Raw genomic sequence first — 55,391 nt, 5'->3', positions numbered from 1 at the left:
TGCCCATTCGGGCAAGGAGTTTCACGCGCAACTCCCCGGGGGCAATCCGAACAACACGCCGTATCCATGGCCCGTTTCGGCGTATCCGCTCGGCGGGGCTGGACAACACTGCTGCCATGAAAGCGCTCTTCACGACCTTCCCCGCGTACGGCCATCTGCTGCCGATGCTTCCGCTGGCCCGGGCGGCCGTCGCAGCCGGGGACGAGGTGGTGGTCGTCGCGGCGGAGGAACTGCACGCGACAGCCGACGACTTGACCATGCGCGCCCTCGGGCCGTCGTTCTCTGAGCTCCCCGCTGCGCACGTCGATGCGCTCGACCGAACTGTCGCCCTGTTCACGACGGCCCGCGCCGACCTGGCCTTCGACGAGCTGTGCGAGACGGTCAGGTACGAGCGCCCGGACGTCATCGTCGCCGAGATGAGGGACTACGTCGCCCCGCTGGTCGCGCAACGGCTCGGCATCCCGTGGGTGACCTTCGTCCACAGCCCGGCCGCCGGCGTCGACGCGGTTCTGGAAGCCGGACTCGCGAGCGCGGCGGAGCAGCACCAACTGCCCGTGCCCGTCCGGACGGCGACCGTCGAGCTGTGGCCGGCGTGGCTGGAGAGCGAGCAGATCCCGGCCCACCAGGAGACCGCGCTCCCGATGGCGGCCGACGCATACAACACCTCGACGGTGGTCGACATCCCGGCCTTCGCCGGCACGCGACCGGTCGTGCTGGTGACCCTCGGCACGGTGGTGGAGGACATCGCGCTGCTGAACGCCGCGGTACGCGGCGTGCTCGACGCCGGCGCCGACGCCCTGGTCACGACCGGACTCACCCTGGGCCCCGAGGGCATCGAGGGCGACTCCGACCGAATACGTGCCGTCCGGTTCGCCCCGATCGGTCAACTGCTGGACCGCGTCCAGGCGGTGGTCACGACAGGCGGTCCGGGCACCGCACTGGCAGCACTCTCACGCGGCCTGCCCCTGGCTTTCCTGCCGAGCGACGCGAACCATCAGGGCAACGCCAACCATCCGCGTATCGCGAGCTACACAGGCATCGCGAACCATCAACTCGTCGCGTCCGCCGTCGCCGGCTTCGACGCCGGTGTCGTCTGTGACGACCCGACCAAGCTGACAGCGGCGCTGGAGAGGGTGCTGCACGACGCGGAGCTACGAGCCCGGGCGCGGGCCGCCGCCGAATGGCTGGCCCGGCGCCCCGCCCCGGACGTGGTGTGGTCGTTGCTACGGGACCGGCTCGCCGAGTCCGGACGCTGAACTACCGTGTCCTCCCGGGCAGTTCACCGCGGCCGGTACGAGGCTCAGGCGCCGTCCCCTTCCCTGCCCTCGCCGTCCCCGTTCCGCTCACGGGGCGTCTTCAGACCGGCCTCGATGGCCACCGACAGCCGGTTCTCCGCCGGAGGCAGCGGGCAGGTGGCCAGGTCGGTATAGGCGCACGGCAGGTTGGCGGCGCGATTGAAGTCCAGGACGACGGTGCCGTCGGCGGCCGGCGGGTCGAGGGAGAGGGAGCGGTTGGCGGCGTAGGTGGTCACGCCGGAGGTGGCGTCGGTGAAGAGCACCAGCAACCGGTCCGGGCCGTGTCCGGGAAACGCGGTGAGGGCCAGCGGACGTCCGTCCAGTTCGAACTCGACCTGGCCCGGTGCGTCGTACACATGCTCAAGTCCCTCGACCGCGGCGCCCACCGTCGTCGGACGCGGTTCGTCGAAGGCGGTGTAGCGACCGGTCACCACCCAGCGGGGGTCCGGTGCGTAGGCGGGGGTGCCGGCGAAGGCGGTGCGCAGCGGCGCGTCGGGGTGCCGGGGTCGGACGATGTCGTGTCCGCCGCGCTTGGCCACCTCGATCACGGCGTCGCCCCAGACGGCGTTGACGCCACCGCGCTCGGGCAGCACGCCGAAGCGGTGTTCGCCCCGCACCGGCGCTCCGTCCACGACGAGTTCCTCACCCTCGTCGAGCGCTACGGCGACCCCGGCGTCGTCGGTCCACCAGGCGCCCGGCGCGTCCGGGAAGCGCTGGGGCCGGTCGTCGAGCCAGTGCAGGTTGGTGATGGCCAGGAAGCCGTGCGGAGCGGCGAGCCGTTCCTCCTGCCCGCGGTACCAGTCCAGCCAGTCCTGGGTGAAGACCTGGAGGTCGGTCGTGGCGGGGTGGACGGTCTTTTCGCTGAGTTCGGTCATACCAGTGCCAACCCCACCCACCTGAAGCGGGATTCCGATCCGTGTGTGACAGCTTCTTGTCAGGATCGTGGAGATCTTCGACGTCCGGGGCTCTCACCAGGCTCTTTTGCCTGGCAGGAGTCAGTTCCTGCGCTTCGGGGGGTTCCCGCCTCTACCTGCGAGTTCCCTGGACTTCCCACGGACGTGTGCACGGGTTGTGCACTGGATCCGAGTGCCGGGCGCCACGCGGAATGGCACTCCAGCCGCCGACCACAGCCACTCTTCCCGAGCCGGCGGGACCCGTCCTGCGGCCTCGGGCCGGCCATCCCGATGGGGTCAGCAGGTCGGATTGGTCTGGGTGAGGAGGCCGAGCCGCCACGGGAGGAGGTTGTAGTCGCCGCCCGCGTTGGGGTTCATGCCCTGGTACAGGTACTGGAGCCGGCAGGTGGGGACGGTGAGCGTCTGGTCGTAGCCCGCTCGGATCATCTCGCCGTGGCTGATGTCCCTGGTCCAGGATCCGGCGGGGAAGGTGACGTTGCCGGCCCGCGCGAACGGGTTGCTCTCCGTCGCGGCGAGCGGCGACCAGGAGCCTGCCAGGCTGCCGGAGACCCAGGAACGGAAGTAGCGCCGACCGTCCGATCCGACGGCCTCGACGAGGAGCAGGTACTGGTTGGAGTCCTGCACTTTGTACACGTTGCTAGCTTCGAACAGGGCGTACTTGGAGTCTTGCGCCGCGATCACGGTGTTGGTGAAGCCGGCGGGGAACTGGCCCACGGTCGTCTGCGAGCGGTAGAGGTGCCCGTTGTCGTCCGACGAGAACAGGTAGCAGTTGGCGCTGTCGCAGATCACCCACATGTCGACCCAATAGCCGTTGCCGATGTTCTGCCTGATGATGTCGGGCATCGACGCGTAGAAGTTGCGGGGCGTGCTCCATCCGTTCGGGTTGCTGATGTCGGTGTTCGTCGAATAGGACGCGTTGCCGGTCTGGTACACGAGGTACCACAGGCGCTGCGGCGCGTAGTAGAACACCTGCGGCGCGGCCCGGTATCCGGCGCCGATGGCGGTGCGGTCGAGGTAGTGGTGGGTGGCCGAACCGGCCTGGGACCAGTCACTGAAGTTCAGGTACACCAGGTTGTAGCCGGAGGAACTGGCCACGCTCGCGAACACGTGGTACTTGCCGTTGTAGTAGACGACCGTCGGATCCTTGATCCCGGCGATGTTGTGGGTGGCGTCCGGTTTCGGGGCGATCAGCGGGCCGCTGGAACTCCAGGAGAAGCGGGAGGGCAGGGCGGCGGCGGACCGGGTGGACAGGGCGGTAGCCGTCTGTGCCGCGGGGGTGCCGCCCAGCGCGGACAACGTCGCGTTGTACGCCGACTTCTTGTTGCCATTGCGGTCGAAGAGCAACGGGTTCTCCCCGCTGCGCCAGGAGTCGCTGTCGCGGATGCCCCAGACGGTGATGCCGGTGCAGCGGGCCACGTTCATGCAGGCGCGGACCGTGTTCGTGTAGGCGGTCGGTGACGCCTGGGCGATGTCGAGTTCGGTGAGCTGGACGTCCACGCCGAGCGCGGCGAAGTTCGACAGCGTGGTCTGCAGGCTGGCCGGCGGGCCGCCGGCCCCGAAGTGCGCCTGGAAACCGACGCAGTCGATGGGCACGCCGCGCGCCTTGAAGTCGCGCACCATGCGGTAGACGCCCTGTGTCTTCGCGTCGCTCCAGTTCTCGATGTTGTAGTCGTTGTAGCAGAGCTTGGCCGACGCGTCGGCGGCCCGTGCGGTACGGAAGGCCTGCTCGATGAAGGTGTCGCCCAGCAGGTTCTGGAAGACCGACGAGCGGTGCTGGCCGCTGCCGCCGTCCGCGAAGGCCTCGTTGACCACGTCCCAGGCGTAGATCCTGCCCTTGTAGTGGTTCATGACGCCGGTGATGTGGTTGTTCATCACCGTGCGCAAGGTGTTCGCGTCCCCGATGGAGCTGACCCAGCCGGGCAGTTGGGAGTGCCACACGAGGGTGTGGCCGCGCATGCGCTGCCCGTGAGCCGCGGCGTGGTTCACGATCTGGTCCGCGGGAGCGAAGTTGAACGAGCCTCGCGACGGCTCGGTCGCGTCCCACTTCATCTCGTTCTCGGGTGTGATCGCGTTGAACTCACGGTCCAGGATGGCGCTGTACGTGCCGTCCCCGAGCCGTCCGGCGGCCACGGCGGTTCCGAAGTACCGGCCGGACTGGGCCGCTTGGGCGCCCAGTGTGGAGGCGTTGATGGCTTTGGGTGTCCCGTTCGCGGCTCCGGGCGTCACCAGGACGACCGCGGCCAGCAGGGGTAACACCGAGGCCCGGCGAATGCCGAGTCGTTTCAGCGGGTTCATGGTTCTCCTCGAACGGAGGGGTGGGGGGTGGAGTGCGCGAAACCTCCGATCGTCGAGGGCGTGGACGGCTCGAACGGCAGTGCCCGCGCCGTATTGAGTTTGATCAGTGCATGACATGTTCGAGAGTGCTGGTGGTTCGTGATATCGAACGTGGATCGACTTGCCGGGCAACTTGGATGATAGGAGGAGGGTGTGGCCCGTCAATACGTCTCGCAGAAATCGCTATTCCGAGCGAAACATTCGAAGCCAGTACGGCCAGTTGATTCCCGGTTGGTCACCCCAGGTGTCGCAGGTCGGGGGAGGGTTGGCGGTTATACCATGATCCACGGTGCCTCGACTTTCCGAATGATGTTCGAAATTTCGGGACTGCCTTTGTGGTGAGGGTGACCATCGCGTACATCCTCGAATCGGCGGCAGTGAACTTACGCTGCGGCCGCCGTTCTCCCCGCGACTGGCTTGTCGACCACGGCAAATGAGATGAATTCACAGCCATGGAGATCTGGGGCCGGTGGCAGCCGCCGGGCCTGAGCCGGACCGGATTTCGTCCAGGAAAGCTGCTTCCAGCGGCTCTTTGCGCCGAGGCGCCTGCCGCCGTCCAACGATCAGGCCGGGATGCGCCCGCCAACGCAGTCGCTGCAGCCGCTGTCGTTTCTGGCCGGCAGTCTCATGAGCGGCTCTCCTGGCGTGGCAGGAGGGGGCCGAGTGGGCCGAGGTCGAGGTTGAGGTCTTCGGGGCTGAGGCCGTAGCGCTCGCGTAGTTCGGTCATGCGGTCGTCGAGGATCATGAGTGTCATACCGATGCGTTCTTCCTGTTCCTCGGTCAGGTCGTTTCTTTCGACTCGGCGGATGGCCTGGCGTTCCATGAGCTGACGTAGTAACTCCACCACGGTGAGCACCAGTCGGACGAGGTCGCGTTCGACGGTGTCCTTGTCCAGGTCGAGGCGCCGAGGCGCGGGGTCCGGAACCGTTGCTGGTGTCGACCGGGCGCCGGGGTCGGGTTCGCTGTGTGGTGTCACGTCAGGATTCCTTCGGTGGCTGCCTCGACCGAGGTGAGCAGGGCGCGCAGGGAGATGCGGACCAGTTCCACGTCGGCGATGCAGAGGCTGAGGTCTCCGGTGATGACGACACCGCCGGCCAGGAGCCGGTCGAGGAGGTCCACGAGAGCGACCTCTGCTTGGGGCGAAGGGCCGGTTGTCACGGTGTCCTCCGCACGGTCGCGGGGTCGGTCCGTCCGGTCTGCTCCAGCGAGGGCGGGGCGAAGGAGTACGGGGCCCAGGGGCCGGTGATCTCGACTCGGATGCCCGCCGTGTCGGCGGCCAGCGCTGTAACGCGGTCCTGGAAGGCGTGTGTGTGCTGTCGCGGGATCAGGTAGGCCGCGTTGACGATGTTCTCACCCGGTGCCGCGGACAGGGCCGCGGGCTGGGGACGGTGGTGGCGTACGTCGGTGGCCCAGTTCTCTTCCGTGAGCGTGCGGTCCACTCGTGCGCCGAGGTCGGCGGCGGCCTGGTGGGCCAGGTCGTGGTCGTCCCGGCTCGTGCGGCGGGCGCGCAGGTACTCGCGGCCGGAGCGTGGTCTGTCCGCTGGGGGAGGGGCGGCGGCCGGGGGGTCGGCGTAGATCTTGACGCCCCATTCGTCGTGACCCTCCAGGTGGTCGAGGGCGGTGCGGAAGTGGCTGTCGTCGTTCTGCAGGCGTCGCAGCAGGCTGTTGTCGTCGAGGTACACCGTGGCCAGCCGCAAAGGCAGCAGTGCTGTGTGGGAGGCGAGCGCGGCGATCACCTGGTGGTGGGCACGGGCCAGGCGTTCCAGGTCGGTGAGGTCGTCGAGCCGCTGGACGAGGACCTCTTCGGTGAAGGTGTGGGCGGGTACGTCACTGACGGCCGCGGCCGTGTGGGTGCCGTGCAGGATCCGTACCGGCAGGCCGTCGACGCCACGCAGTTCCCGCGCGGCCCGTTCCGCTGCCTCGTTGTGGAGCAGTACGGCATACGCGTAGACCGTCTCGGTGAGCGCTGCCGGAAGTGGGGGGTGGGGCTCAGAGGTCATCGGATTCCTTCGACCGGGCGTTGAGCGAGTGGAGTTCGGCGCGAAGGCGTGCGTTCTCGGCGGCGAGCTCCTCTGTACGGGCGAGGTCGGGCGGCGGGGCGGGGCGTGCGGCGCGTGAGGACAACGTCGGGTCGTGTTCCCACCAGTCGATGCCCATCTCGCGTGCGGTGTCGACGGAGACGATGAGCAACCGGAGCTTGATGGTGAGGAGTTCGATGTCGAGGAGGTTGATCTTGATGTCTCCTGCGATCACGACGCCCTTGTCGAGGACGCGTTCCAGGATGTCGGCCAGATTGCCTGCATTGCCCGGTTGGGGCGAGAGGGCAGTTGGCCGTCGTGTGAGGGCGTCGGTCACGGGGGGCCTTCCTGGAGCGCAGGACCGTCGGGTGGTGCCGGGCTGGCGGGGCCGCCCAGGTCACCGAAGGGGGCGGGGTGGAACGTGTCGCTGTGCGGGGGAGTGGCGGCCGGATCGCGGGAACTGTCGGCGGCAGCGTGGGCTCGAGGTGAGGCGGGGGTTTCATCAGCGCCGGGATCGGCCCAGTCCTCGGTGCCGGCGGGCGTGATCTGTTCCAGTCGGTCCAGGAGCTCGTCCTCTCGGAGGCCGAACTCCTCCTCGGTGATGCGGCCGGCCAGCAGGTCGGCTTCCAGTTCGGCCAGTTCACGGTGGATGGGGGCCGGGTCGGCGTACTGCCGCTCCGCCTCCTGCACCACTTGTTCCAGCACCCAACCGACCCCGCGCAGCGGAGCCAGCGGCAGACCGAGCAGGCTGCTCAGCAGGCCCATACGGCGCTCTCCTTCACGGTCGGGGAGGCAGTGGCGGGGGGAGGCGGAGGACGGCGTCCGGTCCACGCGGTCGCGCGGTCAGACGAAGCTGTAGGGCGGGAGCGGGCCGGTCACCCGCAGTTCCAGCCCGTGCCCGAGGCTCTGGGCGATCTGGTCCACGGACGCGGCGAACGCGTCGGCCCGCCCGCGTTCGATCAGCAGGCTCAGGTTCAGGAAGACCTCGCCCGTCGGGTCGCCCGCGGCGGTGCGGTGTGCCAGGGGCTCCAGCCGGCGGGCGATGTCCCGGGCGTGCTCCGCCTGGAGCGCCTGGACCCCGGCCGCGACGACCGTACCGAGGGCCACCTGGTCGTCGTGCGTGCCTGAGCCATCCCGGGTGAGGGCGCTCAGGCGCCGGGCTTCGGGACTGTCCCGCAGGACCTCCCGCACGGCGGTGTCCTCGTCCTGAAGGACCTTGACGTTGAACTCGACGCGGTCCTCGACCTTGCGGAGCCGGTCGGTGAACAACGACTCCTGGTCCGCCAGGGCGCGGCGTACCGCGCCGTCGTCGGGGGCGAGTGTGCCGAAGCGCAGGGGTATCACGGCACCTGCGGCGCCGAGCATCAGCAGCACTTCCTGATGGGCGATCAGATCTCGTCGTTTGGCGCGCAGTTGCTCTGGTGCCTCGCTGACGACGGCGGCAACCCGGGCTGCCCGCACCGCCCGCAGGGGCGCGGGCGATGCCCCGATACCGGTAGCACCCTCGACCGGCAGCGGATGGTCCGCGTCCGTGACCGCATAGAGGTAGAGCGGCATCCCTCAGTCCTCCCCGCCCGGCTGTCCCTTGCCGCCTCGTGGCTTGCCGGGTGCGGCGGCAGGAGCCTGCTCGGCAGCAGGAGTCTGTACGGCGGGGGGATCCTGCTGATGACCGGCCGCGGGCGGAACCGAGGCGCCGGCCGACTCCTGCTCCACCACACCGACCTCGCCGGCACTGTGCGCCGCGAGATCGGTCACCGGGGCCGCGGTGACCGTCGTCGGGACGACAGCGCTCACACCGGACGCCGCCGGGACCACGGATCCCACCACGGTCGTTGCCGCCGGGGCCACAGCCCCGACCACGGTGCCGGCCGTCCGGCCCACCGTGCCGACCACGGTGTCCACGGTGGGCGCCACGCCCTGGACCAGTCCCCCCACGGTCGGAGTGACGGCGCCGACGACGCCACCGACCGTCTGACCGACTGTCCCGAGTGCCTGCCCCACCGTCTGTCCCAGGTTCCCGACGACCGGGACCGAGGTACCGGTACCGGACGGCCAGACGGTGGCGGGCTGCCCCTGCGCGACGACAGTGCCGGGAGCGAGCGCTGCCGCAGCGCCCGGCGCAACAGCTGCCTGGTTTGCCGGTGCCACAGCCGTGGGCAGGGCCGGCGCGAACAACGCGGGCGCCGGAGTCACCACGGGAGTACCGCGGTTCTCCAGGTCCAGGCGATTGGTCGCCGCCGCGAAACGCAGATACGTGTCGACGCTGGCGATGACGATGCGGATGTCGACGCGCAGGATCTCGATGCCGATCACCGACACCCGGATGAAGACATCGATCACGAGTCCGCGGTCGAGGATCAGGTCGAGGATGTCGTAAAGGCCTCCGTCGGTCTTCTGGGCACGGGGGGCGGCGGTCTGGGCGAGCACGGTCATCGGTGAGGTCCCCTCTCAGAGGTGGGGCGAGGGCGTGCGGAGTGGTCGGCCGCGAGGCGGCCGTCGGCGGAAGGGCCGGCGTGCGGCCGGCACAGGGCAGCCGGAGCAAGGTCCCGGGCCGGTACAACCGGATCCAGGGGGCGAGGGCGTCGCGGACATGGATGCCTCGACAGCGGGCGGGGCATCGTGCACAGGGGGTTGGAGGCCGGCCTCTGCGTCGGACAGAGGGCGAGGACGGACCGCAGTCGCGGCCATCGCGCGGGCCGCCTCGCACGGTCTCACTGCCGGTCGACCTGGCCTCGGGTGTAGCGGCGGCTGCGGGCGTAGCCGAGGAGAAGACCGTCGGCGTCCAGTCTCACCCGGTAGACGGCAAGGACGCTGGTGGAATCGGGGATGCGCTCCAGTTCCACGACCTCGACGTCGACCTGCCAGCCCGTCCCGTCGCGGCTGATGGCCGAGACCGATTCCGGTGTACGGCCCAGAAGTTCAGCGAGTTGGGCGCGCGCGTTGCGCATCGCGCCCACAGCATCCCCGACCACCGGGGTCCCGGCGGCGGGTGGCGCCGGCGCCGAGTGCGGCGCGGGGTCGGGTAAGTCGCTCGTGCTCACAGTTCGTCCGGTCCGTCCCACTGGAAAGTACGTCCGACAGGTCGCGATGTGCCGGCAGGTCTTTGAGGCGTTCTCCGAGTGCGGCGTCCGGCATACTCCGCTCCACCAAGAGTCATGCACATGATCTCAGCACATCTTGACCACGAGGTACCCACAACTTCGCCACATCAAGCACACGAATTTGCGTAACCCCGACCGCCACACACGACAACCGCATCCACCAGAGGCACAGCGAAGGACAATCCAGGCCATAACTGGGCGGCAGCAGGCAACAGCCCGCCGACGACGCCCGAAGTCGCCGAAACCCCGACGTGGCTGGGTGTCACCGGGCAAGGCCTCAACTCCGGTCTGCGGGACGCCGCCAACCTCTGCTGGAAGATCGACGAGGTCCTGGGCGGCCGGGCCGGTGACGCCCTGCTCGACACGTACGACACCGAACGGCGGCCGCACGCCCGGGCAATGATCGACCTTTCCGTGCGCCTCGGCCGGATCGTCATGACCACGAGCCGCGGTCGTGCCCGCCTGCGTGACCTCCTGGTGCGCACCGCCATGCACACACCGCCGGGACGCCGCTATCTCACCGAGATGCGCTACCGCCCCGACACCCGCGTACGGTCCGGTGTTGTCGTCCGTCTCGACGGTCCAGGGCAGCCACTCGTCGGCAGACCCCTGCCCCAACCACGCGTCCTGCGAGCACCGCACCACCGGGTCACCCGGCTCGACGATGTCCTCGGCCAGGGTTGGGGCTTGTTGGGGATCGGCGTGCCCGAGGCCGCCTGGACGACCGTCGGACGGTCCGCCCTTCCGAACGCCACCCACGTGGACGTCCAGTTGGACGACCGCTCACCCCGGGATGTCGCTGACCGGGTGGGTATCGCAGACGCCGACGGACGGCTCGAGATTCTCTTCGCCGGACTGACCGAGCACTTCGTGCTCGTACGCCCCGACCGGTTGGTGGCCGCTGTGTTCACCCCCGACCGTGCGAAGGGCGTGGAGGAGGAGCTCCGACGCGCCACGGTCGGCGCTGGGGACGTGATCGCGGCTGTGCCCGCTCTCGACCTCGGCGCCGAGGCCCAACTCGACATCCAGGGAGTACATCCATGAGGCTCAGCACCGTCCGTCTCGGCGACGGACGCGGGACCACCGCTGCCGTTCTGTGTTCGGACGCGACGGGCTGGACGCCTCCATGGCCTCTGTGGCTCGCGAGACCGGGGTGGCGCTTGCCAACGTCTTACGGTGCTTCCCCACGAAGCACGCGCTGGTCGCAGCCGTCTTCGCCGACCGGATGAACGCCTACGCCGACGCGGTCGCCACCGCGCTTGAAGACCTCGACCTGGGGCACGATTTCACCGGCTACATCGAGACCGCCTGCACGATGCAGGCCGCCGACAACGGCTTCGCCGACGCCGGCCTCCTTTAAGGAGTTGTTCGGTATCCCTGCTCCGCTGGGTCGGGTCTGTTGGAAGCGGCTCTGGTGCCACGGGTCGAGCGGTTTCGCCGACTGGCCGCAACCCGCATGGAGAGCTGAGAAAGGACGAGCGATGGTCGATAGCTTGAGGGCTTGCCGCCGCGCCTTGGCGGCTTCTGTCCGTGCTGTTGTGCACGCGCCCTGACCCCAGGTGACGGACCGGCATCGACACCAGCCTCCACACCGACCTGCAACAGCAACTGCCTCTTTCCACCCTTCCGTTCCCAGGTGGTAGACGATCACACTGCACGCATGCAGAGAGCGGGAAGACACATCACCACCGGCGCGGTGGCTCTGGTCCTGCTGGCCTCCGCCGGCTGCGGCGCAAACCATGAAACGGACGTCCAGCACAGTCGAACGGCCACCATCTCCGTGGACAAGCCGGTTGCCTTGGCAGACGAACCGGTACACATCCGGCTCGGCGATCTCGCCTCCGGGGAGAAGGTCGCGGTCACGGCCCGGGCCACGGACGCCGAAGGCATGACCTGGACAGGCCGCGCCGACTTCAATGCCGACAAGAGGGGTGTGGTCGACCTGGACCGCGCCAAGCCCACGGCCGGGACGTACCGGGACACCGACGGTATGGGCCTGTTCTGGTCCATGACCCCCGCGCAGGGCGATCCTGACAAGAGCTGGTTCCACACCGCTGATCTGCAGAAGGCCACCTCGTACCAGGTGCGCCTCACAGTCGAAGCCGGCGGCCGCACCATCGCCCAGCAACGACTCACCCGTAACTGGACTGTGAGCGGAGTGCGTCACACGGCACTCACCGTGGCTCACGACAAACTGAACGGGGAGCTCTTCCTTCCTCCCCCGGGCGGACCTCGCCGGGCCCCGGTCCTGCTCGTCGGCGGCTCGGAAGGCGGTACCGCGTCCCCGCTCGCGGCAGCACTGCTGGCCTCCCGCGGCCATCCCGCTCTGGCTCTGTGCTACTTCAGCTGCCAGGGACGGCCCAAGAACCTGTCCGGCATTGCCCTGGAGTACTTCGTCTCCGCCGCCCGGAAGCTGGCTGCCCAGCCACAGGCGGACCCCGAACGCCTCACGATCATCGGGGCATCACGTGGATCCGAAGCGGCCCAGCTGATGGCCCAGTACTACCCAGACCTGGTCGACAATTCCGTGGTGTACATGCCCAGCCGAAACACCAACGGAGCCTATTACCAAGGCTGTCTCAGCTGCGGGCGCGGTCATGCCGCATGGACCAGAAACGGCAAGGGCCTGCAGTTGGTCCCTATCCCGCTCAACCAGGTCCGCGGTACCGTCCTGGCCATCGCCGGCGGCGACGACCGGATATGGGGCTCGCTGCCGTCCGCCGAGTCGATCGCACGCGAACACAACGCCGCAGGCCACACGTATCAAGCCCTGCTCTACCCGAAAGCCGGACACGCCCTTGCGACCGTCCCCTACCTCCCCGACAGCGTTGAGAGTGGCGCTGGCCCCCTGGGCGGAACCCGCGCAACAAACGCCCAGGCAAAGGCCGACAGCTGGCCACACGTGCTCCAACTGCTCGAACCGTAGCGACATCCATGCCACACACCGCAACCGCGGGCTCAGAGACAGGCACCCGCACAAGTTCCTCGTCTTGACTTTCTGATCGTTTCAGGATGAGCGGTGCAGGACCGTGGGAGAGCAGGTAGGCACGTTGATGTGCCAGGGAAAAGTCAGGCAGAGACGCTGGGTGCTGCTGTACAACGATCGCTATGAGTTGGGTGGCGAACGTGATGATTTCGGTCGACGTGGCTGACAGCGCAAGTGTGGAGGCGTTGAGCGAGTGGCTGCGGACGGGTGCCCCTCGTCGTGCTCAACCGGAGGTCTATGGGGTCGGCTTCTTGAAGCCGCTCACGAGTCCTGAGACCAACCAATGGGGTGGCTGGAAGCACCCCGAGTGCGAGGTGTGGGCGGGTGCTATGAACCATGCCGACCTCGACGCCCTCAAGTAGCGTGTGTTCGAGATGCCGTGGTGCGAGCCGAACCTGGTACAGCTCCTGGTTATGGATCAGGAGGAGGGGTTCTTCCGCATGTGGATGATCCGGGATAGCGAACTGCGGCAGTTTGCACCGCTGCAGCCCAACGAGAAGGACGAGGGCTTCTACCTGGGCTGATGAGCCGGACCTATGGCTGGATCCGTCCACTCTGCGCTCTGGTTGTAGCAGGAGTGGCTGCGTACGCCTCTTAGGTACATCAACGGGAGTTCGCCCGCCAGGGTGGAGCAGACACGGCCAGTGCCTCGTTGTGGCCGCTGTCGGTGGACGGGCTACTCCTCTTGGCGACGGTCGGCCTGCTGAAGCCTTCAGGGCTTCGGACGCGTCGCGCACGGGGTGCCGTGTGGTTGGCTTTTCTGCTGTTGCCTTGCTTCTGTCGGTCGAGCTTTTGGTGCACCGGCCGGTCGGTGGGGCGGACGCTATCCCTGACGGCAGCGACCCGGCGAAGGGCAACCGGCAGCAGGGGGACGACCCTTTGCCGGCACGGGCGCGGCAGCTGACGGCTCTTGTCCGGATGAGCCGTGGCGACATCAAAGGTGTTGGGCGATCGCGTGAGCCGGCGGACGACGGAAATGCCTGACGGCACAGATTCCGATGCATCGGACCCCCGTCCGTTGATGGAGCGCGCCCGCTGACCCCAGCCACTGCGTCGGCCGCAATACGAGCGGGCGGCAAGCCGGCGCGGACAACCCTCAGTCGCGGGCCGGAGGTGTGTAGAAGTCGCCGACGGACGTCCAGACGCCGTTCTTCACGACCACGCGCTGCACACTGCGCGTGCCGAGGTGATCGCTCGCGCTGAACTTCATCACCGGTGACACCCCGGGGTCCACCGAGGACGCCTTCTCGTACGCCGCGGTGAGGGCCTTGGAGGTGACGGGCCCCTTGATGGTCTTCGCGATCTCGGCGAAGACCTTCGCGTTGCTCCATCCCCACAGCGCGAGGAACCCGGCGTCCTGACCGGGTTCGTACTTGGCCATCGCGGTGCGGAACTCCTTCACCGCGGGGTCGTTGTCGGAGGGCGCCTTCACCAGTTGTACGGCCTTGAGGCCCTCGGCGGCGTCCTTGGCCAGCGCGATCGTCGACTCGGCGGCCACCGGCGCGTAGGCGTAGGTGGGCAGGGACAGACCCTGGAGCTTGGCCTCCTTGAGGAAGGTGGCGGCCTCCGGCGAGGTGAGGATCAGGACCACCGCCTGGGTCTTCGCGGCTTTCACCTTGCTGATCACGGGGGTGTAGTCGGTGGTCTGATACTTCACCGGCAGTTGGTCGACCTCGACCGAGGAGTCGACCTTCTTCGCTACGGGCTCCACCTGCTTGGCCACGTTGACGAACGCGGCCGGGTCACTGTGGACCACGAGGATCTTCTTCGCGCCGTCCTGCACCGCCCACGCGGCGATCGCCGCCGCCTGGTCCTCGTAGAGGGTCTGCGTGCCGAACAGGCCGGTGCGCGGCGGCTTGTACCAGGACTCGGTGCCGCCCACCTCGTTGAGGACCGGCACCTTGGACTGGTTGAGGACGAAGGGGAAGGCCGCTTCGGCCTGGGAGGTGCCGTTCGCGTTGACGATGGCCACGACCTTGTCCTGGCCGACCAGTTCGCGGGCGATCTGCACGGTCTGCTGCGGATCGGCCGCGTTGTCCTTGACGGTCCACCTGATCTTGCGGCCGTTGACGCCCCCTTGGGCGTTGACCATCTTGAAGTACGCGTCGGCGCCCGCCTTCTCCCCCACGCCGTACGTCGCGGTGGCGCCCGTGAGGGGAAGCCACGCGCCGATGTGGATTTCGGAGGAGCTGCCACCGGCAGTCGCGGAGTCCTGGCCGGCGCAGGCGTTGGCGGTGAGTGCCACCGCGGCCAGGACGGCCATCGCGCCCGTGGCGCGGCGGAGTTTTCTCTGGGTCCGGAACACGGTCCACCTCGTTCAGTACGGAGTTCGGTACGGGCTGTCAGTTCACCGGGGAAGTCCGCGCGTCGGCCGCCGCGGGCGGGACGGGTGGGGCGGCCTGGCTGTGGCCGCCGCTGAAGTAGGCCGATTCCGCCAGGGCCGCGAACTCCGGGTCGCCGGGCCGCCCTTGGGCCGCGACGACGCCCTCGTGCAGTACGGCCACTTCGTGGCACACGGACATGGCGCGGCTGAGGAGTTGTTCGAGCAGGACGACGGTCAGCCCCTCGTGGGCCAGCCTGGCCAGCCGGTCGTACACCTCGTCGACGAGGGCGGGGGCAAGCCCGAGTGCGGGTTCGTCGACGATGAGGACGTCGGGCGCGACGATCAGGGCGCGGGCGATGGCGAGCATCTGCTGCTCCCCGCCGGAGAGTCCGCCGGCTGAGGCGGAGAGCCGGTCGCGCAGCCGCGCCGGCAGCCACTGGACGGTCTCGTCCATCCGTTCGCGCAACGGCGCACCGGTGATGCCCGCCGCGTACGCGGCGACTTCGAGGTTCTCGCGCAGGGACAGCGTCTTGAACAGGGCCCGGCCCTCCGGTGCCAGGCTGGTGCGGACGACACCGCCCAACTGCCGCTCCCCACGGGTGGGTTCGAGTGATCCGTGCAGGATGCCGGCCAGAGTGCTCTTGCCCGCTCCGTTGGCTCCGGCGACGCCGAGCACCACTCCCTGGCGGACAGTGAGATCGATGCCCCGGAGGGCGACCACTCCGCCGTAGGTGTGGCCCACCCCGTGCAGCCGGATCATGCTCCGCTCGCCCACGTGCTCGGGCGGCCGGGTCCTGCCGTCGACTGTTCCCAGGTACGACGACCGCACCTTCGGGTCCTTGAGCACGGTGTCCGGGGTGCCCTCGCCGATCGTGCGCCCGAAGTCGAACGCGAGCACCCGGTGTGCGACGGAGAACAGGTCGTCGAGGACGTGGTCGATGACCAGCACGGCGGTGCCGTCCGCGTGCAGCCGCCTGATGTGCCCTGCCAGCAGCGCCCGTTCGCCCGCGTCGAGGCCGCCGAACGGCTCGTCCAGGATCAGCAGCTTCGGCCGCTCGGCCATGGCGCGCGCCAGGTCGAGGCGCTTCTGGAGGCCGAACGGCAGTTCTGCCGGGCGGCGTTCGGCCACCTCCGCGAGACCGACAGAGTGCAGCAGCCGCGTGACATCGGCCCGGTGCCCGGCCGTGATCCGGCGCCGGGTACACAACACGTTCTCCGCGACGGTGAGTTCGGAGAACGCCTCCGCGTGCTGGAACGTACGGCCGATGCCCAGCCGCCGTCGCGCGGTCGCCCTGGCGCCCAGCAACGGTTGCCCGGCGAAGTCGGCGGTCCCGCTCACCCGGCCGTTGCCGGTCAGCCCGGACAGGGCGTTCAACAGGGTTGTCTTTCCTGCCCCGTTGGGTCCGATGACCGCCAGGATCTCGTCCTGACGGAGCGTCAGTGAAGCATCTTCCAGGGCTTTGAGCCCGCCGTACGAGACCGAGACGTGCTCCAGGCGCAGCAGTTCGGGTCCGTCGCCGGTGGCGTCGGACGGGGGCGGCGGAGACATGGGATCCGCCGAATCCGCGGACGGTGACGTGCGGTAGGCATCCGTCCGGTGCAGGACGCGGCCCGCGAGCCTGCCGAGAAACGGCACGACTCCGCCCGGCAGGAAGAGCAGCACCGCGATCAGCACGAGGCCCTGCACGACCGGCTGGGGCAGTCCCACGGCGGAGGAGAGCGAGGGGTTCCAGGTCAGGTAGACACCGCCGGCCACGGCTCCGACGATCGTGCTGACCCCGCCGAGCACGCAGGCCGCGATCAGCGAGATGCCGAACGTCAGGGAGAACGGGTCCGGGCTCACGAACCCGGTGAGCAGTCCGAGCAGGACGCCCGCGAAGCAGGTGCACGCCCCGCTCACCGCGAACGACAGCGCCGACTGTGCCTCCGGCGCGATGCCGATCGTACGGGCCGCCAGGGGATGGGACTTGGCGGCCACCAGGCGCATCCGCAGTCCGGAGGCGGCGGCCGGTACGGCCAGCGCGAGGACGACGGCCGCGGCGCCGACCGCGAGGTACTGGGTCTCGGTGCCGCCGCCCGCGAGGGTGCCGAAGCCGAGGGAACTGCGCAGCTGGATGACCGGTACGCCCTGGTCGCCGCCGGTCACGCTGCTCCAGCGGTTGATCAGTTCCAGGGTCACCGTGGTGAACGCGAGGGTCAGCAGGGCGATGTAGAGCACCGAGAACCTGGCACCCGCGTACCCCAGGAAGGCGCCCAGCGCGGCTCCGGCGGCGATCGCGCCGAGCGCCACCGTCTCCAGCGACCAGCCGTGACCGCTGCCGTACGCGGCGAAGTAGGCGCCGATGGCGAAGAACGCGGGATGGCCCACCGACCAGATGCCGGACCAGCCGGCGAGCAGGCCGACCGAGAGGATGACGATCGTGTACACGGCCGCGAGCCCCACCGAGTACATCTGGTACGCGGGGATCGCGCCGGAGGCCATGAACGCCATGAGCACCGCGCCGGCCGCCGGGCCCAGCGCGGCCCGTGCCAGGAGGGAACGGTTGAAGACCATGGACACGACCCTTCAGACCCGTTGGAAGGTGCGGGTGCCGAACATGCCCTGCGGGCGGATCAGCAGCACCAGCACGGTGAAGGAGAAGACGAACGTGTCCCGGAAGCTGGCGGAGACGTAGTTCGCCGCGAGGTTGTCCAGGACGCCGATGGTCAGCCCGCCGAGGACGGCGCCGTACATGCTGGTCAGACCGCCCAGGAAGATACCGGCGAAGGACCGGAAGAGCGGTGCGACCAGTGCGGTGGGCACCAGGCCTGACCGGGGTGCGTACAGGCAGGCGGCGAGGGCGGCCAGGCCCAGGCCGAGGGCCCAGGAGATCCGGGCCAGCCGCTGCGAACTCAGGCCGACCACGCGGGCGGTCTCCGCCGACTCGGCGGCGGCGCGCATGGCCGAGCCGAGCGTGGTGCGCGCGAAGAGGTAGCCGACCAGCGCCATCGCCACGGCGGCGACGCCGATCGTCAGCAGGCTCTGGGTCGGCACCGCGGCCCCCGACCATCGCACCGTCCCGCCGACCAGGCTGGGGAAGGACTTGGGCTGGTCGCCCCAGACGGATCCGGCCACGTTCTCCGCGATCAGGGATACGCCCATCGTGACGACGAGCGCGGAGAACAACTGTCCCTGTCCCAGCGGCCGGATGACCGTCTCACGGACGAGCAGGCCCGCCACCACGGTGATCACGACGGCGGCGAGGACGCCGAGGATCGTGGCCACGCCGCGGTCGTGCAGCGAGAGCGCCACGTACAGGCCCAGGGTCGCGAGGGACGCCATCGCGAAGTTCACGACGTCCGTGGCCCGGTAGATGATGACCAGCCCGAGACCCATGAGGCCGTAGACGGCCCCGCTGGCCACACCGCTCACCAGGACAAGCAGGAACTGACTCACAGTCCCTCCCTCGGGGAAGAGCGCGTTCGCGCCACATGTGCGAGAAGCATGATCACCTCACGGAGCCTGGAGTTAAAGTGAACTCACTTCAGTAAGCTAGGCACTGTCGCACCGGAGGGGCAAGCCTCGTGCACGGGATTTGTGCGGGGGCCTTGGTGTCTCGGTGTCCCAGCGCCTCGGGCTTCAGTGCCCGGTGGTCGACGGTGTGCCGGCGAGCGCGGTGCGCGCCGCCGCCAGGCCGAAGACCAGCGCGGGGGCGAGACCGCCCGCGTAGGCGCGCCGGTACAGGCCGCCCGCGTCGGCCCCGGCCGCCAGCAGGCCCGGGACCGGCACCCGCCCGTCCGAGGTGGCCGACAGCGCGTGTGCCCCGGCGTCGATCAGCAGACCGCCGAAGGTGAACGTGATCGCCGGGGCCGCCTCGACGACGTAGAACGGCGGTTCGTCGAGCGGCCGTCGATCGAGGAGACGGCCGGGCACCGGGCCGCCGTCCGTGTCCACGAGGGCGTTGAACTCCTCGATCCGGTCGCGGATCACCGCACCGGGATAACCCCACTCCTCGGGCATCGACGCGAAGTCCTCCAGACTGTCCGCTACCGCGCACCGGGCGCCCGCGCGATGGCACAGCTGGAACTTGTCCACACCGGGGATGCCCGCCACGTACGACGCGCTGATCCACTCCCGGTGCACCCGCGCGTCGGCCACCAACAGGCCGCGCGCCTGCGGTCGTTCGAGCAGGGCCATGGTGGTCAGGTGGTCCCCGACCGTCTCGTCGACGAACCGCTCGCCGCTGGTGTCGAACAGGAGGGCGTGCTCGCTGTAGTAGAGCGCCAGGTCCACGAAGCGCGCCGGGTCGGCCAGTGGGACACCGGCCGGCATCAGATGGCCGTAGAACCCCGCGTCCTTCTTGCCGAACGCCGCGCCCGCGGTCCGTCCGAGCGCGAGTCCGTCGCCCCGGCTGTGCGGGTTGGCCCGCAGCCCGATGTCGGCGGCCCGGGGATGGATGTGTTCGGCGCGCAGCTCCGGATCGCCCTGGAAGCCGCCGGTCGCGAGCAGGGTCCAGGTGGCCGAGATGCGGCGCGGGGTTCCGTCCGGCAGTACGACGTCCGCGCCCTTGACCACGCCGTTCTCCGCCACGAGGGACTTGGTCCAGGTGTCGGTGAACAGGTGTTGGCCGCGGTCGCGGATCAGCCGCTCGCACGTGTCGAGATAGTGGTTCGTGTCGAGTTGATGGCCCCGGCCGAAGCCGAGCACCGGCACCGGCGGGCGACAGTCCACACCGAGTGACCGGATCCACGCCACGCCGTCGGTGAACCCGTCCAGAAGGGCGGTGGCCAGCTCCGGGTCACCGTCCGGATTGACCCGCCGCATCTCCTCGACGGTCGGAGTCGTCCACACGAAACCGGCGAAGCGCGCGGAACCACCGGTGCGTTCCGCCTTCTCCACCAGCACCACCGAGCCGCCCTCGGCGGCCACCCGGGCGGCGGCCGAGAGACCTGCCATGCCACCGCCGATCACCAGCAGATCCACTGTCTCCGCGTCCATAACGGCTCCCACCACTTCCGTGTCGCTGACCTGAATGCGACGCTAATTGAACTCACTTCTGGAGTCGAGAGGGTGGATGAGACGGGATGCAGTGGTACGGGTTTCGGCCGCACGGGCAGTCAGTCGGGCACGAGGACCGCACGCCCCCGCACGGTGCCTGACCGGAGCCGGTCGATCGCCTCGGCCGCGCACGAGAGCGCGAACCGCTCGACGCCGACCGTCAGTGCGCCCTCCCGCGCCAGAGCGGCGACCGCCGCCAACTCGGGCAGCGTCCCCCAGAACGGCAGCGAGATGCGCGTTCCGGGCGGAAGCACACCGGGCTTGCGTACGGCCAGCTCCCCGCCGCCGCTGCCCACCACGGCCAGTTCGCCACCGGCCCGCAGCACCGCGACCGCGAGCTCCAGGCTGGACCGGCTGCCGACGAAGTCGAGCACCGCCACCGCTCCGACGCCGCCGGTCCGGTCCCGCAGGACCCGCGCGGTGTCGGGCCGCAGCAGCGTGCCGAAGTGGGCGCCGCACTCGTCGGCGAGGGCGAGCGGTTCCTCGCGCACGTCCACGGCCAGGATCCGCGCGTCCGTCGTGGCCCGCAGGATCTGGACGGCCAGATGCCCCAGGCCGCCGACCCCGAGGACCACCACATGGGTGCCCGCGCCGTCGCCCAGGGTGCGCCGGACCATGGTCACGGCGTGGTACGCGGTCAGGCCGGCGTCCGAGAGGGGTGCCGCCTGTACGGCGTCCAGGTCGCCCACCGGGACCAGCAGTCGCCCGGACGGTACGAGCAGCAGGTCCGCCATCCCGCCGTCGCGCCCGAGTCCCGCCCCCGTACCGGCACGGTCGGCGTCCAGGGCCGGGCGCCGGTCGCAGTAGTTCTCCGCCCCGGTCGCGCAGCGCGCACAACTCCCGCAGCCCCAGGGGCCGTAGACGATCACACGTTCGCCGACGGCCGGTCCCGTCGCCAGCGGGCCGCGTCGCAGCACCCGGCCCGCGACCTCGTGCCCGAGCGTGAACGGGAGCCGGTAGGGGAGGGCTCCCGGTCCGGCGTCGATGACATGGAGGTCCGAACGGCAGAGGCCGGCCGCCTCCACCTGGATCAGGACCTGTTCGTCCGTGGGGGTGGGGTGTGTCACCTCGATGAGGGCCGGAGGGGTGCCCCAACCGGTCAGCCGGACCGCTCGCGCTCTCGCACTGCCTGTTGACATACCTGCGACAGTAACAAAAATGAAGTCAGTTCAGGAGATGGTGAGAGGTGGTGGCCGTGCATGAGCGGTGAGCGCGCGGGGCGCTTCGACGGGCGGATCGCGCTTGTCACGGGTGCGGGATCCGGTATCGGCGCGGCGGTCGCCCGGCGACTCGCCGTACAGGGTGCCGACGTCCTCGTCACGGATGTGGACGGCCCGGCGTCGGAGGCCGTCGCGAACGGACTGCCACGAGCGCACCCGCTGACGCTCGACGTGGCCGAACCGGCCCTGGTCGACAGGGCTTTCGACGAGGTCGCGCGGCGGCACGGGCGACTCGACATCGTGGTGCACGCGGCCGGAGTCGACGACCCCGTGGCCAAGGAGTGGATCGCCGAGGCACTGGTCTCGCGCAGATCGCCGCAGGTCACGGAGCGGCTCGGCGACGACGCGTGGCGACGCGTGATGCGGGTCAACTTGGACGGCACGTTCCATGTCCTGCGTGCGGCGCTGAGGGTCATGGTGCCGCGCCGGTCCGGGGCGGTCGTCACGGTCGGTTCGTCCTCGGCCTTCGACACCCAGGCCGGCTATCCGCACTACGCGGCCTCCAAGGCCGGCGCGCATGCCATGACTCAGTCGGTCGCCAAGGAGGCGATCGCGTTCGGCGTCCGTGTCAACACGGTGGCGCCCGGGCCGACGGAGACGGGGATGGCGGCGCGGACACCTGCGGCGCTTCGCCGCGGGTTCGCCGAGCCCGGGGTGCGTGCTTATGCGACGCCGGAGGAGATCGCCGATGTCGCCCTGTTTCTGGTGAGTGAGGAAGCGGCGAACCTGGTGGGGGCGGTGGTGCTTGCGAATGGCGGGCGGTTCACGGTCTGAGAGCCCAACCCCTGCTTGTCCAACGCGGGTTGACGGTTGCGTCGGCGCGGCGGAGCCGCACGATGTCACAGCCCGCGCCCCATGGATGCGTCTCGTTCAGGGAGGTTCGGATGTTTCAGCTCGATGTTGGTCCCGAAGTGCTGTCGGAGACCGACGAGCAGCTTCAACTACGGTCAGTTCTACGGGACTTGCTCGGCCAGTGTTGTGGGCCTGAGCGCGTTCGCGCGCAGGTCGAAAGCTCGCGCGGATATGACCAGGTGCTCTGGGAGCGGCTGGCCGGAGAGATCGGGGTGCAGGGGCTCGCGCTGCCCGAGGAGTACGGCGGCGCCGGGTACACGTACGCCGAACTTGCCGTCGCCCTGGAGGAGTTGGGGCGGGTGGTGTGTCCCGCGCCGCTGCTCACCGCCGTCGTCCTCGCCGGGCACGCCCTGCTGGCGAGCGGCGATCGGCGGGCCTGCGCGCGATGGCTGCCGGAGATCGCCTCCGGCGGGCTCACGGCGACGGTCGTCGGATTCCTGCACCCCGCCGCGGTGACCGCCGAGCGTGGCCCCGACGGGTGGGTGCTGCGCGGCGAAGCCGACTTCGTGCCCGACGGAGAGGGCGCTGATCTGTTGCTGGTCATGGCCCGCGCGCCGGACGGGGAGCGGCTGTTCGCCTGTGAGCCGGACGGTGCGACCTGCGACCGTACGGCCCGGCGGGTCCTCGATCCCACGCGGCGGCAGGCGCTGGTCCGCTTCCGGGGAGCGCGGGCCGAGCCGGTCGGCGAGGACGGGCAGGCGGCGGGAGTCGTCGCGGGCGTGCTCGACGCCGGGCGGGTGGGCCTGGCCGCCGAGCACGTCGGTGGCAGCGGGCATGCGCTGGACGCCCTGCTCGGCCATGTCTCCGGGCGGACCCAGTTCGGGCGGGCGATCGGCTCGTTCCAGGCGGTCAAGCACCGGCTGGCCGACCTGCTGGTCGAGATCGAGGGGGCGCGGTCGGCCTCCGCGTATGCCAGTGCCTGTCTCGCCGTCGCGTCGCCGGAACTGCCGCTCGCCGCCGGCGCCGCGGCGGTCGTGTGCACCGGTGCCTATCGGCTCGCCACCACGGAATACGTGCAACTCCACGGCGGAATCGGCTTCACCTGGGAGCACCCGGCCCATCTGTATGTGCGCAGGGCGCGGGCCGACGAGGCGCTCTTCGGGACGAGTGACGACCATCGGCTGCGCCTGGCCGGACTGCTCGGCCTCGCCCGCTGATCGCTTCCCGGCCGATCGCCTCCCGATCCATTGACAGGGGCAACCGTCCGCCCACAGAATCAAACTCAATTCAGTTCAGTTTGGAGGAGCTCATGGCAGTCGAAGACGAGATCCAGTTCGAGCGCGACGGACAGGTGGCGCGGGTCTGGCTGAACCGCCCGCACAAGAAGAACTGCGTGACCGTGCCGATCCTGAACCGGCTGGACGAGATCATCACCGAGGTCGACGCCGACCCCGAACTGCGCGTGCTGGTACTGCGCGGACGCGGGAACACCTTCTGCTCCGGGTTCGACCTGGACAGCCTCAAGGCCGAGTTCGTGGGCAGGTCCAACGCGATCGACGTCGCCGTCCTGTCGGCGAAGGTCTGCGACCGGCTCTACTCGATGAAGACCCCGTCCATCGCCGTCCTCGAAGGCCATGTCACGGCGGGCGGCTTCGAGTTGATGATCTCCTGCGACTTCGCGATCGCCGCGGACGACGCCCTCATCGGCGACTTCCACATCCGCCGCGCCCTGTTCGGCGGCGCCGGTCCCATCTACCGGGTGCCGCGCATGATCGGCGTCCGCAAGACCAAGGAGCTGATGCTCACCGGCAAGCTGCTCACCGGGGTCGAGGCCGCCGAGTTCGGTCTCATCAACTCCTCCGCGCCGGCGGACAAGTTGGACGCTACGGTCGAGGAGTTCGCCGACCAGCTCGTCGACAAGAGCCCGTTCACCATGTGGATCACCAAGATGACCATCGACCGCAGTCTCGACGCCGACATCCAGTCGCTGATGGTCATGGAGCACCTCGCGGTCGGCGTGATGCTCAACTCCGAGGACGCGGCGGAGGGTGTGTCGGCCTTCCTGGAGAAGCGGGAGCCGCAGTGGAAGGGCCGCTGACCGCCGTGCAGACCGCGGCCGGGAACCGGCTGCGCGGCTCCCGGTGCGCCGACTGCGCGGTGGCCACCTACCCCGCCGACCCGGCCTGCCCGCGCTGCGGCGGCCCGGCCGAGCCGGTCGCGCTCTCCGGTACGGGCACGCTGTGGACCTGGACCGTGCAGCGGTACGCGCCCAAGTCGCCGCCGTACGCCCCGCCCGTCGCCGGATTCACGCCGTTCGCCGTCGGGTACGTGGAACTGCCCGAAGGCGTGCGGGTGTTGGCGGTCCTCGACATCCGGCCCGAGGACGCGGAGATCGGCATGCCGCTGACGATCGCGGCCGGCGACGGGGTGCCGAGGGCCGCCGGAGCCGTCCTGTGACCGCCGGGGAAGTCCTGGTCTGCGGGGCCGGAATCACCTCCTTCGCCCGCACGGAGGAGAGCGGCCGGCAACTCGCCGTGCGGGCCGTACGGGCCGCCCTCGCCGACGCCGGACTGCCGTGGACTCGAGTGCGCGCGGCCTACGGCGGCAGCGACGCGGCCGGGAACGCCGACACCCTGGTCGCCGAACTCGGCCTGACCGGCGTCCCGTTCACCAATGTGCGCAACGGCTGCGCGACCGGCGGCAGCGCGCTCGTCTCGGCTGTCAACGCGATCCGGTCCGGGGCGGCGGACGTGGCCCTCGCCGTCGGTTTCGACAAGCACCCGCGCGGCGCCTTCGATCCGCGGCCCGCCGACTGGGGGCTCGACGAGGCCTACGGCCGCGACGGGCTGATGGTCACCACGCAGTTCTTCGCCATGAAGATCCAGCGATACATGCACGACTACGGCATCAGCCCGCGCACCCTCGCCCTCGTCGCAGAGAAGGCGTACGCGAACGGAGTGCTCAACCCCCACGCCTGGCGCCGCAAACCGCTCGACGCGGCCGAGATCCTCGCGTCCGGCATGGTCAACGACCCGCTCACCCGGTACATGTTCTGCTCGCCGGGCCAGGGTGCGGTCGCCCTGGTCCTGTGCAGCCGGGCGGTGGCCCGCCGACTCGGCGGTGTGCCGGTGGCGTTGCGCGCGGCGGTCGTACGGACCCGGCGGTTCGGCTCCTTCGAGGTGTTCAGCCCCTGGGCGCCGACTGGGACACCGACGAGCGTGACCGCCGACGCCGCCCGACTCGCCTTCGAGGAGGCCGGGTTGGGGCCCGGTGACATCGACGTGTGCCAGTTGCAGGACACCGAGAGCGGTGCCGAGGTGATGCACATGGCCGAGTGCGGGTTCTGCGTACACGGCGACCAGGAGTCGCTCATCCCGTTCGGGGCGACCGGCATCGGCGGGTCGCTGCCCGTCAACACCGACGGCGGCTGCATCGCCAACGGCGAGCCCATCGGGGCCTCCGGGTTGCGTCAAGTCCACGAGATCGTCCAGCAGTTGCGCGGCCGGGCGGGCGAACGCCAGGTGCCCGGCGATCCGGCGACCGGCTTCACCCACGTCTACGGGGCGCCCGGCGTCAGCGCCTGCACCGTGCTGACCCGCTGAAAGGAGGAGGGACCGCCATGGACGGCATACCCGACCCCGACGAGTTCCGTGCCGACGCCCGGCGTTGGCTGAAGGGCGCGGCGACGGCACGCGCCGCACACCGGGAATGGGGCAGCGGCGACGACTCGGTGGCCGTCTTCGAGAACTGGACCGAGGCCGAGGAACGCGCCCACACCGACCGGACCCGCGCCTGGGAACGCACCCGGTACGACCAGGGCTGGGGCGCGATCGGCTGGCCCCCGGAGTACGGCGGACGCGAACTGCCCTCGTACTACGAGCAGTTGTACCGGGCCGAGGAAGCTGGCTTCGACGTACCGAAGCGCACCGAGATCTTCCCGGTCACCCAGCAGCTCGTGGCACCCGCGATCCGGATCTGGGGCACCGACGAACAGAGACGGCGTTGGCTGCGCCCGATGCTCCGCACCGACGAACTCGCCTGCCAACTGTTCTCCGAGACGGAGGCCGGCTCCGACCTTGCCGCCGTCCGCACCCGGGCCGTACCGAACGACGACGGCTGGACGCTGACCGGCCACAAGATCTGGACCTCCGGCGCCCGGGTCGCCACCTGGGGTGTCGCCGTCTGCCGCACCGACTCCACCGTGCCCCAGCACGCCGGCATCACGGTCTTCCTCGTCCGCATGGACGCACCGGGCGTGACCGTACGGCCCATCCGCCAGATGACCGGCGGCGCCAGCTTCAACGAGGTCTATCTGGACGACGTGTTCGTGCCCGACACCGACCGGCTCGGGCCCGTCGGCGCGGGCTGGCGGGTGACCCTCACCGTGCTCGCCGCCGAGCGCCTCGACTCCGGAAGCCTGGGACTGGACAACGCCGAGCGCGCCCTCGAACTCGCCCGGCACCTGCCCCGCCCGCTCACCGGCGGCGAACAGCAGCAGGCGGCCGACCTGTTCGTTCGCGCCCTGGTACAGCGGCTGATCGCCCTGCGCGTCACGGCGGCGCTTGCCGCCGGCCGCGAACCCGGCGCCGAGGCCTCGGTCGGCAAACTCCACGCCACCGCGACCATGCGTGCCACCACCGACCTGGTCCAGCAACTCCTCGGGCCGCGCCTGGCCGCCGACACGGGGGAGTGGGGCACGTACGCCTGGACCGAGCACCTGCTCGGCGCACCGGGCTACCGCATCGCCGGCGGCAGCGACGAGATCCAGCGCACCATCCTGGCGGAGCGGGTCCTGGGCCTGCCCAAGGAACCGAAAGGGGCGGGACGTTGACCACCACGACCGACATGACCGCACTCGCGGCCCGGGTCCGCGCACGCCTGGCGGAACGCCATCCCGGCACGCCCGTCGGCGAGTTGCGCACTCTGCCCGGCGGCCACTCCGGGCTCACCTTCCGCGTCACGGCCGGACCGCTCTCGTACGTCGTGAAGGCGGTGCCGCCAGGTCAGCGCCCCGTCGGCCGCAACGACGTGCTGCGCCAGGCCCGGGTGCTGCGCGCCCTGGCCCGATCAGCGGTACCCGTGCCGGGCGTGATCGCCGTCGACGAGACCGAACCGGCCTGGTTCGCCATGGAGTTCATCGACGGCGAGGCGATCGAGCCCGTCCTCGACGAACACCGCCTCGACCCGGGACTGTGCCGGACACGGATGCTGGCCCTGGCCCCCGTGCTGCGCGAGCTGCATCGGACCGAGGTGGGGGGCGGTGAACCTCTGCTCCCCGCGGGTGAGCTGGAACGCTGGAGTCGCACCATGCGAGCCGTACCGCAGCAACTCCGGCCAGGCGGTGATGAGTTGCTCACCGCCCTCACCACCGCGATCCCCGGCAGCATCGAACCCGCCCTCACCCACGGCGACTTCCGCCTCGGCAACGTCCTGTGCCAGGGCGGACGACCCGCCGCGGTCGTCGACTGGGAGATCTGGGGCTACGGCGATCCGCGCATCGACCTCGGCTGGTTCCTCCTCTTCGCCGACCACCGCAACTTCCCCCGGCTCGGCCGTGCCGTCCCCGGTCTGCCCGGCGAGGACGAGCTGCTCGCCGCCTATCTCGACGGCCGGCCCGAGCCTCCCGACCTCGACTGGTTCCGTGCGCTGGCCCGCACCAAGATGGCCGCGGTCATGGGCCACAACCTGCGACGACACCGCGAGGGGAAGCACCACGACCCCGACCAGGAGCGGCTGCCGCCGACGATCGCGGCGATGATCCGCACCGCGCGCGACCTCCTCGCTCGACGGTCCTGAAGGAGCACCATCATGGATTTCGGACTCTCACCGAAGGCCGACGAACTCCGCTCGCGCATGGCCGCGTTCATGGACGCATACGTCCTGCCCGCCGAGGACGTCTACGACCGGCAGCTCGCCGAGGCCGCCGACCCGCACGAACTGCCGCCCATCATGCGCGAGTTGAAGGAGAGAGCGCGCGCCGACGGCCTCTGGAACCTCTTCCTCGCACACGGCGATCAGGGCGCCGGCCTCACCAACCTCGAATACGCACCGCTCGCCGAACTCGCCGGACGCTCGATCATCGGCCCCGAGGTGTTCAACTGCTCCGCCCCCGACACCGGCAACATGGAACTGCTCGCCCTCTTCGGCTCGGCCGAGCAACAGGACCGCTGGCTGCGCCCGTTGCTGGCCGCCGAGATCCGCTCCTGCTTCGCCATGACCGAGCCCGAGGTCGCCAGCTCCGACGCGCGCAACATCCGTACCCGCATCACTCGCGACGGCGACGAGTACGTCGTGAACGGCCACAAGTGGTACACGTCCGGGATCCTCGACCCGGACTGCCGGCTGATCATCCTGATGGGGGTCACCGACCCGGACGCGCCCGCGTACCGGCAGCAGAGCATGCTGCTGATCCCGCGCGACACCCCCGGGATCACCGTGCTGCGTGACCTGCCGATGTTCGGATACACCGACCGGTGCGGCCACGGCGACGTGCTCTTCGAGGACGTACGGGTCCCTGTGTCGGCCCTGTTGGTCGGCGAGGGCGAGGGATTCGCCCTCGCCCAGGGGAGGCTGGGGCCCGGGCGCATGCACTACGCGATGCGTGCGGTCGGATTCGCCGAACGGGCCCTGGAGTTGATGTGCCGGCGGACCCTGAACCGCAGCGCCTTCGGAGGGACGCTCGCCGAGCAGGGCGTGATCCGGGAGTGGATCGCCCGCAGCCGGATCGAGATCGAGCAACTACGGCTCCTTGTCCTCAAGTCGGCCTGGCTGATGGACACCCAGGGCAACGCGGCGGCCCGTACCGAAGTCGCCGCGATCAAGGTGGCCGCGCTGGAGGTGGCCCACCGGGTCGTCGACCGGGCCGTCCAGGCACACGGAGCGGCCGGGGTCAGTGACGACACCGTACTGGCGCGGCTGTACGCGATCACCCGGGCCCTGCGGATCGCGGACGGACCGGACGAGGTGCATCTGCGGACGGTCGCGCGACGTGAACTGGCCAAGTATCCCGGGGAGTCGGCGTGAACGGACACGAAGCGGACGGACACTCGCTGTACGGGCGGCAGGCACTCGGCGGCCGGGTCGCCGTGATCACCGGCGGCTCCCGGGGTATCGGCCTCGGGATCGCCGAGGCGTACCGGGAGGCGGGCGCGCATGTGGTCATCGCCGCCCGCAAACCGGACGGACTGGCCGCCGCCCGCGAGGAGTTGCTGCGGGTCAAGGGCGACGGCGAGGTGCACGAGGTGGTCGCCAACGCCGGCGAGCCCGAGGACGCCGAGCGCTGCGTCGAGGAGGTCGTGTCCCGCTTCGGCCGCCTCGACATCCTGGTCAACAACGCGGCCACCAACCCCTACATGGGCGACCTCCTCGACCTCGACCTGCCGCGCGCGGAGAAGACCGTACGCGTCAACCAGTACGGCATGGTCGCCTGGACCCGGTACGCCTGGCGGGCGTGGATGGCCGCACACGGGGGAGCGGTCGTCAACATCGCGTCCGTCGGCGGGCTGATCGTCGACCCGCACATCGGCTGGTACAACGCCACCAAGGCGGCCATGCTGCACATGACCCGTCAACTCGCCTACGAACTGGGCCCGTTGGTGCGCGTGAACGCGATCGCACCCGGGCTGATCAAGACCGAACTGGCCCGGGCCGTGTGGGAGCCGAGAGAGCCTGTCCTGACCGCGAGACTGCCGCTGCGCAGACTCGGCACGGTGGAGGACGTGGCACACGCGGCCGTCTTCCTGGCGTCCGGGGCCTCGTCCTGGATGACGGGGCAGACGCTGGTCCTGGACGGCGGGGCGACCGTGCTGCCGATCGGGGTCGAGCAGTGAGCCGGCCGGTCGCGGACCTGTTCTCGCTGCACGGCCGGACCGCCGTGGTCACCGGGGCGTCGTCCGGGCTCGGCGCCCGGTTCGCCCTGGTGCTCGCGTCGGCGGGCGCCACCGTGCTGGCCGCCGCCCGGCGGCTGGAGAAGCTCAAGGAACTGGCCGACGAGGACCCGCGCATCCATCCCGTCGTCTGTGACGTCTCGCGGGCGAAGGAACGGGTGCGGCTCATGGAGGCGGCGTTCGACGAGACCGGCCGTGTCGACGTCCTGGTGAACAACGCCGGCATGTCCGGCTCGGTGCGCGCCGAGGACGAGAGCGCCGACGCCTTCACGGACGTACTGGCCGTGAATCTGGTGGCGCCCTTCCATCTCGCGCGGCTGCTGGCGGAGGCCCCGGCCCGCGACCACGCTCGTACGACCCGCTCGGTCGTGAACGTCTCGTCCGTCCTCGGCCTGGTCTCGGGGGCTCCGCTCGGCGGCGCGGCCTACGCGGCCTCCAAGGCGGGACTGGTCGGACTGACCCGTGAACTCGCAGGACAGTGGGGGGAGTCGGGAGTGCGGGTCAACTCGCTCGCGCCCGGCTGGTTCCGCTCCGAGATGACCGACGAACTGTTCGCCGACGAGCGCGCCCGGCGCTGGGTCGAGCGCGGCACGATGCTGGGGCGCGGCGGTGAACAGGGGGAGCTGGACGGGGCGTTGCTGTACCTGGCGTCCGACGCGTCCTCGTACTGCACCGGGCACGTGCTCACCGTGGACGGTGGATGGACGGCGCGATGAGGGTCACGGCGGAGGTCGACGGCTACGGGCTGGCCCGGGTCGAGATGTGCCGCGGGTCGGGCAACGCGATCGACCTGGCGATGGCCAGGGCGCTGCGGGACGCGGCCATGGAGTGCGAGAAGGCGCGGGTGCGGGCGGTGTTGCTCACCGGGCGGGGACGGTCCTTCTGCGTCGGCGGCGACCTGAAGGAATTCGCCGCACTGCCGGGCGAACGGCTGGCTGTGCACCTCACCGACGTGACCGACGCGCTGCACGCGGCGCTGCGGCTCCTCGCCGGGCTGGACGCCCCGCTGGTGGTCGCCGTGCAGGGGGCTGTCGCGGGGGCCGGCCTCGGACTGGTCGCGGCGGCGGACGTGAGCCTCGCGGCGACGGACGCACACTTCACGGCCGCGTACACCGCGATCGGATACACGCCGGACGCCGGAGTCAGCTGGTCACTGCCCCGGCTCGTCGGACCGCGCCGGGCGATGGACCTGCTGCTGACCAACCGGCGCGTGACGGCGGCCGAGGCGCTGGGCATGGGCCTGGTCGGCCGGGTCGTGGCGCCGGATCGGCTGAACGAGGAAGCCATGCGGGTGGCGGGTGCACTGGCACGCGGGGCCACGGAGGCGTACGGCGCGACCCGGCGGCTGGTAGACCGGGCGCTCACCGCCGACCTCCACGAACACCTCGACGCGGAGGCCCGTCAGCTGGGCGCCGCGGCGGCGTCCGGGGAGGGACGGGAGGGCGTGGCGGCGTTTCTGGCGGGCCGGCGGGCCGACTTCGCCGGGTGCGGGACGGAGGGGGCCGGTGCGGATCGGTCGCCGCCCCGGTCCGGCTGAGGCCCACCGGACCGGACAACGGCAGCCTCGTCGAAGGCCGCCCCGCCCCGCCCGGCACACGGTGAGCCGGCGAACCCCCGTCGATCTTCGATTCGTAGCCGACTTGAACTTGGGTCTACTCTCGGACGGGCCGGACGGCGATCGGTTTCGGGTGTGCAGGAGAGGGAGTGGCGATGGCGAGGGCACGGATCGTGGATCCGGAGGAGGGGCCGCGGTCGAAGCGCGGGGCGATCCTCGTGGCTGCCGTGGAGCGGTTCGGGGAGGACGGGTACGAGAACACCAAGTGGTCGGAGGTGGCCGACCGCGTCGGCATCGGGCAGACCGCGCTGTACCACTACTTCGAGTCCAAGGCCCACTGCCTGCTCACCATCATGCGGCTCGAACTCCAGCGCTCCCACGACCAGTTCGTCGAGGCCACGAAGGACGAGACCGACCCGGTGGAAGAAGTGCGCGCGGCGGTGCGGTCCGCCTTCGCGGTCACCGAGCAGGAGATCCGCCAGATGCGTATCCTCCAGGCCAACATGTCCCTGCTCGCCACCCCGCGGAAGTCCAAGCGCGAGGAGACCGAGCGCGTCGCGGCCCGCCAGCTGGTCCAGATGGTCGAGCGGGACTGGACGAGCTTGCTGATGCGCGGCATGTCCAAGGGTGCGTTCCCGCTCCGTGACGCCCACACCCTCGGCCTCTCCGTCCTCGGCATGATCGTGAGTGTCTGGCGCTGGTACCGCCCGACCGGGGCGATCCCCCTGTCGGAGATCAGCGAGATGATCGAGGGGTGTGTGGTGCGGATGGTCGCCGAATAGCCCTCGCCCCGCCCCTTGTCGGGGGCGGGGATGCCGTCTTACAGTCAAACTGAACTGAACTCAGGTTGTTTATTGATAGTGGACGCTTTGGTGTCGGACCGTGATGCTGAGGGAGAATGATCTGCGATGGTGCTTCGCGAATACATGGCCAGAATGGACGGCCAGGACCCCGAAAAGGCCCTCGAACTCCTGGAACCCGACTTCCGGTTCCTGATCGCGCTGCCGGGCGGCGGCCGGACCGGCACGTCCCGCGCGGACTTCGCCGGCTACATCGCGGGACGGAACGCGGTGGACCGTACGCACGAGATCGTGCGGTACTCGGTCGACGGCGACGTCGAGACGGCGTACGGCTTCGTCGTCGACGAAGGGGTGACGAGCGGGGCGTTCCTGTCCGCCGCGCAGGTGTCGCCCGGCGGGCTGATGGCGCGCTACCAGTCCTTCTTCACTCCCGACTTCGACCTCGTGGACCGGCCGTGAGCGCCCCGACCGCGTCCGCCGCGCCTTTCCTGACCACCTGGTTCGGGATCCTGGACAGTGCCGACGCCGACCGGATCCTCGACCTGATCAGCGACGACTTCTCCTTCTCCATCCTGTTTTCCACCGGCGGCGACGCCGGCACCGACTTCCATGGCGGCCGGGCCGAGATGGAGGGCTATCTCGCCCAGCGCGAGGTGGGCGTCCGTACGCACCACCTGCTCACCGGATCCGTCGTCGGCCGGGACGAGCTGTACCTCGGCGAGGTCCGCAGGTCGGGTGAGCCGGAGGCGACCTTTGTGGCCTGTGCCCGGCTGGACGAGCGGGGCCGGGTGCGGCACCTGCTGATCGGGCGCTCACCCGCCGTCCTGTTCACCTGAGGAGACACGGAGAGACGCGATGTACAACCTCGTTCTGCTGGCCGCCCGGCCGCCCGAGTGGACCCATGAACGGTTCATCGACTGGTGGCGCGGTGAACACGCCGACCTCACCCGGCGCCTGCCCGGACTCAGGTCCTGGCGGCACACCGACCTCGACGCGGCCCTCGAACCGCGTTCGGAGGGCTGGGACGGGCTCTCCGTCCTGGGCTTCGACACCCCCGAGGACCTGCGCACCGCACTGGCCAGCCCGGAGTGGGCGGCGGCCGTCGCCCAGGTCGGCGACATGCGCGGACGCCGGATCGCCGTCATGGGCGGCGAGGCGGAACTGTACGCCGACCCGGCACAGCGGACCGAGCACACCGGGGCGTGAGACCGGGCCGACCCGGAGTGCCCCCTTCGCAACGAGGCGAGGAAGTGGATGCGACAGACAGCGCGGGAGTTCTACGACCGCTCCGAACAGGCCGACTTCACCGCCGTCGTCGACGACCACGGACCGCACGGCGCACGTGAACTCCTGCGGCGGGCAACCGAGTTGACCGAGGCGATGAACCCGGACGGCACGCCCGGCGGCACGGTGCTCCTCCAGGCCGACAACTCCTGGCGCACCCTCGCGGCGACCCTCGCCGTCGGCTTGAGCGGGGGCGTCCTGGCCCTGGTGAACCGGCACACGACCCGCGCCGAGTTCGCCGGCGCGGTGGCCGACATCCGCCCCGACGTCCTGATCGCCGAACCGTCCGCGGTCGAGGAGTGGGGAGGCGTCGCGGCCCTGCCGGACGCGGTGACCGCCGAGGCCCTCGACGGGTGGACGGTCCGCGCCGGACCCGGCCCGCGCGATGTCTCCCGCTGGTCCGTCGGCTCGCTGATCGGCCTCACCTCCGGCTCCACCGGCCGGCCCAAGGGCGTCGTCCAGTCCGAGAGCGCCCTGCGGTACGCGTGCCGCTGCACCATCGGCGTCAACGGCCTGCGCGACGGCGACGCGGTCGCCGCCGTGGTCCCGCTCTCCTCGACCGCCGCCTACTGCTTCGGCGTCGGCCTCGCGCTCCTGCTCGGCGGACCGCTCGTGCTGTCCGGCCGCTGGGACCGCGAGGAGGCGCTCGCGCGGATGGCCGCCCACGACGTCCGCTGGACCATGTGCGTGCCCACCATGGCCCTCCAGATGGGGTCCGCCGCGGCCGGTTCCAAGGTCCTGGACGGGGTCCGTTCGATCACCGTCGGCGGCGGCCCCATGGACCGCGGGGCCCTCGCCCGCGCCGAACGCTCCCTGGGGACGCGGATCCTGCGTGTCTTCGGTATGTCGGAATGTCTCGGGCACACCTCGCCCCGGCCCGACGACCCCGAGGAGATCCGCCTCGGCCGCGACGGACGGCCCTTCCCCGGCACCGACCTCAGGGCCGTCGCCCCGGACGGCACCCAGCTCGGGCCCGGTGTGACGGGCCGGGCGCAGGTCCGCGGCCCGTCCCTCTTCCTCGGCTACGCCCGGGACGGCAAGGTCGAACCGCCGGCCCTCACCCCGGACGGCTACTTCCCCACCGGCGACCTGCTGGTCACCAGTGAGGACGGCACGATCACCGTCATGGGCCGGGAGAAGGACGTCATCATCCGCGGCGGACGCAACCTCGACATCACCGAGATCGAACGAGCCGTCGCCACCCACCCGGCGGTGGCCCGCGCCTGCGTGACCCCCGTACCGGACCCGCTCCTCGGCGAACGCGCCGCCGTGCTCGTCGTCGTGGAGGACGGCCACGCCGAACTCGGCCTCGGCGAGATCACCGAACACCTCGCCCACACCGGGCTGTCCAAAGCCAAGTGGCCCGAATTCGCCTTCACCGTCGGCGAGTTGCCCCAGACCACCGTCGGCAAGCTCGACCGGTCGGGAGCCCGCAGAATCGCCCGCGACCTGCACGCGGGGCTCGCCGCGCATCCTGAACCGCATCGTCAGGGAGATGAATGACCACGCCCACGACCCGAACTCCCCGCCTCGATCGCGGCCGTTGGGCGCAGCCGGGGCCCGAGACCGTGCGGCCCGGGGTCCACCGCATCCCCCTCCCGCTGCCGGAGGACGGACTGCGGGCCGTCAATGTCTACGTGCTGGAGGGGCTGACGGAGGGCCTGGTCCTGATCGACGGGGGCTGGTCGATCCCCGAGTCCCGCAAGGCACTCGAGGACGCCCTGGCCGAGCTCGGCCACGATCTCGGCGAGATCGACCACGTCCTGGTCACCCACATCCACCGCGACCACTACACCCAGGCCGTCGAACTGCGCAGACTGCTCGGCTCCCGCGTCCATCTCGGCGCGGGGGAGCGGCGCGGCCTGGAACTGCTGGGGGAACTGCGGACGGACCGGCCGGTCGGCTCGCTGGAGACACTGCGCCGGGCCGGGGCCCACGAACTCGCCGAGCGGGTCGACGCGATGTACGACGGCGACTTCGACGCGAGCGTCTGGGAGGCGCCGGACCGCTGGCTGGACGCGGAGGAACTCCGGTTCGGGGAAGCGCGGTTGACGGTGATCCCGACGCCGGGCCACACCCAGGGCCATGTCGTCTACCTCGACCGGGCCCGGGGGCTGATGTTCTCGGGGGACCACGTCCTGCCGCACATCACCCCGTCCATCGGCTTCGAACTCGGCGGACCCGCACTGCCGTTGGGCGACTACCTCGACTCCCTGCACCTCATGACCACGCTCGCGGACGCCCGGCTGCTGCCCGCGCACGGCCCGGTGGGCGACAGCGTCCATGCCCGGGTCGGTGAGCTGCTGGCCCACCACGACGACCGCCTCGCCGAGGCGCTGACCGTCCTCGGCGACCGCGCCCGCACCGCGTACGAGGTGGCGGGGGACCTCGGCTGGACCCGGCGCAAGGTGCCCTTCACGGACCTCGGTGTCTTCGACCGGATGCTCGCCGTCAACGAGACGGCGGCGCACCTGGACGTGCTGGCGGACCGCGGGCACGCCCTGCGTGCACAGTCCGACGGGGTCAACCGGTACACGGCGACGCTCGGTTAGAGCCAGCCGCTCACCGCGCCGTCCAGCCCCCGTCGACGTACAGCTCGGACCCGGTCATGAAGCTTGAGTCGTCGGAGGCGAGGAAGGCCACACAGGCCGCCACCTCCTCGGGCGTGCCCAGCCGGCCGAGCGGCGTCCCCTCCACCATCGCGGTCAACCGGGGCGTGTCCCGCCACAGTTCACGCGACCGGGGCGTCTCGATGAAACCGGGATGAAGTGAGTTCACCCGCACCCCGCGCTCAGCCCAGTGCAGCGCGGCGTTCTTCGTCATCAGACGTACGGCGCCCTTGGCCGCGTGGTACGAGAACTGGGCGCCGAAGCCGCCGACCGTGCCGAAGATCGACGCGACGTTGACGATCGAACCGCCACCGGAGCGTTCGATGGACGGGCCGCCGTGCTTCATGCCGAGCCAGACACCGGTCTGGGTCACACCGAGGACCCGCTCCCAGGAGTCCATGGTCTCGCTCTCGACCGTGTGCATCGTGGCGATCCCGGCGTTGTTGACCAGCACGTTCAGCTCGCCCAGCGCTGCGGTCGCCGCGCCGACCACCTCGCGCCACGCCGACTCGTCCGCGACATCCAGGGCCATCCCGAGGGCGCCGCCCCCGACCTCCCCGGCGAGCTTCTCGCAGCGGTCGGCGTCGAGGTCGGTCACCATGACCGCCGCGCCCTCCGCCGCGAGCCTGCGCACCACGGCGTCGCCGATGCCTCCCGTGGCACCGGTCACCAGTGCCGTCTTCCCGGCCAGTCTGGGCTGCATCGGATCTCCTCATGTCGTGATGGGGCGTCAAATGCCTTGTGGCGGGCCTCAGTCCCGCGCGCCGAGCCATGCGAGGGCGCCGCCGTCGATCACGTACGACGAGCCCGTGATGAAGGCGGCGTCGTCGGAGGCCAGGAAGCACGCCAGCCTGGCGACCTCCTCCGGGCGGCCGAGGCGCTCCACCAACTGGGGTGCGGTCAACTCGCGTTCCATGGCGTCACGGTCCTTCGCCGCGGCGAAGTGGTCCTGGGCGAGCGGGGTGTCGATGACACCGGGACAGAAGCAGTTGCAGCGCACCGGGGCGAGGTCGACCGCGGTGACCTTGGTCAGATGGATGACACCGGCCTTGGTGACGCCGTAGGCGGGGGCGTTGGGGAAACCGGTGAGGCCGGAGACGGAGGCGGTGTTGACGATGGCGGGACCGCGTCGTGAGCGGCGCAGATACGGCGCGGCCAACTTGGTCGCCAGCCACACCGCCTTGAGGTTGACCTCGTAGACCGCGTCCCAGACCTCCTCGGGGAGCGCGTCGACGCCACGGTCGGGTGCGGTGGTGAACGCGGTCTCGATCACGCCGGCGTTGTTGACCAGGACGTCGAGTCCACCGAAGCGCTCCGCCGTACGCGTCACCATGCGCGCGATGTCGTCCCGCACCCGCAGATCGCAGACGATCACCTCCGCCTCCGCCCCGGCGGCGCGCACCAGGTCGGCGGTCTCGGCGGCGGTCTCCGCGGTCCGGTCGGCGACGGCCACCGCGGACGCGCCCTGCCGGGCCATCTCCACGGCGATCGCCCGCCCGATGCCCTGCCCGGCACCGGTGACCAGGCCGATCTTGCCGCTCAGAACGCCTGACATGAGTTCGCTCCCGCGTGCATCCTGGAATATGAATTGAATTCGCTTCAATCGACTTGAGTCTAGGTTCGCGAGGGTGCGGGCGACAAGGCTCGGGCGTGACCCACCTCGGCCGCCGTGGCCAATGCGGCGTCCGGACATGGCCTGCGCGTCGGTCACCCCGGGCGCGGTGAACCCCAAGTCGCCGCCGGGCAGGGCTCGGTGGCCCTGGCGGACGTGCTCGGCGCGGGCTCCGGGCCCCTCTCGGCGACGAGGTCGATAGGATCCCGGGGACCGGCGGAGGCGACGGGATGTCGATGCGTCTGCGTCCAGGCGAGACCGAGGCAGTCGGCTGGCGGGTGGTGTCCCTGTTGGACGCCGTCCGGCACCTGCGCGATGCGTCAGCCGATGTCTCCGGACGTCCGCGGGTGATCGCGATCGACGGTCGGGGCGGCGCCGGCAAGACAACCCTGGCCGAGCGGCTGCGCAGGGCGGTGCCCGGCTCCGCCGTCGTGCACACCGACGACGTCGCCTGGAACCACGCCTGCTTCGACTGGGGCGCCGTGCTCGTCGAGAACATCCTGCGACCCCTGCACCGGGGTGAGTCGGTGGACTTCCGCCCTGAAGCCTGGATCACCCACGACCGGCCCGGATCGATCACCGTCCCCGCCGGCGCCGACGTCGTGTGGGTCGAGGGCACGGGCGTCATCCGCGAGGAACTCGCCCCTTGGACGGACGCCTCGGTGTGGATGCAGGGTGATCTCGAAGAGCAGCAGCGCCTGACGACTGCCCGGGACGGCGACTCCCCGGAACAGGTGGAGCACGTGGCGAACTGGCTTCTGGAGGAACTGCCGTTCATGGCACGGGAACGGCCGTGGGCCCGAGCCACCATGATCGTCGCCGGCCCTCCGCAGATCGACCATGACCCGGACGCCGAGCTGGTCGTCGCCCCGCCGACCGGTCCTGGGGTGTCGGGACGTGTCGACGGCGGTCCGTCACGACCGTACTCATGAGGCGTCCGGCACGGCCCTGCTGCGGCAGGAGTGGTCAGCAGCGAGTCGTCGAGCCGGTACCGAGCAGTCCGTTGATCACGAGCGTCGCCAGTGTTTCCGCCGTGGCCGCGACCTGCTCAGGCGAGGTGGCCTCGGGTCGCCCCAGACGTCGGGCCAGCGGTACCTGCACCATTCCCGAGACGGGAGGGACGATGGCGAAGAACAGCACGTGCATCGGGATCGGTGCCATGCGTCCGGCGGCCACGAGCCGATCGATGATGGTCCCGATGGTCTGCAGGACCGGGGCCAGGTAGTTCTCGTACAGGTAGTTCAGCCGCTCGCTCTCCGCCGCGGTCTCGTTGAGGAAGAGCCGTGCGATCAGCGGCTCGTCCGCCGCGGCCCGGTAGAAGCCGATGATGATCTGTCGTAGCCGCTCGGCATCGTCGAGCGAGGGATCCACCTGCGGCATGCCGGCCAGATGCGGTCCCACCGCGGCGTCCACCACCGCACGCCAGAACGCCGCCTTGGACCCGTACCTGTCGTTGATGAAGTTGTGGCTGACGCCCAGGCGGCGGGCGAGCTCGCGCGCGGAGGCATGGGTGTAGCCCAGCTCCGCGAAGGCCTCGAGCCCGCGCGCCAGGATGCTCTCCTCCGCGGGCACCACGGGAGTGCCCGTACTACCAGGGCGCCCCGGCCTTCGTGCGGATGCGGCTCGCGGTTCCACCACTGCCTCCCTTGCTGCTTGTCCGGCCCTGCGACGCAGGCTGCCTCCCGATCGGTCGGGAGCCACGATCACTTTACTTGACACCTGTCAGAACAGAACTAATCTGACAGGTGTCAGAGGCTGTCCTCCCGTACCCCTTCTCGCGGTTCGTTCGGCATGACATACGCCTGTCCCGGCACCCCGGGTGCGCCGAACTTCCCGTCCTTTTGTTCACGTCTTCTGGAGATCCGTCATGCCCGAACAGTCCGCCGGCGCGTCCGGCGCGGCCACCCTGTCCACGCTCCCGCCCTCCGACGCGCCACCGCTTCACCGCTGGTGGATCCTCGCCGTCGTCGGCATCGCCCAGCTCATGGTCGTCCTGGACGCGACCATCGTGAACATCGCGCTGCCCTCCGCGCAGCAGGACCTGGGCTTCTCGGACGGTGACCGGCAGTGGGTCGTCACCGCCTACGCGCTCGCCTTCGGCAGCCTGCTCTTGCTCGGCGGCCGGATCGCCGACCTGTTCGGCCGCAAGCTGACCTTCCTCGTCGGTCTGGTCGGCTTCGCCGGCATGTCCGCCCTCGGCGGCGCCGCCGCCAACTTCGAGATGCTGATCGTCGCGCGGGCCGGGCAGGGCCTGTTCGGCGCGCTCCTCGCCCCGGCCGCGCTGTCCCTGCTGACCGTGACCTTCACCGACGCCAAGGAACGCGCCAAGGCCTTCGGCGTGTACGGCGCCATCGCCGGCGCCGGCGGAGCCATCGGCCTGCTCCTTGGCGGCGTGCTGACCGAGTACCTGACCTGGCGGTGGACCCTCTACGTCAACCTCGCCTTCGCCGCCCTCGCCTTCGTCGGCGGTGCGATCCTGCTCCGGCGCACCAGCCGCGACAAGACCGCCAAGATCGACATCCCGGGCGCCCTGCTCGTCGGCAGCGGCCTGTTCTGCCTGGTCTACGGCTTCTCCAACGCCGAGAGCCACGACTGGAGCTCCCCGCGGACCTGGGGCTTCCTGGTCGCCGGAGCCGTCCTGCTGACCGCGTTCACCTGGTGGCAGACCAAGGCCGCGCACCCGCTGCTGCCCCTGCGCATCCTGCTGGACCGCAACCGCGGCGCCTCCTTCATCTCCATCCTGATCATCGGCGCCGGCATGTTCGGGGTCTTCCTCTTCCTCACCTACTACCTGCAACAGACCCTCGGCTACACGCCGGTCAAGACCGGCCTCGCCTTCCTGCCCATGGTCGCCGGACTGATGGTCGCCGCGACCGCCGCCACCACCGTCCTCGTTCCCCGCTTCGGCCCCAAGCCGGTCGTGCCGGTGGGCATGGGCGTGGCCGCCGCCGGCATGGTCTGGCTCACGGGTCTGGACCTCGACAGCTCCTACGCCACCCACATCATGCTTCCGCTGATCGTGGCCGGCTTCGGCTTCGGCCTGGTCATGGCCCCCGCCATGAGTCTGGCCGTCGACCGTGTACGCGCCGAGGACTCGGGCGTCGCCTCCGCCTCCGTCAACGCCATGCAGCAGGTCGGCGGTTCCCTCGGCACCGCCCTCCTCAACACCCTCTTCGCCAGCGCCGTCAGCGACTACCTCGACGGCAGGAACCCCAAGGACCCCGTGGTCCTCGCGCAGGCAGGACTGGAGGGCTACTCCACCGCCTATTGGTGGTCGGCCGCCTTCTTCGCCGCCGGTCTCGTCATCAGCGCGATCCTCTATCGGCGGGGCGCACCGGCCACCGACCCGGACGCGGCGCCGGTGGTGCACATGTGAGGTCGCGGGCGCGGCCCGCTTCGGCAGGGCCGCCTCCCGACGCACAGGACTCGCGTCAGCGCGGTGAGTCGGGCAGCGCGACGAGCAACTGCTTGTCCGTGACCACGGCCAGCGACAGGGTGCGATAGCCGACCGACTCGAACAGGATGGTGATCCTCCCGTCGCCCTCGCTCATGACCTCACCCCGGCCCCACTGGTCATGGCGCACGCGGACACCCGGCAGGTAGGCGTGCTCGTCCACCGCGGGGCGCGCACCGGCTCGGGACCGCCGGAGTCGCCGTACGGCATTCCTGGACCGCCCGCGCCGCTGACCGCTCGCGGGCTCGGCCACCGGGCCCGCGCAGTTGTCGCAGCCCCCGCACGGAACGGGGACGCAGTCGCCGAAGTAGCCGAGGAGGAACTGCCGCCGGCAGTCGGTCGTCTCGGCGAACCCGCGCATCATGTCGACGCGGGACTGTTCGAGCTTGCGGTGCGTGGCGTGCACGGCGAGGGCGTTGTGCACAGCGGTGTCGACGTCGACGTCCGCGCGGGCGCCGTCGGCGCCGACCGTGCCGGTGAAGCGGCTGCCGTCCCGTCCGGTGCGGACGGCGCCGGCCTCTTCCAGCAGGTTCAGTACGGCGGACAGCGCCGTCGCGCTCAGTCCGCAGTCGGCCCGGAGCCGGGTCGCGGCCACGGCGCCCGCCTCGGCGCGCAGGCGCTCGGGGACGCGGCGCAGCGCGTCGGCGTCGGGAGCGCCGGCGGCGAAGAAGCGTTGCAGGCCCAGATCCTGCGACCGGTAGGCGAGGATCGCCCTGGCCGGTGCCCCGTCGCGGCCGGCCCGGCCGATCTCCTGGTAGTAGGCGTCGAGCGAGCCGGGGACGGACGCGTGCAGCACGAACCGTACGTCCGCCTTGTCGATGCCCATCCCGAACGCCGAGGTCGCCACGACCACGTCGAGGTCACCGGAGCTGAACCGGTCCTGGGTCCGGCCGCGTTCGGCGGCGGAGAGGCCCGCGTGGTAGCTCGCCGCGGACAGCCCCAGGCCGCTCAACTGCTCGGCGTAGCAGTCCGCCGCCTTCCGCGTCCCGGCGTACAGGATTCCCGGCTTCTCCTCGACGGCCGCCCGCTCCACGACGAACCGCTCCTTGGCGGCGGCGTCCTGAAAGGCCGTCACATCCAGGTGGATGTTGGGGCGGTCGAAGCCGGCCACTATCTCCACCGGGTCGTTCATGCCGAGACGTTCCGCGATGTCCCGCCGCACCGGGGCCGCCGCGTTCGCGGTCAGGGCGAGCACCGGCGGATTGCCGAGCCGTTGGCGTGCGTGGCGCAGCCGCAGGTAGTCCGGCCGGAAGTCGTGCCCCCAGGACGACACGCAGTGTGCCTCGTCCACCACCAGGAGTCGGGGCCTGACGGCAGCGAGCCGGTCCGTGACGTCCGTCTTGGCGAGCTGCTCGGGAGCGAGGAAGACCACGTCGACCGAGGAGGCGCTGATACGGGCCCATGCCGTGTCGTTGTCGCTGCGGCGCTGCGCGGAGTTGATGGCGGCGGTGCGCAGCGCGCCGGATCCGAGCAGGCTCTGCATCTGGTCCCGCTGAAGCGCGATCAGTGGCGATACGACCACGACGGGACCGCCGAGCAGGACCGCGGGCACCTGGTACACGGCGGACTTGCCCGCGCCGGTCGGCATGACGGCGAGCACGTCACGCCCCTTCATCACGGCCTTCATCGCACTCAGTTGGGCCGGACGCAGCTGCTGCCAGCCGAAGACCCGACGGGCGGCACCGCGCAGACGACGGGACGTGAGTGCGAACATCGTTCTCCTTGAGAGGTGGGCGACCAACCGCCGGGTGTCTGGCGGCTACCCCGGTTCGCCGGAATATCGCCTCACGCGATCAGGTCGCACACATCAAGATCCCCACGGCGCGCTCGCCTCTGCAGGCGCGCGCAGGCCCGCCGCTCCCGGGGGAGTGAAGCGGCGGGCTCCCTTCGCGGGGAGACAGACCGTACGCCCCAACCTCGCGAACCGAAAGATGTCGGCCTCAATCGGGCAGACGATCGCGTCCGCATTCGCATCCGTATCCGCACGCGCGGCGAACGCGCCACCGCCGGCCTCAGGGGTTGTCGGTCGGTTGTCTGTCGGCGTTCCAGCTGGCCAGGAGGCGGATCGCGTCGGCTTCGGGGGTGCCGGGCCGTGGGGTGTAGACACTGAGGATCTGGCTGGAGGCGGCGTCGATGCGAAGCGTCTCGTAGGGCAGCGTGACCTCGCCGATGAGCGGGTGCCGGAAGGTCTTCGCGCCGGCTCGGGCGGTGCGTACGTCGTTGGTCGCCCAGCGCGTACGGAATTCCGTGCTGCGGGTGGCGAGTTCGCCGATCAGCGCGGTCAGGTCGGGGTCGTCCGGGTGGCGGCCGGCCTCGATGCGCAGGATCGCCACGGTGTCGGCGGTGATCAGGTCCCACTCGGGGAACAGGTCCCGGGCCCTGGGCTCGTCGAGGAACAGGAAGCGGGCGCTGTTCGTCCGTCCGGGCAGGTCGAACACGGGCGCCAGGAGTGCGCGCCCCAGCGCGTTGGCGGCGAGGATGTCGAACCGGCCGTTGAAGACCACCGCGGGCAGGTGGTCCATGGAGTCCAGCAGCACGCGGATGCCTGGGGTGACCAGGTCTTTCGCCGCGCTGCGGCGTCGCTTGCGGGCCTCGGGGGTGAGGGCGGCGAGCAGCCGGCCTAGGTGAGCGCGTTCGTCGTCGTCCAGCCGCAGGACGCCGGCGACCGCGTCGACGACTCCCGCGGAGGGCCCGGTCGCCTGGCCGCGTTCGAGCAGTACGTAGTACTCCGGGCTGACCCCGGCGAGCAACGCGACCTCCTCCCTGCGCAGGCCCTTGACCCGACGGCGGGTGCCCTGCGGAGGAAGACCGGCGTCGGCCGGGGTGACCCGGGCGCGGCGGGTGGTGAGGAACTCGCGGACCGCCGCCCGTGCGGCCTCCTTCTCGTCCATGGGATCAAGGGTAGGCCTGGCCCGGGTGCCGGAAGGGGTCCCTGCGAGTACCCCTTTTCGCAGTGCCTGTCGGGGTGCGGCGAACAGATGTTGGCTGGATGCCGGCGAGGTCGAGATCCACATCGACACCGACACCGACACCGACACCGACACCGACACCGAAGTCGAGATCGAGATCGACATCTCGGCACTTCGACCTTCCTTCCTTCCTTCCCGCGCGCTTCGACGCCCTCGACGAGAAACGAGTCCTCTGATGCAGCACGCCATGCTGGGGAGCCTGCGGGTTTCCCGGATCGGCCTGGGCGCCATGTCCATGGCCGGCACCCTTCTCTCCGGCGGCGGCCTGGACGACGCCGAATCCGTCCGCGCCGTGCATCGCGCGCTCGACCTCGGCGTCACCCACATCGACACCGCCGAGAGCTACGGTCCGTACCACAGCGAGGAGGTCGTCGGTCAGGCGTTGGAGGGGCGGCGCGACCAGGTCGTCCTCGCCACGAAGTTCGGCATCCTGTCCCATGCCGGGGACGGAACCGACCTGTTCGACAGCAGTCCGGCCAACATCCGTACCGCCGTCGAGGGTTCCCTCACGCGCCTGCGCACCGACCGGATCGACCTCCACTACCAGCACCGGGTCGACCAGAAGACGCCCATCGAGGACACCATCGGCACAGTCGCCGAGCTGGTCGCCGAGGGCAAGGTCCTGCACATCGGCCTGTCCGAGGCCTCGCCGGAGACGATTCGCCGCGCCCACGCCGTGTACCCGATCGCCGCGTTGCAGACCGAGTACTCGCTGTGGACCCGCGACGTAGAGACCGAACTGCTGCCCCTGCTACGCGATTTGGGCATCGGCCTCGTCCCCTACGCGCCGCTCGGCCACGGGTTCCTGACCGGCGAGATCCGCACGCCGGAGGAGATCCCCGAGGGCGACTGGCGCAAGACGAACCCGCGCTTCATCGGCGAGGCCTTCCGCCAGAACCTGCAACTCGTCGAGGAAGTACGGAATATCGCGGCCGAGGTCGGTGCCACCCCGGCCCAGATCGCGCTCGCCTGGCTGGTGGCCCAGGGCGGCGACATCGCTCCGATCCCCGGCAGCCGGCGCGTCGCCCGCGTCGAGGAGAACACCGCCGCTGACGAAGTCGTCCTGACCGTCGGGCAGTTGAAGCGGCTCGACACCCTCACTCCGGCCACCGGCGCCCGGCACGACGACTTCAACGAATCCACGATCGACCGCTGAACCAGTTTCACCGACCCAACTTCACCGACCCAACTTCACCGACCCAACTTCACTGCCCCGGAGGAGAAGCACCATGTCCGAAGCCACATCACAGACCGAGCAGAGCCGTGCGGTCGTCGAGGCCATGTTCGACGCAGGGAAGAAGGGAGACGTCGAGCGCGTCGTCTCCTGTCTGTCGGACGACGTCCAGATCATCGAGCCGCTGTTTCTGCCCTTCGGGAAGACGTACCACGGCAAGGACGGATTCTTCGCCCTCGCCGAGATCCTGCCGAAGTACCTCGACCTCTCCGCGATCACGGTGCACTACACCATCGCCGACGGCGACCGGGTCGCGGCCTGTGTCGGCATCCCGGACGTCGCGACCGGAGAACTGACCCTCTTCATCGAACAGTTCACCGTCAAGGACGGCAAGATCGTCGAGAACCGGCTGTTCTACCACGACCCCGCAAGCCTGGTCGCCAAGCCCAAGCCCAAGGCCGAGTAGCGCGTGAGGCAGCCGCTCACGCCTGGCCCGCCCGGGGCACCGGCGTGAGCGGCTGCAACACTGTCAGTTGACCTCGTTGAGCTTCCCGGTCGCGATGTCGAAGACGAAGCCCCGGATGCGGTCCTTGTGCACGACGAAGGGGTCGGCCTTGATGCGCGCGATCGACTGGCGGACGTCCGTGTCGAGATCGCCGAAGGCCTCCGCCGCCCAGGACGGACGGATACCGGTGTCCTCCTCGACCGTGGCCTTGAAGCCGTCGTCGGTGAAGGTGAGCATCCCGCAGTCGGTGTGGTGGATGAGGATGATCTCCTCGGTGCCCAGCAGACGTTGGCTGATCGCGAGCGAACGGATCTCGTCCTGGGTGACCACGCCGCCCGCGTTGCGGATGACGTGCGCCTCGCCGTCGTTCAGGCCGAGGATCGCGTACACGTTCAGCCGGGCGTCCATGCAGGCCAGCACGGCGAGCTGCTTCGAAGGGGGCAGGGGGAGCGGGCCGGAGAAGGTCTCGGCGTAACGGGCGTTGTTGGCCAGCAGTTCATCGGTCACGGACATGGTGGACCTCTGTTCTCGAGTGTTCTGAAGGGTGCTGCGCGGGCGGCGGGAACGGCGCGCGGCAACAGAACACGTCGAAGACGTAGACACGACGCGAGGGCTAGAAGCCCGTCAGCGTGGTGGCGAAGGTCGGCACGCGACCAGTGAACCTTCCGCCACCGAGAGCTGGCAAGGAAACGTGTGTTCGGGGGCAGGCCGGAGGCGGGTCGGCGGCGGGGGCGATCGTTTCACCTTCGTGAACATCGGGCCCGTGATGGCGCGGCCGGAGGTTCCGCGGATCAGGATCGACAGCATGACAGTCATCACCGACGCGGCGGCCGGCCTGCGGATCACCCCGCTCGGACCCAGCTTCGGCGCCGAGGTGCACGGAGTCGACCTCGGCCGCCTCGGAGACGAGCAGGTCGCGGCGGTCCGGGCCGCGCTCGTGGCGTACAAGGTGCTGTTCCTGCCCGGCCAGGACATCGACGACCACGCGCAGATCGACTTCGGCCGGCGGCTGGGCGAGGTCACCGCGGGCCACCCGGTGCACGACTCCGGTGACGTGCCCGACGAGGTGTACTCCCTGGACAGCCAGGACAACGGGTTCGCGGACGTGTGGCACACCGACGTGACGTTCATGCGGCGTCCGCCCGCGATCTCCGTCCTGCGGGCCGTGGTGCTGCCGCCGCACGGCGGTGACACGTCGTGGGCAGACAGCCAACTCGCCTACGAGTCGCTGTCGCCGGGGATTCGCGCGCTGATCGATCCGCTCACCGCCGTGCACGACGGCAGCCGCGAGTTCGGGTACTACCTGGCGCGCGAGCGAGAGGGGCGCGGCAACGTCTGGGAGGGCGAGGTGGTCACGCAGCTCGTCCCCGTGGAGCATCCGGTGGTCCGCGTGCACCCCGAGAGCGGGCGCAAGGGCCTGTTCGTCAACCCGGGCTTCACCTCGCACATCGTCGGTGTCTCGGAGCACGAGAGCCGCGGGATCCTCGACATCCTCTACGCCCACCTGATCAAGCCGGAACACACGGTCCGCCATCGCTGGCAGCCGGGCGACGTCGCCCTGTGGGACAACCGCGCCACCTCGCACTACGCCAACCGCGACTACGGCGATCAGCGCCGCGTCATGCACCGGATCACCCTGCGCGGAGACGTACCTGTCGGACCGGGGGGCGGCCGGCCGGCGCCATCTCCGTGACGGCGGGGAACACGGCATAGAGCCGAGCCGTCGCTCGATGCGGTCAACTCGCCGGCGGGGACGGCGAGTTCACCTCTCGCCGACCCCCGGCGCCACCGGCTCCGTCCGGAGTCCGTCGACCGTCGCCGCGACCTGCTGCTGGAAGGATTCCGGCAGGGCGGCTCCCGTGACGGCGCCGACCAGGACGTCGGCGACGTGGTGGAGTTTGGTGTTCGTGTTCTGGGAAAGCGTGACCAGGACCTTCCAGGCGTCCTCGGCGTTGAGGCCGAACGACGCCATCAGCACACCTCGGGCGAGGTCGATCACGGGCCGGGTCTGCATGGCGCGTCGGAGCTGGACGAGTTCGATGCGCAGGTCCTGGTCTGCTTCGCCGAGTGCGATCCCCGCCGACTCGGCGGACGCTCCCGACGCCGTACGAACCTCCTCATCGCCCTCGTCATCCTCATTCAGGACGGCGAAGAGAGAGCGCGTGCCCGTGATCGAGAGAAGTCGGTGCACGATTGCGCCGGCGACCTGGATCGTGACGGTCCGGCCCTCTTCGAGAGCGCGCCGGCGGATGCTCAGGAGTGTGTTGAGGCCGGAGCAGTCGCAGAACTCGACGCCGCTCAGGTCGAGGTCGATGCCCCGGACGGACCGGCCGAGGGCTTCCCGCAGAGCGTCCTGGAAGGCCTGCTCGGTATGGATGTCGAGCACCCCGGACACGACCACGAGTGTCCAGTCGCCCGCGGGGTGCGTCTCGATCCCCACGCTTGAAGATGCACGTTCAGGCATGGCAGCCGCTCCAGAGAGGTCCGCGCGTGTTCACCACACCAAGACTTGCTCCGACATCAGGGATACGTCAAGAGATACAGGAAATCTGGTTCGCCCTTTTGAATGCGTGAATCAAACGGCTTACGCTGTGGGCATGTCTGGAGTACCGGAATCACACACGGGTTGGACGTTTCTCACCAACCACGCCCGCGTGCTGGCCGCGATCGCCGAGGATCCCACCACGCGCATCCGCGATATCGCGGCACGCTGCCGGCTCACGGAGCGCGCCGTCCAGAAGATCGTTTCCGATCTGGAGGAGGGCGGCTATCTCACGCACACGCGCCAGGGCCGCTCCAACGCTTATCGGATCGAGGAGGGGACCAACCTGCGCCATCCCGCCGAGGCGGGGCTGACGGTGGCCGAGCTGCTCTCCCTGCTCGCTCAGCACGACGCGGCCAACGACGAGGGGCGGCAGGGCCGACGAGAACTGCAGGACGCGGCGGGCCCACAGGGGCGGACGGCCGAGTCGGACCTCTGACACCGGCGGCGAGGCCGACCTCTCGCGCCCACCGCGAGTCCGTCGTCCGACGGCGCCGGCCCCGCCGAAGCACGTACCGCTCAGACGCTGACCGGATCGGACCCGTTCGCCCGGGTACGAGGCTCCGCAGCTCGAACGAGCCCAAGACCGCCGAGACGCCGTAGAAGGTGCTGAACAGCCCGAAGACGGTGGCCGGCGACACCGCGCCGATGTCCGGGCGGACGAACAGCACGAACGCGAGCACGATCGACACCGCGCCGGTCAGCAGGAACAGGGTCCGCTCGCCGGCCGATTCGCCGCACTGGAAGGCGAGGGCGATCTCCATGGCGCCCGTCGTCACGCCCACGCGGCGATCCGGATCGCGAGCGCGAGCGCCGTGCTGCCGGGCCAGGCCGGCGCGACCACACCGGCCACCAACGAGAGCACGGCGAGCACCAGCCAGTCGACGACCGGCCCCACCCGGTCGCTCGCGAAGGCACGGGCGCCGTCCGTCGCCGCGCCGATGAACGCGTAGACGGCGAAGAGGATGACGCGTTCGCCGTGAACGCCAGAGTCGCGGCCCCTCGCCGCGATCTGTCATACGACCGCAATCGCTACCTCAGCCTTGACCTGCTCACGACCGAAGAGGCCCGGACGGCCGTCGCAGGACGCGTTGCAGTCATGTGACGGATGCGCGGACCATGTCCTGAGGAGAGCATCGGTACCGCCCGGACGAGGAGGACGACTCGAGGAGGGGCGCGAGTGTCGCAGCCTGCGTTGTCGGCATGTCGACGAGGAGCCACGTGATCAAGGTGATCGGAGACGAGGGCATCCAGCCGGCGTCGGACGCCGGCGGAGCGCCGGACGGCTCCCCGACGCCGGTGATCGACGTCCCGCCGCCACGGGCCGTGCGCCGGGCGGCCGATCTGTGGCGGCTGCTGGTGTCCCTGGCCGTCCTCGTGGTGACGGTCCTGCTGGCCGTCGCGACCCGTGACTTCGCCCGCGAGGCCCAGGACGGGCTGCTCACCTCGGTGACCGCGCTGCCTGCCGGCCTGCGGGACGGACTCGTGGGAACGGTGCAGGTCGTCGCCCTGCTCGCGCCGGTCGCCACCCTGGCGGTCTGGTGCGTACGACGACGGATCGCGCCGGTGCTCCGGGTCGTGCCGGCGGCCGCCCTGGGCGCGCTGGCCGCCTGGTCGCTCACCCGCCTGGCGTTGGCGCACAGCAGGCCGGACGCGTGGCCGGAGGTGCTGGTCGGCCGGCGCGGTCTGGTCGGCGCGGGCTGGCCGTCGGCCGTGTACCTGGCGGCCTGCGCGGCGGCGGTCGTGGCCGCGGGACCCTGGCTCGGGGCGCGGCTGCGCCGGACGCTGTGGGGGCTGACCTGCGTGTGTGCCCTGCTGAGCCTCGCCGCCGCGGGGATCGTGCCGCTGGACGCCGGCGCCGCGCTCGCCGTCGGTGGCGCCGCCGGTTCCGCCGTACTGCTGATGATCGGCGCACCGGCCGACCGCCCGCCGGCGCGTGCCGTCGCCGACGCCCTCGTCGCCTCCGGAATCCCGGTCGCCACCCTGCGCGAGCTGCCCGCGGCCGAGCAGCGGCCGGGGGAGGGGACCGCCTACCGCGCCGGGACCACCACCGGTTCCCGGCTGGCGGTACGGGTGCTTGCCGCCGAGGAGCACAACCGCGATCTGTTCCACCGGCTCGCCCGCCGGACCCTCCTGCGCCACCCGTCCGCCGCGACCGTCCAGTCGGCGCTCGGGGCGGCCGAGCACGAACTGCTCATGCTCGTCTTCGCCGCCCGGACCGGCGCCCGGGTCGCCGAACCCGTGATGGCGTATCCGGTGGGTGCGAGCGGCGCGCTCGTGGCGACCGTGGACAAGGGCGCCCGCGCGCTGTCCGCCCTGCCGGTCGAGGACTGGACCGACCCCGTGCTCACCGGGATGTGGACGTCCGTGGCCCGCCTCCAGGAACACCGCCTCGGACATGGGGAGTTGCGCCCCGAGCACGTCCTGGTCGAGGCGGACGGCGGGAGCCGGCTCGACGCGTTCGCACGCGGCCGGCTCAACGCACCGCCCGAACTGCTCGGCACCGACCTCGCCGAACTGCTCGCCACGACCGCGGTACGGATCGGCCCCCGGCGCGCCACCGCGTGCGCGCTGGCCGGTCTGGGACCCGACCTCCTGGCGACCGCGCTGCCCTACCTCCAGCCGCTCGCGCTGATCGGCCCCGCGCGGCGCGAGGTCGCCAAGTACGACGCCGACCGTGCGCGGGCGGAGAGCCGTGCCGACCGTCGGCGCACACTGCGTGCCGGCGGGCGCCCCAGCCTGCTGCGCGATCTCGCCGGCGAGGTCGAGACGGCGGCCGGCACGAAGGCGGTGCCGCTCGCGCATCTGGCGCGGTTCACCTGGAAGAGCGTCCTGGGCCTGGTGGGCGCGTTCCTGATCCTCCACCTCGTCCTGCCGCAGTTGGCCAACTTCCCGGCGGCCGTCGACGCGTTGCGCGACGCGAACTGGTGGTGGCTGCTCGCGGTGCTGCCGGTCACCTTCATCTCGCAGGCGTTCTCGACCTGCCTCCAGTTGGGCACCATCCCGGACCGGCTGCCGTTCGGCCCCACCTACCAGGTGCAGTTCGCCAGTTCGCTCCTCAACCGGATCACGCCGAGCAACGTGGGCGGTATGGCGCTCAACCTGCGCTATCTCCAGAAGACGGGGATCGAGACCGGCGCCGCCACGGCCTCCGTCGGGCTGCAGAGCCTGGCCGGAGCGGTGTCCAACACCGTGGTCGCCGCCGTCTTCTTCGCCTGGGCGGGACGGCACCACGCCGGCGTGCACCTGGCCCTGCCCGACAGCCGCTCTCTGCTGTGGGCCCTCGCCCTGCTGCTCGTCGCCGGGGGACTGCTCGCCTTCACCCCGCGCGGCCGTCGCTTCCTCCAGGAGAAGGTGTGGCCGTTCCTACGGGCGGCCGGTTCGACCGTGGCCGGGATCGCGACCGAACCGGCCAAGGTCGTCGTGGGTGTCGTCGGCGCCCTCGGCCTGCCGCTCGTCCAGGTCGTCGGCCTGGCCATGAGCGTCCACGCGCTCGGCGGCGACCTGCCCTTCCTCCAGATCGGCGCCGTCTACATGGCGGCCCGGCTGATCGCCAACGCGGCTCCCGTACCCGGCGGTCTGGGCGCGCTGGAGGCCGGACTCATCGCCGGCCTGACGGCACTCGGCGTACCGGCCGGGGCGGCCACCTCGGCCGTACTCGTCTACCGGCTGCTCACGTTCTGGCTGAACGTCCCGCTGGGCGCGGTGGCGCTGAGCGTCGTGCAACGGCGGGGGTACGTCTGAGCCGCGCGGTCGGCGACTCGCTGGGGTGGGGGTGTGGTGCGGTGCGAGGTGCGGTCACATGACTCAAGCCGTACCGCAGAGGTTCCCTTACGATCTTGCTCAGAAGGCATCGGGCGTACTCATCAGATGCACTCATCGGGCGTACTCGAAGACTGGGGCGGTGCGTGGACGAGCCCGGACTCCTCGGTCGCGACGAGCAGTTGAGGGTCCTGCGGGAGGCGCTGGGCAGGCTGCCCGAGGCGGGTGGCGCCCTGGTGATGCAGGGCGGCCCGGGCGTCGGCAAGACCGCGGTGCTGCGGGCCACGGCTGACCACGCGCGGACGGCGGGACGGCGGATCCTGGAGGCCGCGGGGTGCGGGGACGACACCCCTTTCAGCGGTCTGCGCGAGTTGCTGAGACCCTTGCCCGCCGCCGTGGACAAGCTCCCCGCCGGACAGAACGCAACCCTGCGCTCGGCTCTTGTCGAGGTCGACTCCGAGCCGCCACCGGAGACCTTGAAGGTGGCCCTGGCCGCGTTCCACCTGATCACCACGAGCGGGGCCGAGCTGCCCGTGGTGCTGATCGTCGACGACGTGCGCCGGCTCGACCGGTCGACGCGGGATGTCCTCGCGTTCATCGCGCGCCGGGTGGGCGACAACCCGTTCGTCGTCATCGTGGCGAGCCGGGGCATACGGACCCGGGCTGTCGCGCCCGTCCTGGCCGTGCCGGTGCTGGTCGAACTCCCCACCGCATGGAGTGTGACCGGCCCGCCGGGATCATGGACCCACCTCCCCGTGAGCCCCGCACTGGCGACGGCGTTCGCGGCCGGGCTCGCCGAACTGCCGACGGGGACCCGGGACGCCCTGCTGGTCGCGGCCGTCGATCACGTCGGCGACCTCGCGGAGATCCTCGCGGCCGCGTCCGCCCTGGCCGAGCACACCGTCGCGGTGGACTTCCTCGACTGCGCCGCCGAGGCCTCGCTGATCCGGCTCGACCGGGCGACTGTGCGTTTCCACCACGCGCACGGTGGCAGGTGCGCCGGTCCTCGTGCTCGGCCAGCGCCTGCAACAAGGCGGCGTCGGCCGAGCGTGCTCGCGCCGCACCGTAGATGCCCTCACCGGCCCCTGCTGCCGGGCGAGGAAGACGACAACGCCGCCCACCGCAAGGTGCGTGCCCGGGTGGAGCATGTGATCGGCCGGATGAAGAACTACAAGATCCTCCCCGACTGCCGGCAGCGCGGCGTCGGGCTCCACCACGCCGTCCAAGCCGTCGCCCACTTCCGCTGAGCTAGTCGGCTCCCGCAGTGTGATGATCGAACCCGTGATCAGCATGCGGACTAGACCAGCCGGACGCAGTACGTGGGTCAGGTCCCGAAGTCCTGCGCCTCCTCAGTGTGTTAGACGCCGGCCGCCGTTAGGTCGCCCCTACACCGTAGGCTCCCGGCCCGTCCTGGCTCGGGTCGACAACGGCGTACGGTCTGCGGCGGGCGGGTGCTGCCTGGCATGGGTTCGATCATGGTTGACGGACTTCATGACATCGACTGGGCGTCGATGGAGCACGCATACGGGTCGGCCGAGGAAATACCGGCGATGTTGTGGGCGCTGCGCTCCCCGGACGCACGGGAGCGCAGCAAGGCTCTGGACCACTTCTACAGCGCGGTCCACCACCAGGGCGACGTGTACCCGGTCACGGCAGCCAGTCTTCCGTTCCTGTTGAGCTGGCCGCCGATGGCGACCTGACCCGCGGGCCGGTCCTGGACCGGCGTACCTGCGCCGGCTGCGACCACCACGTCTTCAACCATTTCGAAAAAGATGCGACCGGCTCACCGGCGGCTCGGGCGATGGCCTGCTGGCCTATCGGTTCCTGTCAGCAGCGGTCGGCCGGATCGTGCCGTGTCGCGCCTGGCATGGTCGGGTACGGCTTCGTCAACTGGCCGTGGGGGCGGCTTCCTCTCGACGGACGGCTCCTTTCGGACTGGGTCATGCCGCGGCCTGACACCGCCGCAGGTCTACGACCCGAAAGGTGACCGGGTCAGGGAGAGTCGATGGCCCGTTGCTCCTCGATACTCAGTGGGGGAGCAGTGAGCTGGGGTTTCAGTGGGCCCCGAGCGGCGGCGATGAGAGTGGTGGGCCTGAACAGCCTCTCGGGGCCGGCCTGGAGCGTCATCACATCCGTGAGGTCGCGTGCGATGCGACCGGAGCCGGTGGCCGTGTAGGTGAGCCGGTCGACGAACCTCGCGGCGATCCGCTCGCTCAGGTTAGGACCATGCTCGGTGGCGTTTTCGTAGAAGACGTCTGTGCCGGCAGCGAAGGTCCAGGCGATGGCCACGTGTTGGGCGACAGCCTTCTGTACACGCTTGGTGAGACCGGGAGCGGCCCATCCGTAGCGGTGGATCATCTCTTGCAGCGTCACGGCGCTTTGGGCTGCGACCGACATGCCATGCCCGTACGTCGGGTTGTATGCGGCCAGCGCGTCGCCGAGGACAAGGAGGTTGTCTGGGAGCGCGGTCTTCTCGTAGAAACGCCGGCGGTTGCCCGTCATACGGGTGAGCTGGACCGGCCCGATCGGAGACGCCTTCTTGATCATTTCGCCGACGATCGGGTGCCGCAGGCCGAGAGCGAAGTCGGTGAAGTCGTCGGTGTTGTTGGTGGGTTCACCGCCGCGGGTGCCGGACAGGGTGACGAGCCAGCGTTCGTCCTCGATCGGCAGGATGACTCCGGCCTGTCCGGGACGGTTTCCGCGGGGATCGGCCTGAACGTTGATGATGGGCCAGGACTCGGGCAATCCAGCAGGCGCCTTGTACAGGCGGCTGGCGTAGACGAGTCCACAGTCGACCTCCCGCGAAGCGGGGCCCGGGGCGCCGAGTTGGTTCAGCCAGACCGGGGTCTGCGAGCCCCTGCCGCTGGCGTCCACGACCAGGTCGGCTCGGAGCGAGTCCGTCTTGCCGTCGGCTCTTCGGATGTCGACTCCGGTGACCGCGTCCGCGCTGCCGGTCAGTCCAAGGACGGTGGTCTGTTCCATGACGGTGATGGCTTTCCCGGACCTGCCGAGCACCTCGCCTCGTACCACCCAGTCGAGGAGGTCGCGGTGGCAGGCGATGGCGTAGTGGCTCTCCTGCCAGCGCCGGAACCAGCCCTTGGGGCTGAGGGCGACCATGCCGCTGGTCAGTGGTATCCGGCGCGCGCCTTGTGCCTTGAGCTCTGCGAGGGCACCTGGCAGAAGGGTCCCGATGGCTTCCGCTCCGCCGGACCACAGCA

At 70.4% G+C, this 55,391-nt stretch carries 54 protein-coding genes and 5 pseudogenes (1 of these 59 only partly in view); 34 read left to right on the top strand and 25 right to left on the bottom strand.

From position 1 onward, the window contains the following. The first annotated feature begins 116 nt into the window (after positions 1-116). Positions 117-1,256 (top strand): glycosyltransferase, encoded by a 1,140-nt coding sequence (locus ACIP6U_RS35450; protein WP_401726457.1) that lies wholly within the window; start codon positions 117-119, stop codon positions 1,254-1,256. Between the two features lie 44 nt (positions 1,257-1,300). On the opposite strand, the gene ACIP6U_RS35445 is transcribed toward ACIP6U_RS35450, so the two are convergent. The 10 genes and pseudogenes from ACIP6U_RS35445 to ACIP6U_RS35400 all read right to left on the bottom strand — a co-directional run bounded on the left by ACIP6U_RS35445 (position 1,301) and on the right by ACIP6U_RS35400 (position 9,533). Continuing rightward, entirely contained in the window at positions 1,301-2,170 is an 870-nt protein-coding gene (locus tag ACIP6U_RS35445) for a DUF1684 domain-containing protein (protein WP_401726455.1), read from the bottom strand. Positions 2,171-2,485: 315 nt separating this feature from the next. Then, a complete protein-coding gene (locus ACIP6U_RS35440) occupies positions 2,486-4,504 on the bottom strand; it encodes a non-reducing end alpha-L-arabinofuranosidase family hydrolase (RefSeq protein ID WP_401726453.1) in 2,019 nt (672 codons plus the stop codon). A gap of 664 nt (positions 4,505-5,168) precedes the next feature. Then, positions 5,169-5,438, bottom strand: coding sequence for a gas vesicle protein K (locus tag ACIP6U_RS35435; protein ID WP_401726747.1), 270 nt, complete (start codon positions 5,436-5,438; stop codon positions 5,169-5,171). Positions 5,439-5,515: 77 nt separating this feature from the next. After that, a complete protein-coding gene (locus tag ACIP6U_RS35430) occupies positions 5,516-5,701 on the bottom strand; it encodes a gas vesicle protein (RefSeq protein WP_401726451.1) in 186 nt (61 codons plus the stop codon). Next, on the bottom strand, positions 5,698-6,543 hold the full coding sequence (locus tag ACIP6U_RS35425; RefSeq protein WP_401726449.1) for a GvpL/GvpF family gas vesicle protein: 846 nt from the start codon (positions 6,541-6,543) through the stop codon (positions 5,698-5,700). Before ACIP6U_RS35425 ends, ACIP6U_RS35430 begins: the two co-directional genes overlap by 4 nt. Further along, positions 6,533-6,898 (bottom strand): gas vesicle protein, encoded by a 366-nt coding sequence (locus tag ACIP6U_RS35420; protein WP_401726447.1) that lies wholly within the window; start codon positions 6,896-6,898, stop codon positions 6,533-6,535. Before ACIP6U_RS35420 ends, ACIP6U_RS35425 begins: the two co-directional genes overlap by 11 nt. Then, entirely contained in the window at positions 6,895-7,326 is a 432-nt protein-coding gene (locus ACIP6U_RS35415) for a gas vesicle protein GvpG (RefSeq protein ID WP_401726445.1), read from the bottom strand. The genes ACIP6U_RS35420 and ACIP6U_RS35415 overlap by 4 nt, the downstream gene beginning before the upstream one ends. 78 nt (positions 7,327-7,404) lie before the next feature. After that, positions 7,405-8,118 carry a GvpL/GvpF family gas vesicle protein gene (locus ACIP6U_RS35410; protein WP_401726443.1) on the bottom strand — a complete coding sequence of 238 codons (714 nt, stop codon included), beginning with the start codon at positions 8,116-8,118 and terminating at the stop codon, positions 7,405-7,407. Positions 8,119-8,769: 651 nt separating this feature from the next. Then, positions 8,770-8,994, bottom strand: a pseudogene (gvpJ, locus tag ACIP6U_RS35405) (gas vesicle protein GvpJ); the annotation flags it as partial. 278 nt (positions 8,995-9,272) lie between these two features. Next, entirely contained in the window at positions 9,273-9,533 is a 261-nt protein-coding gene (locus ACIP6U_RS35400; RefSeq protein WP_318318279.1) for a gas vesicle protein, read from the bottom strand. 384 nt (positions 9,534-9,917) lie between these two features. Here ACIP6U_RS35400 and ACIP6U_RS35395 point away from each other — a divergent pair. From ACIP6U_RS35395 to ACIP6U_RS35370, 6 genes and pseudogenes are all read left to right on the top strand, one after another. Next, positions 9,918-10,013 (top strand): annotated as a pseudogene (locus ACIP6U_RS35395) (FAD-dependent monooxygenase); the annotation flags it as partial. A 48-nt stretch (positions 10,014-10,061) separates the two neighbouring features. Next, on the top strand, positions 10,062-10,706 hold the full coding sequence (locus ACIP6U_RS35390) for a hypothetical protein (protein WP_401726441.1): 645 nt from the start codon (positions 10,062-10,064) through the stop codon (positions 10,704-10,706). A gap of 82 nt (positions 10,707-10,788) precedes the next feature. After that, positions 10,789-11,022, top strand: a complete 234-nt coding sequence (locus ACIP6U_RS35385) for a hypothetical protein (RefSeq protein ID WP_401726439.1) — start codon at positions 10,789-10,791, stop codon at positions 11,020-11,022. Between the two features lie 300 nt (positions 11,023-11,322). Further along, the gene (locus ACIP6U_RS35380; RefSeq protein WP_401726437.1) at positions 11,323-12,588 is read left to right on the top strand and encodes an acyl-CoA thioesterase/bile acid-CoA:amino acid N-acyltransferase family protein; all 1,266 of its coding nucleotides are present in this window, start codon (positions 11,323-11,325) and stop codon (positions 12,586-12,588) included. A 425-nt stretch (positions 12,589-13,013) separates the two neighbouring features. Further along, positions 13,014-13,172, top strand: coding sequence for a hypothetical protein (locus tag ACIP6U_RS35375; protein WP_401726435.1), 159 nt, complete (start codon positions 13,014-13,016; stop codon positions 13,170-13,172). Between the two features lie 128 nt (positions 13,173-13,300). Continuing rightward, positions 13,301-13,552: a hypothetical protein gene (locus tag ACIP6U_RS35370; RefSeq protein WP_401726433.1), complete on the top strand. Its 252-nt coding sequence runs from the start codon at positions 13,301-13,303 to the stop codon at positions 13,550-13,552. A gap of 192 nt (positions 13,553-13,744) precedes the next feature. Here ACIP6U_RS35370 and ACIP6U_RS35365 read toward each other — a convergent pair whose 3' ends face one another. The 5 genes from ACIP6U_RS35365 to ACIP6U_RS35345 all read right to left on the bottom strand — a co-directional run bounded on the left by ACIP6U_RS35365 (position 13,745) and on the right by ACIP6U_RS35345 (position 21,148). After that, a complete protein-coding gene (locus tag ACIP6U_RS35365) occupies positions 13,745-14,953 on the bottom strand; it encodes an ABC transporter substrate-binding protein (RefSeq protein ID WP_401726431.1) in 1,209 nt (402 codons plus the stop codon). 37 nt (positions 14,954-14,990) lie between these two features. Then, positions 14,991-17,525: an ATP-binding cassette domain-containing protein gene (locus ACIP6U_RS35360; protein ID WP_401726429.1), complete on the bottom strand. Its 2,535-nt coding sequence runs from the start codon at positions 17,523-17,525 to the stop codon at positions 14,991-14,993. Positions 17,526-17,537: 12 nt separating this feature from the next. Continuing rightward, complete coding sequence (locus ACIP6U_RS35355) at positions 17,538-18,407, bottom strand: branched-chain amino acid ABC transporter permease (protein WP_401726427.1); 870 nt, start codon at positions 18,405-18,407, stop codon at positions 17,538-17,540. A gap of 183 nt (positions 18,408-18,590) precedes the next feature. Continuing rightward, positions 18,591-19,949, bottom strand: a complete 1,359-nt coding sequence (locus ACIP6U_RS35350) for an FAD-dependent oxidoreductase (protein ID WP_401726425.1) — start codon at positions 19,947-19,949, stop codon at positions 18,591-18,593. A gap of 119 nt (positions 19,950-20,068) precedes the next feature. Then, positions 20,069-21,148: an alcohol dehydrogenase catalytic domain-containing protein gene (locus tag ACIP6U_RS35345; protein WP_401726423.1), complete on the bottom strand. Its 1,080-nt coding sequence runs from the start codon at positions 21,146-21,148 to the stop codon at positions 20,069-20,071. 60 nt (positions 21,149-21,208) lie between these two features. Here ACIP6U_RS35345 and ACIP6U_RS35340 point away from each other — a divergent pair, with 60 nt between their 5' ends. From ACIP6U_RS35340 to ACIP6U_RS35260, 17 genes are all read left to right on the top strand, one after another. Further along, positions 21,209-22,003 carry an SDR family NAD(P)-dependent oxidoreductase gene (locus ACIP6U_RS35340; RefSeq protein ID WP_401726421.1) on the top strand — a complete coding sequence of 265 codons (795 nt, stop codon included), beginning with the start codon at positions 21,209-21,211 and terminating at the stop codon, positions 22,001-22,003. Between the two features lie 62 nt (positions 22,004-22,065). Further along, positions 22,066-23,238 (top strand): acyl-CoA dehydrogenase family protein, encoded by a 1,173-nt coding sequence (locus ACIP6U_RS35335; protein WP_401726419.1) that lies wholly within the window; start codon positions 22,066-22,068, stop codon positions 23,236-23,238. Positions 23,239-23,330: 92 nt separating this feature from the next. Then, positions 23,331-24,119 carry an enoyl-CoA hydratase/isomerase family protein gene (locus ACIP6U_RS35330; protein ID WP_401726417.1) on the top strand — a complete coding sequence of 263 codons (789 nt, stop codon included), beginning with the start codon at positions 23,331-23,333 and terminating at the stop codon, positions 24,117-24,119. Beyond that, positions 24,104-24,478: a Zn-ribbon domain-containing OB-fold protein gene (locus ACIP6U_RS35325; RefSeq protein ID WP_401726415.1), complete on the top strand. Its 375-nt coding sequence runs from the start codon at positions 24,104-24,106 to the stop codon at positions 24,476-24,478. The genes ACIP6U_RS35330 and ACIP6U_RS35325 overlap by 16 nt, the downstream gene beginning before the upstream one ends. After that, positions 24,475-25,623, top strand: a complete 1,149-nt coding sequence (locus ACIP6U_RS35320; protein ID WP_401726413.1) for a thiolase family protein — start codon at positions 24,475-24,477, stop codon at positions 25,621-25,623. The genes ACIP6U_RS35325 and ACIP6U_RS35320 overlap by 4 nt, the downstream gene beginning before the upstream one ends. Before the next feature lie 17 nt (positions 25,624-25,640). Continuing rightward, complete coding sequence (locus tag ACIP6U_RS35315) at positions 25,641-26,852, top strand: acyl-CoA dehydrogenase family protein (RefSeq protein WP_401726411.1); 1,212 nt, start codon at positions 25,641-25,643, stop codon at positions 26,850-26,852. Next, entirely contained in the window at positions 26,849-27,817 is a 969-nt protein-coding gene (locus ACIP6U_RS35310; protein WP_401726409.1) for a phosphotransferase family protein, read from the top strand. Before ACIP6U_RS35315 ends, ACIP6U_RS35310 begins: the two co-directional genes overlap by 4 nt. A gap of 12 nt (positions 27,818-27,829) precedes the next feature. Then, entirely contained in the window at positions 27,830-29,044 is a 1,215-nt protein-coding gene (locus tag ACIP6U_RS35305; RefSeq protein ID WP_401726407.1) for an acyl-CoA dehydrogenase family protein, read from the top strand. Then, entirely contained in the window at positions 29,041-29,850 is an 810-nt protein-coding gene (locus ACIP6U_RS35300) for an SDR family oxidoreductase (RefSeq protein ID WP_401726405.1), read from the top strand. The genes ACIP6U_RS35305 and ACIP6U_RS35300 overlap by 4 nt, the downstream gene beginning before the upstream one ends. Next, entirely contained in the window at positions 29,847-30,623 is a 777-nt protein-coding gene (locus tag ACIP6U_RS35295) for an SDR family NAD(P)-dependent oxidoreductase (RefSeq protein ID WP_401726403.1), read from the top strand. Before ACIP6U_RS35300 ends, ACIP6U_RS35295 begins: the two co-directional genes overlap by 4 nt. Then, the gene (locus ACIP6U_RS35290; RefSeq protein WP_401726401.1) at positions 30,620-31,444 is read left to right on the top strand and encodes an enoyl-CoA hydratase/isomerase family protein; all 825 of its coding nucleotides are present in this window, start codon (positions 30,620-30,622) and stop codon (positions 31,442-31,444) included. Before ACIP6U_RS35295 ends, ACIP6U_RS35290 begins: the two co-directional genes overlap by 4 nt. 173 nt (positions 31,445-31,617) lie before the next feature. Then, positions 31,618-32,244: a TetR/AcrR family transcriptional regulator gene (locus ACIP6U_RS35285; RefSeq protein WP_019069538.1), complete on the top strand. Its 627-nt coding sequence runs from the start codon at positions 31,618-31,620 to the stop codon at positions 32,242-32,244. 126 nt (positions 32,245-32,370) lie between these two features. Continuing rightward, entirely contained in the window at positions 32,371-32,721 is a 351-nt protein-coding gene (locus ACIP6U_RS35280; protein WP_401726399.1) for a nuclear transport factor 2 family protein, read from the top strand. Then, entirely contained in the window at positions 32,718-33,098 is a 381-nt protein-coding gene (locus tag ACIP6U_RS35275; RefSeq protein ID WP_401726397.1) for a hypothetical protein, read from the top strand. Before ACIP6U_RS35280 ends, ACIP6U_RS35275 begins: the two co-directional genes overlap by 4 nt. 19 nt (positions 33,099-33,117) lie before the next feature. Further along, positions 33,118-33,468 (top strand): EthD family reductase, encoded by a 351-nt coding sequence (locus ACIP6U_RS35270; protein ID WP_401726395.1) that lies wholly within the window; start codon positions 33,118-33,120, stop codon positions 33,466-33,468. A 48-nt stretch (positions 33,469-33,516) separates the two neighbouring features. Beyond that, the gene (locus tag ACIP6U_RS35265) at positions 33,517-35,049 is read left to right on the top strand and encodes a class I adenylate-forming enzyme family protein (protein WP_401726393.1); all 1,533 of its coding nucleotides are present in this window, start codon (positions 33,517-33,519) and stop codon (positions 35,047-35,049) included. Continuing rightward, positions 35,046-36,098: an MBL fold metallo-hydrolase gene (locus ACIP6U_RS35260; RefSeq protein ID WP_401726391.1), complete on the top strand. Its 1,053-nt coding sequence runs from the start codon at positions 35,046-35,048 to the stop codon at positions 36,096-36,098. Before ACIP6U_RS35265 ends, ACIP6U_RS35260 begins: the two co-directional genes overlap by 4 nt. A gap of 10 nt (positions 36,099-36,108) precedes the next feature. Here ACIP6U_RS35260 and ACIP6U_RS35255 read toward each other — a convergent pair whose 3' ends face one another. Both ACIP6U_RS35255 and ACIP6U_RS35250 read right to left on the bottom strand, forming a co-directional pair. Beyond that, positions 36,109-36,858, bottom strand: a complete 750-nt coding sequence (locus tag ACIP6U_RS35255; RefSeq protein ID WP_401726389.1) for an SDR family NAD(P)-dependent oxidoreductase — start codon at positions 36,856-36,858, stop codon at positions 36,109-36,111. Between the two features lie 48 nt (positions 36,859-36,906). After that, on the bottom strand, positions 36,907-37,710 hold the full coding sequence (locus ACIP6U_RS35250) for an SDR family NAD(P)-dependent oxidoreductase (RefSeq protein WP_401726387.1): 804 nt from the start codon (positions 37,708-37,710) through the stop codon (positions 36,907-36,909). A 293-nt stretch (positions 37,711-38,003) separates the two neighbouring features. On the opposite strand from ACIP6U_RS35250, the gene ACIP6U_RS35245 reads away from it, so the two are divergent. Then, the gene (locus tag ACIP6U_RS35245; protein WP_401726385.1) at positions 38,004-38,699 is read left to right on the top strand and encodes a uridine kinase; all 696 of its coding nucleotides are present in this window, start codon (positions 38,004-38,006) and stop codon (positions 38,697-38,699) included. 34 nt (positions 38,700-38,733) lie between these two features. Here the strand turns inward: ACIP6U_RS35245 and ACIP6U_RS35240 are convergent, their stop codons facing one another. Beyond that, a complete protein-coding gene (locus ACIP6U_RS35240) occupies positions 38,734-39,342 on the bottom strand; it encodes a TetR/AcrR family transcriptional regulator (protein ID WP_401726383.1) in 609 nt (202 codons plus the stop codon). 292 nt (positions 39,343-39,634) lie between these two features. On the opposite strand from ACIP6U_RS35240, the gene ACIP6U_RS35235 reads away from it, so the two are divergent. Next, a complete protein-coding gene (locus tag ACIP6U_RS35235; protein WP_401726381.1) occupies positions 39,635-41,143 on the top strand; it encodes an MFS transporter in 1,509 nt (502 codons plus the stop codon). A gap of 55 nt (positions 41,144-41,198) precedes the next feature. On the opposite strand, the gene ACIP6U_RS35230 is transcribed toward ACIP6U_RS35235, so the two are convergent. Both ACIP6U_RS35230 and ACIP6U_RS35225 read right to left on the bottom strand, forming a co-directional pair. Then, the gene (locus tag ACIP6U_RS35230) at positions 41,199-42,935 is read right to left on the bottom strand and encodes a RecQ family ATP-dependent DNA helicase (protein WP_401726379.1); all 1,737 of its coding nucleotides are present in this window, start codon (positions 42,933-42,935) and stop codon (positions 41,199-41,201) included. A 298-nt stretch (positions 42,936-43,233) separates the two neighbouring features. Beyond that, the gene (locus ACIP6U_RS35225; RefSeq protein WP_401726377.1) at positions 43,234-44,112 is read right to left on the bottom strand and encodes a helix-turn-helix domain-containing protein; all 879 of its coding nucleotides are present in this window, start codon (positions 44,110-44,112) and stop codon (positions 43,234-43,236) included. A 253-nt stretch (positions 44,113-44,365) separates the two neighbouring features. Between ACIP6U_RS35225 and ACIP6U_RS35220 the strand changes: the two genes are divergently transcribed. Beyond that, positions 44,366-45,346, top strand: coding sequence for an aldo/keto reductase (locus ACIP6U_RS35220; RefSeq protein WP_401726375.1), 981 nt, complete (start codon positions 44,366-44,368; stop codon positions 45,344-45,346). A 73-nt stretch (positions 45,347-45,419) separates the two neighbouring features. Further along, positions 45,420-45,830 carry a nuclear transport factor 2 family protein gene (locus tag ACIP6U_RS35215; protein WP_401726373.1) on the top strand — a complete coding sequence of 137 codons (411 nt, stop codon included), beginning with the start codon at positions 45,420-45,422 and terminating at the stop codon, positions 45,828-45,830. 63 nt (positions 45,831-45,893) lie between these two features. Here ACIP6U_RS35215 and ACIP6U_RS35210 read toward each other — a convergent pair whose 3' ends face one another. Next, positions 45,894-46,382 carry a beta-class carbonic anhydrase gene (locus ACIP6U_RS35210; RefSeq protein WP_401726371.1) on the bottom strand — a complete coding sequence of 163 codons (489 nt, stop codon included), beginning with the start codon at positions 46,380-46,382 and terminating at the stop codon, positions 45,894-45,896. A 292-nt stretch (positions 46,383-46,674) separates the two neighbouring features. Here ACIP6U_RS35210 and ACIP6U_RS35205 point away from each other — a divergent pair, with 292 nt between their 5' ends. Further along, a complete protein-coding gene (locus ACIP6U_RS35205) occupies positions 46,675-47,562 on the top strand; it encodes a TauD/TfdA dioxygenase family protein (RefSeq protein WP_401726369.1) in 888 nt (295 codons plus the stop codon). A gap of 69 nt (positions 47,563-47,631) precedes the next feature. Here the strand turns inward: ACIP6U_RS35205 and ACIP6U_RS35200 are convergent, their stop codons facing one another. Further along, complete coding sequence (locus ACIP6U_RS35200; RefSeq protein WP_401726367.1) at positions 47,632-48,333, bottom strand: anti-sigma factor antagonist; 702 nt, start codon at positions 48,331-48,333, stop codon at positions 47,632-47,634. Positions 48,334-48,466: 133 nt separating this feature from the next. Here ACIP6U_RS35200 and ACIP6U_RS35195 point away from each other — a divergent pair, with 133 nt between their 5' ends. Then, a complete protein-coding gene (locus ACIP6U_RS35195) occupies positions 48,467-48,850 on the top strand; it encodes a helix-turn-helix transcriptional regulator (protein ID WP_401726365.1) in 384 nt (127 codons plus the stop codon). Between the two features lie 336 nt (positions 48,851-49,186). Here the strand turns inward: ACIP6U_RS35195 and ACIP6U_RS35190 are convergent, their stop codons facing one another. Both ACIP6U_RS35190 and ACIP6U_RS35185 read right to left on the bottom strand, forming a co-directional pair. After that, positions 49,187-49,309: a hypothetical protein gene (locus tag ACIP6U_RS35190; RefSeq protein WP_401726363.1), complete on the bottom strand. Its 123-nt coding sequence runs from the start codon at positions 49,307-49,309 to the stop codon at positions 49,187-49,189. After that, positions 49,310-49,354: pseudogene (locus ACIP6U_RS35185) on the bottom strand (hypothetical protein); the annotation flags it as partial. 278 nt (positions 49,355-49,632) lie between these two features. Between ACIP6U_RS35185 and ACIP6U_RS35180 the strand changes: the two are divergent. From ACIP6U_RS35180 to ACIP6U_RS35165, 4 genes and pseudogenes are all read left to right on the top strand, one after another. Continuing rightward, complete coding sequence (locus ACIP6U_RS35180) at positions 49,633-52,155, top strand: flippase-like domain-containing protein (RefSeq protein ID WP_401726361.1); 2,523 nt, start codon at positions 49,633-49,635, stop codon at positions 52,153-52,155. Between the two features lie 164 nt (positions 52,156-52,319). Beyond that, a pseudogene (locus ACIP6U_RS35175) lies at positions 52,320-52,796 on the top strand (ATP-binding protein); the annotation flags it as partial. Between the two features lie 426 nt (positions 52,797-53,222). Beyond that, positions 53,223-53,420, top strand: a pseudogene (locus tag ACIP6U_RS35170) (IS5/IS1182 family transposase); the annotation flags it as partial. Between the two features lie 228 nt (positions 53,421-53,648). After that, positions 53,649-53,873 (top strand): hypothetical protein, encoded by a 225-nt coding sequence (locus ACIP6U_RS35165; RefSeq protein ID WP_401726359.1) that lies wholly within the window; start codon positions 53,649-53,651, stop codon positions 53,871-53,873. 292 nt (positions 53,874-54,165) lie between these two features. On the opposite strand, the gene ACIP6U_RS35160 is transcribed toward ACIP6U_RS35165, so the two are convergent. Further along, a protein-coding gene (locus ACIP6U_RS35160; RefSeq protein ID WP_401726357.1) for an FAD-dependent oxidoreductase crosses the window boundary here: on the bottom strand, positions 54,166-55,391 show its 3' portion. 190 nt of this gene lie beyond the right edge of the window; only the last 1,226 of its 1,416 coding nucleotides appear in the window; its start codon lies off the right edge, out of view; the stop codon is at positions 54,166-54,168.

The organism is Streptomyces sp. NPDC088794, from assembly GCF_044750545.1.
In the GTDB taxonomy this organism is placed as follows: Bacteria; Actinomycetota; Actinomycetes; order Streptomycetales; family Streptomycetaceae; genus Streptomyces.
The sequence above is the reverse complement of the archived record's forward strand: the minus strand, read 5'-3'. Positions and strand labels throughout refer to the sequence as shown.

Bases quoted from the DNA above. Each gene is read 5' to 3' on its own strand.
- ACIP6U_RS35450 (WP_401726457.1), top strand. From the start codon at position 117: ATGAAAGCGCTCTTCACGACCTTCCCCGCGTACGGCCATCTGCTGCCG.
- ACIP6U_RS35445 (WP_401726455.1), bottom strand. From the start codon at position 2,170: ATGACCGAACTCAGCGAAAAGACCGTCCACCCCGCCACGACCGACCTC.
- ACIP6U_RS35440 (WP_401726453.1), bottom strand. From the start codon at position 4,504: ATGAACCCGCTGAAACGACTCGGCATTCGCCGGGCCTCGGTGTTACCC.
- ACIP6U_RS35425 (WP_401726449.1), bottom strand. From the start codon at position 6,543: ATGACCTCTGAGCCCCACCCCCCACTTCCGGCAGCGCTCACCGAGACG.
- ACIP6U_RS35415 (WP_401726445.1), bottom strand. From the start codon at position 7,326: ATGGGCCTGCTGAGCAGCCTGCTCGGTCTGCCGCTGGCTCCGCTGCGC.
- ACIP6U_RS35410 (WP_401726443.1), bottom strand. From the start codon at position 8,118: ATGCCGCTCTACCTCTATGCGGTCACGGACGCGGACCATCCGCTGCCG.
- ACIP6U_RS35390 (WP_401726441.1), top strand. From the start codon at position 10,062: ATGATCGACCTTTCCGTGCGCCTCGGCCGGATCGTCATGACCACGAGC.
- ACIP6U_RS35385 (WP_401726439.1), top strand. From the start codon at position 10,789: ATGGCCTCTGTGGCTCGCGAGACCGGGGTGGCGCTTGCCAACGTCTTA.
- ACIP6U_RS35380 (WP_401726437.1), top strand. From the start codon at position 11,323: ATGCAGAGAGCGGGAAGACACATCACCACCGGCGCGGTGGCTCTGGTC.
- ACIP6U_RS35360 (WP_401726429.1), bottom strand. From the start codon at position 17,525: ATGGTCTTCAACCGTTCCCTCCTGGCACGGGCCGCGCTGGGCCCGGCG.
- ACIP6U_RS35350 (WP_401726425.1), bottom strand. From the start codon at position 19,949: ATGGACGCGGAGACAGTGGATCTGCTGGTGATCGGCGGTGGCATGGCA.
- ACIP6U_RS35345 (WP_401726423.1), bottom strand. From the start codon at position 21,148: ATGTCAACAGGCAGTGCGAGAGCGCGAGCGGTCCGGCTGACCGGTTGG.
- ACIP6U_RS35340 (WP_401726421.1), top strand. From the start codon at position 21,209: ATGAGCGGTGAGCGCGCGGGGCGCTTCGACGGGCGGATCGCGCTTGTC.
- ACIP6U_RS35335 (WP_401726419.1), top strand. From the start codon at position 22,066: ATGTCACAGCCCGCGCCCCATGGATGCGTCTCGTTCAGGGAGGTTCGG.
- ACIP6U_RS35330 (WP_401726417.1), top strand. From the start codon at position 23,331: ATGGCAGTCGAAGACGAGATCCAGTTCGAGCGCGACGGACAGGTGGCG.
- ACIP6U_RS35315 (WP_401726411.1), top strand. From the start codon at position 25,641: ATGGACGGCATACCCGACCCCGACGAGTTCCGTGCCGACGCCCGGCGT.
- ACIP6U_RS35305 (WP_401726407.1), top strand. From the start codon at position 27,830: ATGGATTTCGGACTCTCACCGAAGGCCGACGAACTCCGCTCGCGCATG.
- ACIP6U_RS35290 (WP_401726401.1), top strand. From the start codon at position 30,620: ATGAGGGTCACGGCGGAGGTCGACGGCTACGGGCTGGCCCGGGTCGAG.
- ACIP6U_RS35285 (WP_019069538.1), top strand. From the start codon at position 31,618: ATGGCGAGGGCACGGATCGTGGATCCGGAGGAGGGGCCGCGGTCGAAG.
- ACIP6U_RS35280 (WP_401726399.1), top strand. From the start codon at position 32,371: ATGGTGCTTCGCGAATACATGGCCAGAATGGACGGCCAGGACCCCGAA.
- ACIP6U_RS35270 (WP_401726395.1), top strand. From the start codon at position 33,118: ATGTACAACCTCGTTCTGCTGGCCGCCCGGCCGCCCGAGTGGACCCAT.
- ACIP6U_RS35265 (WP_401726393.1), top strand. From the start codon at position 33,517: ATGCGACAGACAGCGCGGGAGTTCTACGACCGCTCCGAACAGGCCGAC.
- ACIP6U_RS35260 (WP_401726391.1), top strand. From the start codon at position 35,046: ATGACCACGCCCACGACCCGAACTCCCCGCCTCGATCGCGGCCGTTGG.
- ACIP6U_RS35255 (WP_401726389.1), bottom strand. From the start codon at position 36,858: ATGCAGCCCAGACTGGCCGGGAAGACGGCACTGGTGACCGGTGCCACG.
- ACIP6U_RS35250 (WP_401726387.1), bottom strand. From the start codon at position 37,710: ATGTCAGGCGTTCTGAGCGGCAAGATCGGCCTGGTCACCGGTGCCGGG.
- ACIP6U_RS35245 (WP_401726385.1), top strand. From the start codon at position 38,004: ATGCGTCTGCGTCCAGGCGAGACCGAGGCAGTCGGCTGGCGGGTGGTG.
- ACIP6U_RS35235 (WP_401726381.1), top strand. From the start codon at position 39,635: ATGCCCGAACAGTCCGCCGGCGCGTCCGGCGCGGCCACCCTGTCCACG.
- ACIP6U_RS35230 (WP_401726379.1), bottom strand. From the start codon at position 42,935: ATGTTCGCACTCACGTCCCGTCGTCTGCGCGGTGCCGCCCGTCGGGTC.
- ACIP6U_RS35225 (WP_401726377.1), bottom strand. From the start codon at position 44,112: ATGGACGAGAAGGAGGCCGCACGGGCGGCGGTCCGCGAGTTCCTCACC.
- ACIP6U_RS35220 (WP_401726375.1), top strand. From the start codon at position 44,366: ATGCAGCACGCCATGCTGGGGAGCCTGCGGGTTTCCCGGATCGGCCTG.
- ACIP6U_RS35215 (WP_401726373.1), top strand. From the start codon at position 45,420: ATGTCCGAAGCCACATCACAGACCGAGCAGAGCCGTGCGGTCGTCGAG.
- ACIP6U_RS35210 (WP_401726371.1), bottom strand. From the start codon at position 46,382: ATGTCCGTGACCGATGAACTGCTGGCCAACAACGCCCGTTACGCCGAG.
- ACIP6U_RS35205 (WP_401726369.1), top strand. From the start codon at position 46,675: ATGACAGTCATCACCGACGCGGCGGCCGGCCTGCGGATCACCCCGCTC.
- ACIP6U_RS35200 (WP_401726367.1), bottom strand. From the start codon at position 48,333: ATGCCTGAACGTGCATCTTCAAGCGTGGGGATCGAGACGCACCCCGCG.
- ACIP6U_RS35195 (WP_401726365.1), top strand. From the start codon at position 48,467: ATGTCTGGAGTACCGGAATCACACACGGGTTGGACGTTTCTCACCAAC.
- ACIP6U_RS35165 (WP_401726359.1), top strand. From the start codon at position 53,649: ATGGTTGACGGACTTCATGACATCGACTGGGCGTCGATGGAGCACGCA.